Genomic DNA, 57,671 nt, shown 5'->3' with positions numbered 1-57,671 from the left:
AAAACCCTTGGTATGGTTATTACCAACAAATGATCCGGCTGCGTTTAGCACACCCCGCTTTGCGCCAGGGCGGTTTTCTGCCGCTAATGGCAGAGCAGGATTGCTATCTGTTTGCACGAATCGACCAGCACAGCCTGATCATATCTGGCATTAACCGAAATGATGTTGAATCCAGGCAGCTGCTTGTAGATCTGTTCCCCTTGGTTACCGACGGGGATGCAACCTCACTTTTTACGGGCCAGACTCAGCGAATAGAGCAAGGCAAAGTGGAGCTGTTCTTGGATGCTAAGGGCGGTGAGATACTCAGCATCAACATTCAGCAATTTTTCCAAGACTGGCGACATGATTAAAGTTGCTTTTGCACGATTATAAGCAATAATGTGCATATGCAACAAAGGAGTTCCCCATGTCAGCTATCGCCAATGCGTCTCCTGATCATGTACTTGCCAAAGCGGTAAAGAACGCAGCCAAGCAGCTGGGTCTGTCTCAATCAGATCTGTCTACGGTAATAGGCAAAGATCGCAGTGCGATCAGCCGTAGCGGTATCAGCATTGAAAGTAAGCCTGGTCAGCTCTCTGCGCTTCTGATCAGATGTTATCGAAGCTTATATGCTCTGATGGGAGGTGATGTGGCCAATATGCAGCACTTTATGAATACGCCTAATCACATGCTGTCAGCAACACCGGCCGAAGCAATTAAAAATGTGCAGGGGCTGGTGCAGGTAACTGAGTTTCTTGATGCTATGCGAGGGCGTGGATGAAAAACCCTGAGGAGTTGTCGCTGGTGAGTGCCAGCGGCAAATTGATAAGGATCGTCGAAAGCCAGCAACAGATCGCCACCACACACCTGGTTGATGATCTGGAAGAGCAACACCTTCTTGAACAGCTCCTGGAAGAGGCAAAACCGCCGATCCCGGAACATGCCCGCCACTTGCATTACCTGCTAGCCACCTCATTTAGGTATCCGCCGCTGAACTGGGGCTCTCGTTTCGGAACAAAATTTGAACCCAGCCTGTTTTATGGTGCCCTGCAAGCAACCACAGCCCAAGCTGAGACCGCTTATTATCGGCTGCTGTTCTGGCATAGTATGGAGGTGCCGCCCCCAAACCCTATTCGCTCACAACACTCAGCATTTACCGCCACTTTCGCCTCTGACAAAGTTATCAATTTAACGTCAGAACCTTATTTAGCGCGGCAACCAGATTGGACCCACCCCGGTAATTATCTTCACACCCAAAGACTGGGAGCTGAAGCAAGAGAGCAAGGGGCAGAAGCTATTATTTATACCTCTGCCAGAGACCCGGCAAAGGGACGTAATATTGCTCTGCTGACTGGTCAGGTATTTTCAGAAACCTCGCCCTGCAGCCAGTGGCCTATGATCTGTTTCGTTGATGGGCAGCGCGTGCAGTTTCACAGCACGCCGAATCAGTTTGATATGCCAGAGATAAGCTGCTATCTGCTGGAAGCGTTTATCGTTGAAGGTCAACTGCCACTGCCTGCTCAGTGATTCGTTTTGATCGAGCAAAGGTAGAAACAGGACACTAATATACCAATAGCCTGTCAACCATTTTCGAAGATAGCGGCAATGTTCTTGTTTTTCGTCATAGTTGTTGACTGTTAGGTTCACTTTTAGCGAACTTTAGCCCTTTACAGGGTTCATATCGAAAACCTTATCAGGATGTTGATAAAACAATGAGTTAGCTTTTTCCCTTGGATAAGATAAATCGTCATTCTGACCAACTACACTGATATGAGCTCTAGCATGGCGCTATCTAACTAACTATTATGGTTAAAAATTTTTATTCGCATTTGTATTGGAGCACCGATCATTTATGAGTCTGTTCCTGGTTCCATTATTGCCTCTGCTGGGCACTTTAGTGCCGCTCTTTACCGAGCGTTGGAGTCGCAGTGCCTTGGCAACAGCCACGGCCATATTGCCTGCCATAGCATTGATGCTGGTATTGGCAATGGCGCCAACCGTGTTCGATGGCGACTCCGTCACCGCAAGTCTCAGTTGGATCCCTAGCTTGGGCCTTGATTTGGCATTTCATCTGGATGGTTTGGGCTTGCTATTCAGCCTTCTCATCTTGGGTATTGGCCTGTTGGTGATCCTCTATGCCAGGTACTACCTGTCGGCAAAAGAAGCCGCAGGGAGATTCTACAGCTACCTGATCCTATTTATGACCGCCATGCTCGGTGTGGTGCTCTCCAACAACCTGATTCAATTGTGGTTCTTTTGGGAGCTCACTAGTGTCAGCTCTTTCCTGCTTATCAGCTATTGGGGCCATAAGAGTGAAGCACGAAAAGGTGCACGGATGGCGTTGGCCATCACGGGAGCGGGCGGTCTAGCGCTACTCGCAGGTTTGTTGTTGATTGGGAACGTGGTTGGAAGCTACGAGCTAACCACCGTGCTCAATAGCGGTGACTTAATTCGACAACATGAGCTGTACCCTGTGATATTGGGACTGATGCTACTGGGTGCCTTTACTAAATCGGCCCAGTTCCCATTCCACTTCTGGCTGCCACATGCTATGGCAGCACCCACGCCAGTGAGTGCTTATCTGCACTCGGCCACCATGGTGAAAGCCGGTGTATTCCTGCTTGCACGTTTTTATCCTGTACTGGCTGACACGGAACTTTGGTTCCTTTTGGTCACTCTCACCGGCCTGACAACCCTGCTAGTAGGGGCATATATTGCCGTCTTTAAACACGACTTAAAGGGGCTACTGGCTTATTCAACTATCAGTCATCTCGGACTTATCACCCTACTGTTCGGCTTGAATACTGAGCTAGCCGCGATTGCCGCGGTGTTCCACATCATCAACCATGCGGTATTTAAAGCTTCGCTGTTTATGGCGGCGGGCATCATCGACCATGAATGTGGTTCGCGGGATATGCGCTTAATTAATGGCTTGTGGAAATACATGCCTATCACCGCCACATTGGCAATGGTGGCGGCTGCATCCATGGCGGGCGTCCCCCTGTTAAACGGCTTCCTATCCAAAGAGATGTTCTTCGCGGAAACCCTTGAGCAAAGCACATTGGGCGCGCTGTCCTGGTTAGTGCCGGTACTTGCGACTTTGGGTGGCGCGTTCGCAGTCGCCTACTCTCTGCGCTTTATTCACGATGTGTTCTTTAATGGTGAGCCCAAAGATATTCCAAAGACACCTCACGAACCGCCGCGCTATATGCGTGTGCCGGTTGAGGTATTGGTTGGCATCTGTTTGTTGGTGGGGATGTTCCCCGCGTTTACTGTGGGCGAACTGCTCAATACCGCATCACTGTCAGTGTTGAATGCGCCACTGCCGGAATACAGCCTGTCGCTTTGGCACGGTATCAACATTCCACTGATGATGAGTGTCGCTGCGATTGTTGGTGGTGGTGCGCTCTACTACAACCGACGCAGTTTGTTCCGTTTTCAGTCTAAGTTCCCTGAAGTCGACGCCAAAGTCGTGTTTCACAACACGCTGATAGACATTATGCAGATGTCTCGTCGACTGCTCTTGAAGCTGGAAAATGGCTCTTTTCAGCGTTACGCATTTCTACTGATCCTGTTTGCACTGTTTCTCGCCGGGATGCCACTGCTAACACTTGATATCGCGACAGGAGCAAAAACCACACCCGCAAATAGTCTGGTCATAACCGGTGCGATACTGATTGCGATCGGTTCCATTGCGACGGTTATCTGGAGCCACAAGCGGATCGTGGCGCTACTCATGCTTTCGTTAGTCGGCGTGATTGTTTCCGTAGGTTTTGCCTACTTCTCGGCACCCGATTTGGCTCTGACTCAGCTGTCGGTAGAAGTTGTGACCATTATTCTGTTGTTGTTGGCACTGTTTTTCCTGCCGCAGCAAACGCCGATGGATCGAACCCCACCTAGCCATATCGTGCGTGACTTGAGCATTGCCGCTTTGATAGGCAGTGTCGTGGGTACCATCTGTTATGCCTTGTTGACCCGGCCACTTGATTCCATCTCCAGCTTCTTTGTGGAGAACTCAAAGAGTGGTGGTGGTGGCACCAATGTTGTAAATGTCATCCTGGTCGATTTCCGCGGTTTTGACACTATGGGCGAAATCGCAGTACTCGGTATTGCCGCGTTGGGAATTTATAAACTACTGGCTGGCATGACCCTATACATGCCCACCAAAGACATGGCAAATCGCCCTTGGGCCAAAGATAAACATCCAATGATTTTGTCTGTTGTGTCGCAAAGCCTGTTACCACTCTCTTTGCTTGTATCAGCTTATATCTTCCTCCGCGGACATAACCTGCCTGGTGGCGGCTTTATTGCCGGATTGGTAACAGCCGTAGCATTAATCCTGCAATATCTGGCTCACGGTGTGGACTGGATGATGAAGCGCGTCAGAATCGTCAACTACCAAGGCGTCGTCGCCGTAGGCCTGCTGATCGCCGTAGCAAGCGGTGTCGGCAGCTGGTTCTTTGAACGGCCGTTCCTGACCAGTTGGTTCGATTACTTCACCCTACCTGTGGTAGGAAAGTTCGAACTGGCCAGCGCCATGATCTTCGACCTGGGTGTTTACCTGACGGTTGTTGGCGCCACCATGATGATACTGGCCTATCTGGGCAAGTTGACCACCAATGAACGACTGGACGAGGAGCACTAATGGAAGCGATATATGCTGCCTGTGTAGGCTTAATGACAGCCTGTGGCATCTTTATGATGCTCCGAGGCCACACCTTTACGCTGGTAATGGGGCTGTTGATGTGCTCCTACGCCGTTAACCTGTTTCTGTTTGCCAGCGGTGGCCTGACTCTGGATGGCGCGGTTATTCTTGGCCAGTCTCAACAATATGCTGACCCGCTGCCACAAGCACTAGTACTGACCGCCATTGTAATTGGCTTTGCGATGACGGCATTTGCAGTCATTTTGGCGATGCGAGGCCGCGCAGACATGGGTAATGACCATGTTGATGGTGAAGAGCCACAAGATCCGTTGACGAGAAACTTAGCCCAGAAGGAGGTGAAATGAACTTACTGAATCACCTCCCAGTACTACCGGTTCTGATCCCATTTATCAGCGCCATTTTGTTACTACTTCCTCCGCTGCGAGGGCAGTTGGGGCGCCAACGAATCGCTGTGATAATCGCTCACCTGCTATCAATCGGGACGACGGTGTGGCTACTGCTGACAGTGCAATCTGATGGCATCCAGGTCTATGCGCTGGGTAATTGGCAAGCGCCTTTTGGTATTGCATTTATTGCTGACCTCATGGCCGTGATGATCGTACTGCTAACGGGTGTTTTAGCTCTTGCCGCGCACCTATACGCCTGTGCTGGTGACGACGTGAAAGGGAGCTTTTTCCACCCTATTTTCATGTTCCAGGTTATGGGAATTAACGGTGCGTTTTTGACCGGTGACGCCTTTAACATGTTCGTCTTCTTCGAGATCCTGCTTATCGCCAGCTATGCATTGATGATTCATGGCGGTGGTAAACAACGAACTCAAGCGAACCTGCACTATGTATTCCTCAATCTGATTGGCTCCACCTTGTTCCTGTTTGCTCTGGGAACCCTGTATGGCACCTTAGGCACTCTCAACTTCGTTGACATGGCACGTGCGGTTTCAGATGTGTCTCCCGAGAACCTACCTTTGGTCAAAGCGGGCGGCCTGTTACTACTGGCGATCTTTGGTTTAAAAGCAGCGCTGTTACCGCTGCATTTCTGGCTGCCTCGTACCTACAGCGCAGCAACCCCCGCAGTGGCAGCCCTTTTTGCGGTGATGACCAAAGTCGGTATCTACAGTATTTGGCGCATCCATGGCGTCATATTCGGCGTAAACGCCGGAGAGTTGGCAAACATGGCACAACCTTGGTTGTGGCCACTGGCGTTTATGACGCTGGCGCTAGGTTGCTTAGGCATTCTGGCGAGCCAAGGATTACGCACCTTGGTCGCTAACCTGATCATTGTCTCTGTTGGCACGCTATTGATGGCAGTGGCGTTCAATACTGAGCAGACCACGGCTGCCGCCCTCTATTACCTGATCCACAGTACCTTAGTGGGCGGAGCTCTCTTCCTAATTGCAGGTGTTATCGTCGAGATGCGAGGCAAAGCGGAAGACAGGTTTGTAACGGCTCGTAAGATGGCTAACCCAGCTTTTATTGGTATCTGCTTTTTTATTGCTGCATTGGCAGTCATTGGTATGCCGCCATTTTCTGGCTTTGTAGGCAAAGCACTATTGTTGAAATCAACCGTTGCTGAAGACCATGTTGCTTGGTTTTGGAGTGGACTGTTGATAGCAGGTCTAATTTCGCTGGTGACACTGGCACGTGCAGGTACCACGCTATTCTGGCGCGACCAAGGTACGCCAAGCCCAGCGGAACCTGTTGCAATACAAAAGAAAGCTGCCATTGCCTTACTGCTGCTCTGTTTTCCACTGCTAGTGGTGTTTGGTGGCCCCATTACCGAAATGACCGAACAGGCAGCTAATCAGCTGTACCATGGCATTCAGTTACCTATGGGGGTGAATAATGAGTACTAAACGCCTCAAATGGCTGCCCACGCCTTTTCACAGCCTAATGCTGTGGCTGGTTTGGTTGATGCTTAACGACTTCTCTGCTGGCCATATGGTATTGGGTGCTTTTTTAGCACTGGGTATCCCACTATTGGTTGCACCGCTCAGTGCCGACGAGCCGATGGCGAAAAAACCTCTGTTGGCTTTCAAGTACTTCTTTGTGGTGCTGCTGGACATTGTTATCTCAAATATTGAGATGGTGAAGCTGGTTTTAGGTCCGATTAAAAACCTCAAGCCTGGGTTTATTCTGGTGCCGTTGGACCTTGAAGGCGAGCTACCAAAGACCCTGCTAACCAGCACCATATCGCTTACGCCTGGTACCGTCAGCGTTGAGTTTTCTGAAGATCAAAAGTGGTTGTATGTGCACGCGCTCCATATCGAAGATGAGCAGGCCATGGTCGCCCATATTAAGCAGCGCTATGAAGCACCGCTGAAGGAGGTATTTGGATGTTAAGCATCAGTATTATCATTGCCAGCATCGCTGTGATGGTGGCCTTGGCGCTCAATTGCTGGCGCTTGATTATTGGACCAAACACGCCTGATAGAATCATTGCGGTCGATACCATGTACATCAACAGCATCGCGCTGATCTTACTGTTGGGGATGTACAGAGGTTCTCCACTTTACTTCGAGGGAGCCCTACTTATCGCCCTGCTTGGATTTATCAGTACAGCAGCATTCTGTAAGTACCTGCTGCGCGGCGATATTATCGAATAGAGGACATTGTTTATGCCATATTGGATTGAAGTAACGGCGTCTGTCCTACTTTTGATAGGTGCTTTTTTTGTACTGATGGGGTCGATTGGACTGGCTCGCCTGCCGGATTTTTTTACCCGGCTACATGCACCAACCAAAGCAACGACCCTGGGCATTGGATCTATGTTGGTCGCATCGCTGCTGATGTTCACCTTCAAAAGCGGAGAGCTGGCGATCAAAGAGATACTCATCACCATGTTCCTGTTTATGACCGCCCCTGTTGCGGCGCATTTACTGGGAAAAGCCGCCCTGCACCACCGTGTTAAAATGGTCGGAGATGAGAAAAGCCATGCCCGTGCAGAGGAAGCCAGGCAACAATTGAACCCAAAGAGTGAACCTAGCACGAAAATAGTTGACTAATTTAGTAGGTTTTTGTCATTTTTTAGAGGTGGCGGGTGAAGCTAGACAAGGACGATCTATTAATACGCAGGTTACAAGTCATCATTCATTGGTCAGTAAAGCTACTGGCCATTTTGATGGTGTTTGTCATTGTGATGGGGGTGATTGATGTAGCGTGGACGCTGTATCAAAAAATGACCACCCCTCCAGAGTTCATTCTCACGATCTCCGATATGTTGGCCACTTTCGGTGCCTTTATGGCCGTGTTGATCGCCATCGAGATCTTTATCAACATCACTGTCTATCTCAGAGACGACGTTATTCACGTCAGGATTGTTATAGCCACTGCGCTGATGGCGATCGCCCGAAAGGTTATTATTCTCGACCCTGATAAGTTGACTCCCGAATACACCGCAGCCATAGGTATCGTCTTTCTTGCGGCAGCAGTCGCTTACTGGCTCACCAACAAGATCCCGAAAAAAGAGCAGATGGATGGGCAATAAAAAAGCCGCCAATTGGCGGCTTTTTTGCGCTTATCTGCAAACTAACAATTATTGCTCTTGCCCTGCAAACACAACAACCGCGGCATCGTCACCGGCATAACGCATAAACGCGTATGGCGCGTCGCTAATCTTTTCATGGCTACCTGCACCAATAGCATAGTGACGCTGGCGGAACTGACCCACTTTCTGCCAGTGCTCAAGCAGCTCTGCTCGCTCACCGGTAATTTGTTCCCAGTTCATATCAGAGCGGGTTCCCTGATGTTTGTCTGAACCTGTAGGGCCATAGGGACGTGCAGTTTCATCGCCATAGTAGACCTGAACGCCGCCCGGCAATAATAGAAATGGGGCTGCAATACGCTTGTATTTAGTCAGATCGTTCTTTGCATTTTTGTGGAAGAAGAGTTGAGTATCGTGGGAGCTGAGGTAACTCAACACGTTAAACTGAGTGTCGTTATTGACCTTGCCTGCATAACGGCTGAATGTCGATTCAGCGTTACTGAAACAATCCATCGCCTTGCTGGCTTCATCAGACTGGTAAGTAAAGTTAATGATTGAGTCCATTTTGCCATGGCTAAAATAGCCAGACTTACTTACACCATGCCCCCAAACTTCACCCGTAGTCCAGAATGGCAAGTCATCCAATTTCTTGTCCGGGTTATTTGCTTTCCACTCAGCCAGCGCTTCGGTACCCGCAGCTTTAAGCTCTGCCCACGCATCCATTTCAACGTGTTTGGCAGTATCGATACGGAAACCATCAACACCGTATTCGCGAACCCAGTCAGATAGCCACTTCACCAAGTATTGGCGAGGTGTATATCCGGGGATCTCGACAGCTTTCGTGTCTGGCTTGTTTTTATAGAAGTTAGGAAGCCCAGACTCATAGGTTGATTCGGTCTTAAAGTCAGGCAGATAAGCCAGCGACATTTTCTGTTCACTCTGGCCTGGCTGATCGTATCCTGCAATACCCGCGCGGATCCAATTAGGACCCCACCAGTTGGACCACACACTACTTTCGTAATTAATGTGGCGATTGAAGTGATGGTAATTCTTACCTTTCGGTGGCTCCCAGTCTGTCCAATACTTCTCTACACCTAACACCTCTTCAGTGGATTTCACCGTGGCGCGCATTTTACCGAACTGGAACTCCTGCATATCGGCGAGCGTTGCATAACCAGGGTGATTCATGACGATATCCATCACAACGCGAATGCCGCGCTTGTGGGCAGCATCAACGAAGTTGCGGAAGTCCTCTTCCGTTCCCATATTGGCGTCAACTTTGGTGTAGTCCATGGCGTAATAGCCATGATATGCGTAGTGCTTAAAGTCACCACGGATACCACCACCGGTCCACCCATGGACCTGTTCATATGGTGCAGTGATCCAAATAGCGTTAGTACCAAGAGAGGCGATATGGTCCAGCTTATTCACTAAGCCTTTCAAATCACCACCATGGAATGTACCAATCTCCTGCATGCCATCTGGCTTACGGCCATAGCTTTGGTCATTGCTGGGTTCGCCGTTTTCAAAGCGGTCTGTGATGACGAAGTAAACATTAGCGTTGTCCCAGCTGAATTCACTTGGCTTATGCTCCACGCGCTCAAGCAGCAAAAGCCCTTCACTTCCTTTGGCTGGGGTAAAGGTAACTGAGCCATTTCGGACTGTGGTTTCCGCACCGGAGTAGAAATCCCGAACAACTTCACCGTCACTGAATGCTTTAGAGACATCAACAGTCACTGGTTGCCCGTTCCATACAGCACAGTTAGCGGCAGCCACACTCCCTGCTCCCGAAACAACTGGCCCAGTCGAAGTAGCAACCCCGTTATCTGTAGTACCACAAGCTGCAAGGGTAAGCGTTAGCGCGGAAGCAAGCGCCCCATATTTTAGCCGGTGCATCATATCCTTATTCCCGATTAATGATTTTAAGACAGCAGAAAATCTACGTTTAAGTTAAAAAATTAAGTCAATCCAGCAAAACTAACATGAAGTTAACGCTCACAGATACTGTTTGAGTCAAATAATGGAGACTCCCGGATAACTCACCCAAAATTTTTTATTTCGTTAGAAACGATGAAAAATCGTGCAGGCTCAATCTGATTACAACCACTTTGGATTAACGGTGAAGCTGATGGTTAGCCACAAGTCCTCTTCTTCTTGGGAGAATTGTTGCCACAACCTATGCCTAATTCGGTCTTGTGTGTGTAAGTTGGGTGCATTACCGCTATCAACCAAAAAATTGATTTCCAAGTCATACCGTCGCCCGGATCGTGACAAATAGTGACGGTAACCTTTAAGCGCAAACTCGCGTTTAATTGTTGCCAATTTGGGAGGAACGCCACGAGAGAACTCATTATCAGGAGCAATCGAGACAATATCTTTGATACTGCGAGAGAGTACCCGGATCGGCATAACCATTGCTGCACTGCTGAGTAAAAGAGTCAAAACGGGGTCGATATAGGGCAGTACCGAGCTAATCCCTGCGGACGAGAGTAGATACCCCAAAACGAATCCCAATAAAACGACACTACTGAGCATTGCGTCGACAAACCATTCCTGGCTATCGACATCCAATAGTAAAGAATTACTTCGTGACGCCTGACGGCGCATAAATCCACAGCAACTCCAGCACAGTAAGCTGCTGCAAAGGGCATAGATCAATCCAACGCCCATCGCCACACTCTGGCCACCAGTATATAAACTGAAAATCGCATAACCGCCGGCCCCCAAACACATCACTAAGATGGCAGTACCATTGATAGCGGTGGCTAACGGCTCAATGTAAGCGTATCCAAATTGAAAACGTCTATCTTCGTTGCGGGTCAGAAGATAGCTGGTGATCAGACCAAGGCCTGTCATTGCGGTAGAAAAAAGTGAGAAGAGACCATCAAGAAAGATGGCAAACGAACCAGTCCAAAGACCGAAGCTGATACCTAAAACAACCATTGCGATTGTTGCATAAAGCGAGATCCGCAGCGATAGCTGCTCTGTACTGCTTTCATGGCTTAGCGCCATACATCCTCCTATTTGTGGGAATACATTTATTGCGCACTAATTTCACCTTTTTGTCAGGCAAAAAGAAAGCGGCCTAAGCCGCTTCCAAATGGAGTCATTCATCTCTGAATTCAAGCCTGCTCATTGCCTTCAAGCTTGGCAATGGCATCCAGCAGTCGTTGATTGAAAGATTGGAACCTTTCTGCAGCTTGCTCATCTTCAGGACGTAAGAATGGCAGAATTTTCTCAGCTATCTGATCTATCGAATCAGTTGCATCATCTTCCCGCTCATTAAACAGACTTTCACTCTGCTCAATCAGTTCTTTAAACTGTTTGATGTATTCACTCAGCGGCTCCATCACATCATAAAGAGATTCACCGCTGCGGGTGGGGCCTCGGTCTGAAGCTGGCTGGTCCTGAACCTGTTGATACACCTTGGCCACGGCAACAGTTTGAGTTTGTTCAAGGTTCATTGAGAAAGAGGCTATCTGCGAGTCATCAAAACCTAGCTCATTGGCTTTATCAAACGCCGCATCGAAATCTCCCGCAAAAAAGGCATCAGCGACACCCGCGACCTGATTGATAAAATCGGTGATAGCGGCGAGCTCATCTTCACTTAAATCTCCTTCAACAGAGAAGGAGAAGCCAAATGACTGTTCGTTGCTATAGCTCGAAATCAGCGCTTCACCATTGTCATTGGAGGCGTATCCCATACCCAGCGAGCTGGCCTGGAGAGCATCAAAGCTGATAGAGATCTTGTCACCTTCCTGAGTCATCAGCTCTAAAGAGGCACTATTTTCAATGCGATAAGAAGCGGACTGTCCAACCAGCTGTGCACCTGAGAAATCGCCACCAGAGCTATAACTCTGAGTACTGCTGCTTCTGGTTACTTCAACTTGTGGACCAGCTTCCGCTGGCACACCAAACAGCTCTTGTTCAAACTCACCAAGACGGTTTTGAATCATGTCATAGCTCTTGTCTATGCCATTGTTGAGCTCTTCGCTCATCATGCCCATCTCTTCCAGTTCGTCTTTGGCTTCGCCAAATCCCTGCTCAACGCCAGCATAAGCCTGCTGCATCATATCCTGCAGATACTCGTCGCTTTCACCACGCTCTTTGGCCTGCATCACAGCTTTTTCAATGTAGGAGGTGACATTGTTCGCAACCAATTCAAAATCAAATCCACCGGTATCTTCAACATCAGCAGGCTCACTTGCTGAAGTTGAATTGGCCATCGGCAAGTTACGGAAAACGGCATCCGACAGCGAACGCATTGCAACTTGGAATGGCGAGCGAAGGCTAACTGACTCGCCAGGCTGAGACGATACGAGCCCTGGCATGGACTTAGCTCCACCCAAGTTATCTGCAATAGACTGGCCGGGACGATTAGCCTGTCCAGGCTGCGGACGCAGCAGATTGATCATGTCAGGGATTTTATTCATGGTTAACGCCTTCTACGCATGCAAAGGCCTTTCACCCTTGCTTAAACTCTGTACGCAACTGTACACGTAGGTTATCGGAAAGATTTGTACAATCTTTAGCCTTTTTTTGTTATTTGTCTAACTAACTGATGCTAAATGCTTTTATTTCTCGCTGTTGATGCAAAATGAGTAGTGTCTGGGTAAAAAGCATGATTCACATCACCCTATGTTTGCGGGTATGCTCAGTAAATAAGGATGTGGTGAGCAAGGTTCAGGTGTTGCTGCCATAAAAAAGGCGGGGTCAGCCATGCAGATAAGTGCAGATGCCATTGTGATACAGCTATCCATGATTGTGGTCAGCGCCGCGATCATTGGTACGGCATTTCTCTATGCCCGACAGCCTATTATTCTCGCCTATATTTTTGCCGGAATTATGATTGGCCCTTCAGGTTTCGACCTGTTCCCCGATGCCAATAACATTGAACAGATCTCCCACGTCGGCGTTATCCTGCTGCTATTTCTGCTTGGTCTGCACCTGCAACCAAGAAAGCTCCTGTTACTGTTTCAAAAAACCGCGCTGGTAACCTTAGGCACGTCTCTGCTGTTTTTCTCCGCCAGCTTCTTGTTTGCGCTCGGTATGGGCATGGCAATAAAAGAGGCTTTGGTGATAGGCGCAGCCCTGATGTTCTCAAGCACGGTTATTGGACTGAAACTTATCCCCACAACCGCATTGCATCACAAGCACATAGGTGAGGTGATGACCAGCGTGCTGCTGATGCAGGATATTCTCGCGATTATGGTGATCCTGTTTCTCAATGTCGACAGTGGCGAAGGCATGGTGTTCACTTTCGGACTGCTATTAGTGAAATTGGCCGTGATGGCCGTACTGGCATTTGCAGGCGTACGTTTTATCGTATTGCCGTTGTTCCGGCGTTTCGATGTGATCCAAGAGTACACCTTCGTTACAACGCTCGCCTGGTGCTTACTTTGGGCGGAGACAGCTCACCAGATTGGCCTTTCATATGAGATGGGGGCATTTATCGCAGGATTGTCTATTGCGGTAAGTCAGGTGGCGATGGCAATTGCTGAACACCTTAAACCACTGCGAGAGTTTTTCCTTATCCTGTTCTTCTTTGCCATCGGCGCAGAGTTTGATGCCACCATGGCGCCCTTCCTCATGTTATCTGGCTTTTGCTTTGGTGTGGTGCTGGTTGGCCTTAAAGCGCTCAGCTTTAAACATGCGTTTCTGCGCTCAGGTGAATCTTTGCCAATATCACAACAATTGGGCGTGAGACTGGGACAGGCCAGCGAGTTTTCTATGCTGGTAGCATTCTCAGCACTCTCAAGCGGTGTGTTATCACAGCAAGGGGCCACCCTGATTCAGTCGGCCACCATTGCTACTTTTATCTTCTCTACCTACTGGGTTGTGAAACGGTATCCAACACCAATTTCAAGCAAACCCAAGTTGCGTAGAGACTGAACCAGCATTAACGGGTCAGTCTTGACCCTGTTGCAACGCTTCAAACTTAGCGAGTTGTTCCGGCGTAGCCGGTTTTTGGTGCTTCTCTTTCCATTCGCTGTATGGCATCCCATAAACCGCTTCTCTTGCCTGGTCATAGTCCATGCCCACACCACGTGATTCAGCTTCAGCCATCATCCATTTCGACAGGCAGTTGCGGCAAAAGCCAGCTAAATTCATCAGTTCAATATTCTGGACATCTTTTCGACTGTCCAGATGATCAAGTAAACGACGAAGTACCGCCGCTTCAATTTCTGTATTCACGTCCACATTTCTCCCCTGCGTTATCTGCGCCCTTTAAACTTGGCCTTGCGTTGTGCCTTTTTATCAGCCTTTTCAGCCCGAACTCGCTCTACCTCAGCTTCTTCTGCCGTCACCATTTCCGGTGTTTCCATCGTGATCTTACCGACAGTGCCAGCACGCAGTTCATGGAGCAACAGATCGGCGGCTTTATTCATCTCTACCTTGCCACCTGAGCGCAAACATCCCCGGCGGCGACCAATCTCTTCAAGTAGGTCCCAGCCAGTTTGAGGCAGTTGGTCTATACCATAGCGTTTCTGAATCAACGTTGGATAAGCTTCCAATAAATAATCCGCCGCAAACATGCCGACATCATCTGACTCGATGGCAGTGTCTTTTACAGCACCTGTGACAGCTAAACGATAACCGCTGTTTTCGTTCTCAACCTTAGGCCACAGCATTCCCGGTGTGTCGGTAAGCACCACGCCATTTTGCAGATTAATACGCTGCTGAGCCTTGGTAACTGCAGGTTCATTACCCGTCTTAGCAATAATGCGACCGGCTAGCAGGTTAATGGTGGTGGACTTACCCACGTTCGGTATGCCCATGATGATGGCACGAATATTTTTACCCATCTGATCTCGGTGAGGCACTAATTTACGGCATGTCTCTATCAGGGCTTTAACCTCTGCAGGCTGTTGTGTGGTGACCGGAAGCGCTCTTACACCCGTCTCCTGCTCAAGAAAATCAACCCACCGAGAGGTCAGGTCAGGATCAGCCAAATCACGCTTATTAAGAAGCTTAATGACCGGCTTATCACCGCGGAGTTTAGTGATCATAGGGTTGCTACTGCTATATGGAATACGTGCATCGAGCACTTCGATGATCATATCGATTTGCGGCATGATCTCGGCGATCTCTTTCTGCGCCTTGTGCATGTGACCCGGATACCATTGAACAGCCATCTGTTTTACCTATTAAAAGCTCACTATTAGAGAAGACCGCTAGTTTAACCTGCAATGCATATAAATGAGATCTGCATTTGCGCTATTCTTTGCTCAGCCAAGAGAGTTACAGACTAAATTGAAAAATAGGCATGTTTGGTGATCCCTCAAGATATTGCTGAAAAAATCCATTGGCCCTGTGAGCTCTCAGCCTCGTGAAAACAAAAGCAGATTTCAATTGCCTGATACGAAATAAGTATCAAAGCTACGGGCGCAGATACGGGGCAATCCAGCCCATTCTCCGTTAAACAACTTGCCCCATCTCTATGTAACATCACACTTACAATTGGTTACTTTTTGACACGCTCAATCAAACCTGGCTCACCGTTTAGCCATGAGTGCTCCCCTAGTATCTACTTCTGTATTTTTGCTTTTATATCAACACGTTCTAAATAATATTCCTGGTCTACGCTTGGTTTTCGCAGTTTTTTTACCACGGCTTATCAGGAACACATTCCGCGAAAGCTGTTTCAATTTGAGAAAGGAAGGATTCGATGAAGGATGAGGCGTTTTTACACCAAAATACCTTAATAAAGGTATTACTGGTTTCACTGTCGCTACTCGGTTTTACTGGATGTTCGGATGACGATGACGACACACTGACTTGTGAGCTCCCACAAATACCCAACGACACCATGGAGGCATGTGTTGACCCAGAACCTGAACCTCCCTATGCCGTCGATATTTTCTTAAAAGGTGAATTCAGTGGTTGGGGCGCTGAAGAGGCATATCAGTTTGGCTTTGAAGGCGATGCCTACTACCTGCATAACGTCGAGATGGTGATGGGTGTTCCCCAGTTTAAAGTGGCCGATGCTAACTGGACGCTGGAAACCACCTTCACGGCAGACCTTGAAAACCTAACAGAAGTCTCTCCCGGGCAAACCTATGAGCTACTCACGGGCGAAGGCGCCGCAAATATGGCCATGGTGCTAACGGAGTCAGGCATCTATGATTTTAAGCTGGAAGTAGGTGAAGATCCGCTACGACCCAACTTCAGTTTTTCTCAGGACATGCCGCCATTGGAATACGATATCTATCTACGTGGGGGATTTAATGGCTGGGCCACGGACAACCCGTTGAAGTACGTGGGTAACAACAGATACCAAGCCACACTGCAAATTGCCCCAGGAAATCATGAGTTCAAAATAGCGTCCGCTGACTGGTCAAGCGAATGGGTACTGGATGAAGATGAATCAGTCGTCGCCGAACTAGACACCCCTTACACCATGTACCCTGGTGGTCCGAATAGCAGTTTCTTCGTGACCGAAACAGGCTATTACCGCTTTACCGTTGATGCCACAGACATTGCAGCCCCGGTCTTTGCTGTGACCGAGAGCGACGGTGAAGATGGCGTGGATATAAACCCTCACGAGGGTCACGAGATTCGTCAGGAATTGACCTTCGCTACTTACGATGATGACACTGAAACCGTCACCTTCTCTGCAGAAATCGCCGACGCGGATTATAGGCAATACGCCCAATCAACCAGTCAAAGCTTACGAGATCCTGGTCCGCAATACGTGCTTTACCAAGAGCAACAAGGTAAGCCCAAAGTGCGTTCTGGCAACTTAGCATTTGATGCACTGTTCGCGCTGTCTGTTCATGAAACGGCACAAAACAGCGTTGATGAGATCCGAGATGATACATACAACGGGGGTGAAGCGATCCCCTGTGAGTGCTTTGAAACAGGTGCTAAATGGCACTGGGTATGGACCCGCGATCTTTCCTACGCTTCCCACCTGGGGCTGGCCATGTTAGATCCATCGAGAGTTCGTAACTCGCTTGAGTTTAAGTTGTCTGGTTACCGTGATGGCGTCAGTAAACCTGCTGATGCAGCGGGAGATAGTTCTGGTCTACAGATCATTCAGGATACGGGTTCTGGTGGTAGCTGGCCTATCAGTACCGATCGGGTTACCTGGGCATTTGGCGCAACCAAAGCATTGCAAACTCTTTCAGCAGAGCAAAGAGCCGCCTTTGTTGTTCGCGCTTACCCGGCGCTGGTTAATACCATAGAAAACGACCGTATCGCAGCTTTCGACACTCGCGATGGGCTGTACCAGGGTGAACAATCCTTCCTGGACTGGCGCGAGCAGAGTTACGCCAGTTGGATCGTCAATGACATCGCCAGCTTAGGAAGTTCGAAAGCGCTCTCAACAAACGTGGCTCATTATCAGGCATTGATGCTCACCAGCCAATTGGCACAAGAGAGTGGAGATGCCGACGCTGCGGCCCGCTATCAAACTTGGGCAGAACAACTAAGAACCGCTATCAATACTCGCTTTTGGCTGGCAGAAGCGGGGCTATACAGTAGCTTAACGGCAGGCCATCAGAACATGGCACCACTGCATAAGTTCGATTGGCTTGGTCAGTCTCTCGCGGTGATAACAGGCATTGCGGATGATGATCGCGCAGCCAGTGTGATGGCAAACTATCCTCACGGCGATATGGGAGCACCGGTTATCTTCCCTCAGCAACCCGATGTTGCCGTTTATCATAACCGTGCTATCTGGCCATTTGTGACAGCCTATGGCTTACATGCAGCCATTGAAACCGGCAACACTAAAGTTGCTGACGCCGCGTATGACACACTTATGCGAGCGGCCTCGTTAAACCTCTCCAATATGGAAAACTTGGAGTGGCTGTCGATGCAACCAAACCTTTTAGACTTTGATAATCCAGGCCTATCAGGGCCAGTGATTAACTCAACTCGCCAACTTTGGTCCGTAGGCGCATACGTGGGCATGGTGATTGAAGGTGTCTTTGGGGTATCTACCACCGACGACGGCATCTCTTTGAATCCATTTGTCACCTCGGCGTTGCATCGCAACATGTTTGCCGAAAGCAGTGAAGTTTCGCTATCTGGACTATCTCTGCAGGGCAAATCACTGAGCGTCACTTTAATACTGCCCGAGACCGCGGCAGAAGCAGATGGAAGTTATCAAGTGGAAGGCGTCACCCTGAATGGCGATGAGTCAACTCAGGCTATCGCGTGGGAAGCACTGACCGATACCAATACGCTGGTGATTACCTTAGGTGAGCTCAGTAATACCGACAGCAACCTCACCGCAGTAACAGCCGCGCCGCTAAGCACGTCAGATCCTGCCGTGTTCGCGCCGCTAGAGCCGGTGATAGATCGCGTATTCCAAAATGAGGATAGCTTTTTGACAGTAGAATTCAGCGACACGCGAAATCAAGGAGAGCTGGCCTATCACCTATACCGCAATGGCGAACTGGCCATTGAAAACGTAGTGCCTGGTGTGGTCACAGACAACCAACTGCCAGTATCAGGTCAGGGCTATTGCTATAGCATCGAGGCCGTTTATACCGCTTCTGGTAACCGTTCTCACCACAGTGTTCCTGTTTGTTACGACACTGCACAGGAGATATCTGTTGCATCTGCCAATGTGACCAGCAATATCGACGTCAGCCAAGCCGACGAAGTCATTGGCGAAGCGCATCTTGCCGATTGGGGGGCGACATCGGATAGTTTGGTCATCAGTAATGTGGTCATCGATGCCGACGGCAGCTTCGACATTCAGCTCAAGTACCACAACAATTACAATGCCATTAATCTGGGTATTACCAACGGCAATAAGTGGATCAAGGTATTTGATAGCGAACAGAATTTGGTTGCTGAAGGCTTGATTCAAATGCCACATGCATTGACTGTCGAAGGCGCCAAACCCTTAGTTTATTCAACGCCTCTAAATGCGCCACTGAGTACTGGCACTTATCGAATTGAAGTGATGGATTTCTTCAATATGAGTTATATGGCCAGCAATGAAACATTTAGTGGCAATGGTGGCGGAAACGGCCCAATCAACCGTGTAGATATTGCGGCAGTCAGGATCCAACCGGCAATTAACTGATATCCCGGGGAAAACTCAAGCTAGGTTTCAGTGCCTGCGATCATCGCAGGCACTTTTTGATCCACCCATTTATCTAACGCGCATTGAAACCTGTATAGTATGGCCCTGACTTTATCTAAGGCCTTACCATGAAACTGCTCGTCCGCAACCTCGCCCGTGAAACAACCCAGTCTGACCTGTTCGAACTGTTTAAGCCTTTTGGCCATATCCGCAGCTGTACCTTGGTTTTAGACAAGGAAACAGGTAAATCGAAAGGGTTTGCGTTCATCGAGATGACTAAAGCCGGTCAGGCAAAGATCGCGATGAAGAGCCTGAATAATCAAGAAGTCGACGGCAGCCGTATCCGAGTAAAAGTTGCTCAGTCAGATTCGGACAACAACGCTCAAAAAAGAGTGCAACCTAATGACTGATAAAACACCAGCACCAGGCAGCCAAAATGATCCCCTGCATGGCGTGACATTAGAAGCCTTGGTCACATGGTTGGTAGAGCAGTATGGTTGGCATGAATTGGGGCAAAAGATCCCTATCAACTGCTTTATGAAGGACCCAAGCATCAAGTCATCATTGAAGTTTCTCAGAAAAACGCCATGGGCGAGAAAGAAGGTTGAGGAGCTTTATTTAAAAGCCAAGAGCCAAGCCAAAAATATTTGGGGAGCAAATTCATAAGCGCTAAGTTCTGCCGCCCTATGACAACGATGAACTTAGGCTAATAACATGGTAGTTTAGTAACTTACAGATTCTCTCGCAGTTACGAGTAAGAACAAGGATGCTCAAATGGAAACTAGAATCATAGGGATCATTCTCTGCTTTTTTTCCGCAACAAGTGCCGCAGCAATGACCGAATGGTTTCCATTTGAGTTGCACGGCGGACACATCACTATTCCAGTAGAAATAGGTGGGATTGACGGACGTGCAATTCTGGACACCGGCGCCCAATCCAACGGTATTAACAAACGTTTTCTTGCCGCCAATGAACTTACCTATCCCAAAGGCGAACGCATCAGGCTAAAAGGTGTGTTTGGGGAAGAGCAAACAAGGATGCTCAACCAAGTACCCACTCGTCTTTTTGAGATGGATCTAACACTCAGCCACCTGATCCCAATGCATTTAGGAGATGAAAACAATCAACTTCTGCTTGGCGCCGCCTTCTTTCGCATGTTTGTCATTCAACTTGATTACCCCAATCAAAAGATTCGCTTAATCGATAGAGATGCTATTGATGTCAGTGATTACGAAAACATCAAGATGCGCCGAGACCGTGCCAGTGGCTTTCCTATTGTGCGCGTTAATATGAACAACGATAAAGATGTCTGGCTAATACTCGATACCGGAAATGCTGGCGGCATATTGGTGGAGAGAAATGTCGCCGAAAACTATGACTGGTTGAACAAATTCAATGCTTCCAACACATTTGGCGGAGGCGTAGTGAAGGCCACCATGACTCAAACATTCTTACTTCCATCGTTAACGTTTGGCCCGTACGAGCTAGGCGACGTGAAAGTTACCGTGCCTGCACCAAATGAAACAATTAATGTTGGTGGCAGAGGCGATATCGTGGGTAGCCGAATCAAAGGACAACTGATAAGAGGGTTACTTGGTTATGATGTGCTAAAGCACTTTGTACTGACCATGGATTACAAAGGCGGACATCTGCACGTTGGATTGCCACAATAGTTGCTCTAGAAAACCCACACCCGATTAAGGTCGGTCGCTATGTCCTAAGTCTCTGGCGGGAGCTACACGATCACGAATTAGTTGTTTGAGAGGTTTTAGCTCGGGAAATCCGCCCTTGTCTTTGCGGCACCAGATAAGCTCACCATTCAGCCAGATATCGAATTGGCCTTTATCGCCGGGCCCAATCGCAACACTATCCAGTTCTTCGTCGAAGGTGGTCAGTAGCTCCTGCGCCACCCACCCTGCACGCATTAACCAGCGGCAGCGTGGGCAGTAACGGATCTCAACTTTAAACTCAGACATAATGATTAATCGATATGCCTGCGATCATGGGCGACCAGTAACATCTGCTTGCTTTCGCCCATAAACTGCTGCGCGTACTGTCCAAACCAGTCAGCTACATCAGAAAACTGGCGGATAAAACCTTCACGATCATGGTTTTCGAGGCAAGTCACCGCCTCTGCAAAACGCTCAATGTAACGGCGGAACATGGTCAGCGCATCGGGCGAAGAGAGGATGATATCAGCGTAAAGCGCCGGATCCTGCGCAAACAGTCGCCCAACCATGGCCAGTTCCAAACGATAAATCGGTGAACTGAACGCCAGTAACTGTTCAATATCTGCGTCTTCCGACTTCAAGTGCAGTCCATAGACAAAGCTTGAGAAGTGACGCATCGCCTGCACCAAACGCATCGCTTCATCGTGAGATTCAGCCGACGCCTGTTTTAACTTGGCGCCCCAAAGCGCAAACTGATCAAGCAGCCACTGATATTTCTCGGTGTTTCGGCCATCACAGACCACTATGACCTGCTTGGCAAAACTGCTGATATCAGGACCAAACATTGGGTGCAAACCGACCACAGGGCCAGAATGCGCAGCCAGCATTGCTTTCAATGGCTCAGTTTTGGTACTGGTGAGGTCACAGAGAATGCAATCATCTGGAAGCGCTTCCAACTGTTCGATAATGCCAACAGTCTTAGCGATAGGCACAGTGACCATGACGACACTGGCCCCTTGCAGAATTTGAGAGGCGTTGTCCCAGTCCTTACTGCCAAGTACCTTGACTTCGTACCCTGACAGCTCGAACATCTGCACAAACAATCGACCTAATTGACCGTTACCACCGACCACAACAATGGGGCCGGCAGCAGGGTTTACGGTCTTAAAGCCGGTGTCTTTCTCACTACTGTAAGATTCGCGCATCGCGCGGCGCAGAATATCCTCGATTAGGTCAGCAGGAACCCCAAGCGCTTCAGCTTCTTGACGACGCTTGGCCAGCATCGCGGCCTCGCGGGAAGGCACATAAATGGGCAAGCCATGCTCGCTCTTAACTTCACCTACCTCGGCCACCAGCTGCAATCGCTCAGCGAGCAATTTCAGCAGTTGCTGGTCAACATCATCAATTTTGTCACGCAGGCGCAGCAGCGCCTCTGGGGTTTCATTCACTACAGACTTTCCGTTAGTTAGGCTGATACACGCGCTTTAAGAGCAGCAGACAGACGATTTGCCATCTCACGCAGGGTCGACGCTGTGGTCTCCCAGTTGATGCAAGCATCAGTCACAGACACGCCATACTTCAGCTGGTCGTGTGGCAGATCGGCACTCTGGTTTCCTTCATTGATATGGCTCTCCAGCATGATACCAATGATTGAGCGGTTTCCATCAAGGATCTGATGCATGATATTACCAGCAACTAATGGCTGTACACGGTAATCTTTATTGGAATTGCCGTGGCTACAGTCAACGACCAGGCTTGGGTTCAGGCCAGCCTTCTGCATCGATTCTTCACATAGAGCGACATTGACAGAGTCGTAGTTTGGCTGCTTACCACCACGCAGGATCACGTGGCCATCAGGGTTACCTTCGGTCGTGATAACAGCTACCTGACCATCGGAACTGATGCCCATGAAGCGGTGACCTGAGGCGGCCGCCTTCATCGCATTGATGCTGGTGCCCAGATTACCGTCGGTACCATTTTTGAAGCCAACAGGCATAGAAAGACCACTGGCCATTTCACGGTGCGTCTGACTTTCTGTCGTACGCGCGCCAATCGCAGACCAGCTGAACAACTCAGAAAGATACTGCGGGCTGATAGGATCAAGGGCTTCAGTGGCCATAGGCAAGCCAAGTTCAGCGATCCACAATAGAAGTTCACGGGCTTTGTGCAAACCCTCTTCCAATTGGAAACTACCATCCATATTTGGATCGTTGATCAGGCCTTTCCAGCCAACAGTAGTACGTGGTTTCTCAAAGTAAACACGCATCACCAGATACAGTTCATCTTTTAATTCGTCGTGCAGTTTCTTCAGCTTCTGAGCGTATTCTTTAGCCGCTTCAACGTCGTGAATCGAACAAGGGCCAGTCACGACCAGCAGGCGAGAATCTTTACGATGGATGATGTCAGAAACAACTTTGCGAGACTCAGCAATTGACTGCAGTACTTCATCACTGGCTGGCAGTGCTTGTTTGAGCTGTTTTGGGGTAATCAGTACCTCTTGGGCACTGACGTGAATATCATTAACTGTATCGTTATGCATTTGTACTAAAACTCCTAGATGTACCCTGTCCGCCTGTAGAAACATCGGTAAGGCAGCTAAAAATCAGGGCACACAACTACTATCAGGCCCATAAATGAGCCTCGATTATTAAACTAATTAAAAGGAATGTATAGATACAAAATGCATAAAATTGCATTTTATTTGGGTAATAATTGAATTTTTATTCATCAGCCTGATTTAGAACAAGCAGATGACCTGCTTCAGACTGGCTATAGCTTACCGAAAACAAAACAGCCCGCACAAGTGCGGGCTGCTGCTTCTAGCCATTGGGAACCGGGTGTTAAACGAAATTTAGCTAAGCTTCTCTTTAATACGTGCTGCCTTACCGGTACGACCACGCTGGTAGTACAGTTTGGCGCGACGTACGTCACCACGGCGTTTAACAGTGATACTGTCTACTTGCTTACTGTGGGTCTGGAATACGCGCTCAACACCCTCACCACTGGAGAGTTTACGTACGGTAAATGCGCTGTGCAGGCCACGGTTACGCTTGGCGATTACAACGCCTTCGAAAGCCTGCAGACGCTCGCGGTTACCTTCAACCACTTTCACCTGGACGACAACTGTGTCACCAGGAGCAAAGTGAGGAAGGTCCTGCTTCATCTGTTCTTGCTCAAGTTGCTGGATAATTTTGTTCATATCTTTAATCCTAGAATAAACTGAATCACTCTACTGTTTGCTGTCGTTTTCACTTACAAACTCGGCAAGCAATTTAGCTTGCTCGTCAGTCAGAGCTAGGTTTTCCAATAGTTCCGGTCGTCGCAGCCAAGTTCGCCCTAAAGCTTGCTTTAGCCGCCAACGGCGGATAGCTTCATGATTGCCACTCAGTAATACTGAAGGCACCTTTTCGCCTTCAAGCACTTCCGGGCGTGTGTAATGGGGACAATCCAGCAAACCATCTGTAAAAGAGTCTTGCTCTGCAGATGCCTGCTTTCCCAATACACCGGGCACTAATCGCGCCACTGCGTCAATCAGGGTCATGGCTGGCAGTTCACCGCCACTGAGCACGTAATCGCCGACGGACCATTCTTGATCCACTTCGGACTGAATCACACGTTCATCAATCCCTTCATAACGTCCCGCTACCAAGACCAGTTTTTCCTGGCCTGCCAGTTCCTGGACACCTTGCTGATCCAGCTTGCGTCCCTGGGGTGAAAGATAAATGACTTTCGCCCCGTCACCAGCAGCCTGCTTGGCGGCTTGAATTGCATCGCGTAATGGCTGCACCATCATCAGCATTCCGGGGCCACCACCGTAAGGGCGGTCATCCACCGTTCTGTGCTTATCATGGGTGAAATCTCTTGGATTCCACGTTTGCAGCTCAATTAAGCTGTTCTTGATAGCCTTGCCCGTGACTCCATGCTCGCTGATCGCTTGAAACATCTCGGGAAACAAAGTCACCACACCAAACCACATGGGGGTTACTCCTCTCTGATTAAAAACCAGGGTCCCAATCTACTTCGATCTGCTTTTCTGCAAGATCCACGTGCTTAATAACTTGGCCATCCAGAAACGGAATTAACCGCTCCTGTTTACCGAATGCATCTTTAACGTTTGCCTTTACCTGCAACACGTCATTTGAACCGGTTTCCATCAAGCCAGTCACCACACCCAGGTCATAGCCTTTGTCGGTGACTACCTTCATACCGATTAAATCGCGCCAGTAGAACTCATCTTCCGGCAACTCTGGCAACTGCTCTGAAGGGATGGAGATATCCAGTCCTATCAAGGCTTCTGCCTGAGTACGATCATCGATCGATTCAAACTTAACAATGAGCCCATTATTATGGCGACGCCATTGGCTCACAGACAGTTGCTTGCCTGTCTGCTGGTCACCCAACTTCCAGGGAGACAATTCGAAGATATCTTCGGCATTGTCAGTAAAGGAGTGAATCTTTAGCCAACCTTTGATGCCGTATGCGGCACCCAGACGGCCCAGAATCACATTTTCCTGCGCCTCTGACACGGCTCACTCCTCTCGTTGGTTTAATTAAGCTGCAGCTTTAGCTGCGTCTTTAACCAACTGTGCAACACGGTCAGACAGGGTCGCGCCCTGATCAGTCCAGTGTTTAACACGCTCAAGATCCAAGCGAAGACGCTCGGCTTGGCCGCGTGCTACAGGATTGAAGAAACCGATCTTCTCAATGAAACGGCCGTCACGAGCGCGACGGCTGTCGGCTACGACAACCTGATAAAATGGACGCTTTTTAGCGCCACCACGTTGTAAACGAATGGTTACCATACGTTCCTCTTTACCCAATTTGGCGGTTCCAGACACCCCAAAAAAGCATGGGGCGGGCTAGAAGCGCGCTAATTCTACGCAGAATCTGTGGAATTGCAACCAAAACAGCGGATAAAAATTGTTCAGCACGGCAGTGCTAACAAGGCATTGTGAGTGGATGGGATTCAGTGGTTCAGCAAAAACAAAAAAGGAGCCAACAGGCTCCTTTTTCGATAGATAACAATTTAGCCGTTAGCGGCGCGGCATCTTCATACCCGGTGGCATCATGCCGCCCATGCTTCGCATCATCTTGGCCATACCGCCACCCTTCATTTTCTTCATCATCTTCTGCATTTGGGTGAACTGCTTGAGCAGCTTGTTCACATCCTGCACCTGCGTACCCGATCCCATAGCGATACGGCGCTTACGGGAACCTTTGATGATATCAGGACGCTGACGTTCTCCCGGAGTCATAGAGTTGATAATCGCTTCCATCCGCACGGTCAGCTTGTCATCCATCTGACCTTTAACCGCATCGGGCAGGTTCGACATACCAGGCAGCTTATCCAGCAACCCCATCATGCCGCCCATATTCTTCATCTGTTGAAGCTGCTCGCGGAAGTCTTCAAGGTCAAAGCCCTGCCCCTTCTGCACCTTCTTGGCAAACTTAGCCGCTTTCTCGCGGTCGACGTTCTGCTCAATGTCTTCAATCAGAGACAAAACGTCGCCCATGCCGAGGATGCGGCCAGCTAGGCGATCAGGATGGAACGGCTCAAGAGCATCGGTTTTTTCACCGATACCCAAGAATTTAATGGGCTTGCCTGTGATATGGCGAATAGAGAGTGCCGCACCACCGCGCGCATCACCATCTGTCTTAGTCAGGATCACACCGGTCAGTGGCAGAGCACTGTCGAAGGCTTTAGCTGTATTTGCCGCATCCTGACCCGTCATGGCATCTACCACAAACAGGGTTTCGACTGGATTAACCGCAGCATGGAGGGCTTTAATCTCGTCCATCATCTCGTCATCGACGTGAAGACGACCAGCAGTATCCACCAGCAGTACATCAAAGAACTGCTTTTTGGCGTGCTCAATAGCGCCCGAAACAATATCGACCGGCTTTTGATCTGCACTGCTAGGGAAAAACTCAACGCCAATATCATTGGCCAGGGTTTCAAGCTGTTTGATGGCGGCTGGACGATAGACGTCGGCACTCACCACCATCACTTTTTTCTTTTCTTTCTCTTTCAGGAACTTGGATAACTTACCAACACTGGTTGTCTTACCCGCACCCTGCAGGCCCGCCATCATGACCACCGCGGGTGGCTGCGCATTCAGCGCCAGCGCCTCATTTCGCTCACCCATGGCAGCTTCCAGCTCAGAGCGAACGATCTTAATAAAGACCTGACCAGGGCTTAGGCTCTTGGTAACTTCGACACCAACCGCGCGCTCTTTGACCTTAGAGATAAACTCCCGGACCACCGGCAGCGCAACGTCAGCCTCCAACAGCGCCATCCGCACTTCGCGCAGCGTGTCTTTGATGTTGTCTTCAGTCAGTCGTCCACGGCCGCTGATATTTTTCAGCGTTTTGGAGAGGCGTTCACTAAGGTTCTCAAACATGTTCCATAAGGCCTGAAAGTAAAGATAAGTTGCGCATTATAACGAAACCTCGCGCCGAAGGTAGCACCACACTATTGGCAGTGTGAGTTCTCGCGGTATACTCCAACTTTGGATAGATATATTTCAATAAGATACGGCATAAGTTCTAATTTGCGCCGTACTATTAATTAACACTGAGATCGCCCTTTATGCATTCTGCCTCTGGCTATCTGGCTGTCGCCACTATTCTGGTCTACCTGCTCCTCGCGGGTTGGATTGGTTGGCGCCTGAAAAAAGGTATTCTGCCGCAAAAAAGCGGCATCATGCTGGTTGCAATATTTGCATTGGGTCTGCACCTGCTTACTCTGGCGTTTGATCTTTTAAGGCCAGATGGCGGTCAGAACCTCAGCATCATGAATATTGCTTCAGTATCGGGATGGGCAATCAGCCTGATGCTGACCCTGCTTTATGTAAAGAAGCCGCTGCAAGTGCTGCTGCCTTTTACCTACGCCTTTACTGCAATAGTGATACTGACTGACTTAGTAAGTAGCGACACTTATTTTACCCACTTAGAGGCGCACCCCAGCCTGATAATTCATATTTCGCTGTCGCTACTTTCTTATGCAGTACTTAATATCGCCGCATTGATGGCAATACTTCTGGCAGTGATAAACCGTCAGCTAAAAGAGAAGAAGAAGTTTGCGCTCAGTCCAGTACTCCCACCATTGATGACGGTAGAAAAGCAGATATTCAATCTGATTTTGGTCGGCACTGTACTGCTCTCCTTCGCCTTAGCGACCGGTATATTTTTCCTCGATAACTTTTTTGGTAGCGGCAAAGCACACAAAGCGATCCTCAGCGCTATTGCGTGGGCGATATACACCGTCGTACTGATTCAGCACTACAGAGTTGGCGTTAGAGGGCGTTGGCTAGTCACTTCCACAGTGGTGGGGGCAGTCCTGCTTACACTGGGCTATTTTGGCTCCCGTTTTGTAAGAGAAATCATACTTGCGTAATTTTTACCGCCATTTAGCTAATTTTCAGATAAGATAGGCTCTCAATAGGTAACAAAGGACTCCCTCGTTGGACGAGATTTCGACGAGTGCCCTGTTCATAACACTGGGCATACTGATTCTGATTTCCGCTTTCTTCTCCAGTAGTGAAACTGGAATGATGTCGATAAACCCCTATCGACTGCGGCATCTGGTTAAGAAAAAACACGGTGCGGCCAAGCGGGTTCACAAGTTATTAGAACGCCCCGACCGCCTCATCGGCGTGATCCTGATTGGCAATAATCTGGTTAATATTCTTGCATCAGCCATTGCTACCATCATCGGCCTTCGCCTATATGGTGATATCGGCGTTGCAATTGCCACTGGTGTCTTAACACTTGTCATTCTGCTATTTGCGGAGGTAACCCCTAAGACGCTAGCTGCAATGTATCCTGAACGGATCGCTTTTCCGGCTTCCTTCTTATTGAGATTCCTCCTAAAAGTCATGTACCCGGCAGTATGGTTGGTAAATGCCATCAGTAATGGGTTACTGGCCATACTGAGAGTAAACCCCAACAAACGGGATAACGGCCACCTAAGCTCAGACGAACTGCGCACTGTGGTGAATGAAGCTGGCGCGCTTATTCCCCGTCGGCACCAGGATATGTTGCTTTCGATACTGGATCTGGAAAAGGTGACCGTTGAAGACATCATGGTCCCTCGAAGCGATATCATCGGCATCGATATCAATGATGACTGGAAGCGCATCGTTAAACAGTTAACTCAGGGGCAGCACACCATGTTGTTGCTCTACCGCGACAACATTGATGATGCCATCGGTTTTGTCCATGCCCGGGATGCTCTCAGGCTGCTAACCCGAAACCAATTCAACAAATCGACCTTGATCCGTGCTGCGCGCGAACTCTATTTTATTCCCGAAGGCACGCCACTAAACGTTCAGTTATTGAAATTCCAGCGTAACAAAGAGCGTATCGGCTTGGTTGTTGACGAATATGGTGACATTCAAGGCTTGGTGACGCTGGAAGATATTCTTGAAGAGATTGTCGGCGACTTTACCACCACAGATGCACCGTCACCCAGTGAAGAAGTGCACGCACAACAGGACGGCTCCTACGTGGTTGACGGAAGTGCCAATATTCGTGACGTAAATAAGGAAATGGGATGGCGCTTTCCCACGGATGGTCCAAAAACTCTCAATGGTCTGATCATTGAGTATATGGAAGAGATCCCCTCCGAAGGGATCAGCCTACGACTAGCCGGTTATCCTATCGAAGTGCTAGAGGTGAAAGACAATATGGTGCGCTCTGCGCGCGTAATGCCAAGCCTTTATACACCACCTGATGAAGCATAATTAGAAAGCCCGTTAAGGGCTTTTTAATTATCTGAAACCTGATTAACCCAAATCAGATCTTCAGTATTAAACCCTTGGGCCTCAGCTTCTGTCACAAACTGGCTCTTGAGCTCTTCACTCACCTCAGGCGTTCTTGCCAAAAGCCAAAGGTACTTATGATTGTTGCCAGCGACAAAAGTGTATTGGTATTCGACTTTATCAAGACCAAAAATGATATAAGCCCCGTAAAACGGGCCAAAGAAACTGACTTTTAGAAAGCCTTCGTCGGGCGCATTAACGGTATACGCCCTGCCCTCTGCTTCTTTCCACTCATTTTCGTAGATACTGTAACCGCGATTAATCACTCGAATACCGCCATCTTCGCGCGAGGAGTATTCCGCGGTCACCTGCTCCATTCCCTGTTCAAACGAGTTGTCTAAACGCGCGATCTCAAACCATTTGCCCTGATATCTTTGAAAATCGACCCCCGTTACCGGAGTGATCCCTTCCGGTACCGAAACACAGGCAACCATCATCGATGCAAAGATCAGAACCAAAAATTGGCGTTTTTCTACCCCGAAAAAGCGTGTCATAACCTACCCAAAGAACAATCGGTACAGCCAGCTGCTATCCAGCTCATCCTTGCAGCTTTTGTACTGAGAAGAGTACTTGGAAGCCCGATTAGCTACTTTCCGCGACGTTTTCATCAACCAGGCTTTTTTCTTATAGGTACCTCGGCGATACCCACCCCATCCCTCATGATAGTTGAGGTACTGAGCATAAGCGTCCCATTTTGAGATGCCGTTTACTTTATGGGTTTTAGTGATGAACCATCCCATAAAGTCGATGGCATCACCGAAATCTTCCCGGTCAGCCCCTGAGTTTCCGGTCTCTCTGACGTAATCACTCCAGGTCGGAGTTTTGGCCTGTGAATAGCCGTAGGCACTACTGACACGCCCCCAGGGGATAAAGCCCAGCAGGTATTTACGTGGTGGAGCAGCATCATGACGAAAAGAGCTTTCCTGGTACATCATTGCCATTGGCACCTGAATCGGCACCCCCCACTTATCATTCATATCACTTGCTGCGTCATACCAATCGCGTTTTTCACGAAAGATCTCACACAGGTTTTCTGGATTGGAAGGAGGAGAAGTTGCACAGCCTGAGAGGGTAAGTAATGCCAAAGAAAAAATAAAAACTCTCATTACGTTCTACAGCGCCTAAACAAAGAATGAACCCAGTGTAACCAGTTGCTGTCGAGCAATCGACCGCATTTATGTGTACTTTTCCAGAAATATAATGAACTTGCCCACGTTTTTGGGCTCAAAGGTTAGGAGTGGCAAATGCTGCTCAATGAATTATCCCTGGGTTTGGAGCTATCGCCTGATAGCTCTTTTTTTTTGCCTGAATCCCAGTAACCCCTTTGCAAGACACCTCTCCCCTACTAGCATGTCGCCATGTCTATCGAAACACTCTCTCTATTTGTCGCGGTATCGCTAGGGCTGCTTTTGGTCCCGGGGCCACTGGTCATGCTTACTATTGATACGGCTTGCAAGTATCGGACAGCTGGCGCGCTTTGGTTAGCTCTGGGCAGCGCAACGTCAGGATTGCTCAAAGCCATCGCAGCTATGGCTGGTGTAGCAAGCTTACTTACAATGTTTCCTATCGCCTTGACTCTTTTACAAGCGATTGGCGCAGTTTATTTACTTTGGTTGGCGCTACAGATTTTCAGAGAGTTTTCGAACAGCCCCCAGCTCAACGGAGAGCTCTCTGATGAACTGAAGCAACTGCCTGTTAAACTGCTTTTTGTCAGAGGGCTCACTACCGCGCTGGCAAATCCCAAGGGCATCTTGTTCTTCGCCGCCCTTTTTCCTCAATTTATTAATGCTAACGACTCACTTTGGCAACAATCTCTGGTACTTATGGCGATATTCAGCTCGCTTGAACTGATCGTAATGCTTGCGTATGCCGCTATCACCACGCGAGTCAGCACTGCGTTTTCGGGAAATAGGGCTTGGTTTGACGTCGTAAGATGGGTGACACCACTGGTGTTGATCTCAGCCAGTGGTGCGATGTGGTGGGATATATGGAACAGCTACTGAACTATTTAAGCTCGCAGGCTTCGTCAGTTACCTTCCAAATAACAGGCTCCCAATATTTGTTCGTTTTCGAGTAACGTTTGTCTTTTATGAACTCAGCAGCAAGGTGATATCGTTTATTTGGCTCAACCTTAACTTCTATGGTTTTTGAGGTGCCACGGTTACGGCCAGCTCTCAGCCTATGGTCATTGATCTGCTCATACACTTTGACTTGATATATCCCTGGCTCCAAAACATAAAAGCCCTTAGAGGTCACATTTTTGTCATTCAGACGATCAATAGTCACACGATGCAAGTCCTGAGTGGCTGGAGGGTTTGCAAAGCTGGAAATACGGCCACATGCTTTAGAAGGCTCAGCAACTACCGAAAACGCAATGGGAAGTAAGCAGCTTAAAGCCAAGGCTCGCCTTATCATCTTGATATATCTCATTAACCTGTACCTCCCATAACCACTATGACGGCAAAGCAATATTAGGTGGCAGAAAAGTACTCTTCCAAATACACTTCAAACGGCTCTGCATCCGCCATTTCTATATCTCTTTGCGCTTTCAAACTTTCAATCGAACTATTGTCAAGAAACTGCTGTGTATAAACAGCCAGGCTTGAGCCATGTAAAGACCTTTTATGCTGCTTGGCTAACTCCATAGACAGGCAACCATTGTCCAATGAATCATCCTTCATTCTGGCAATCAGTCTGGCGGATGGCGTTAACTCGGGATCAACCACTTTGCATCGTTGATGAACCAGCGCCGCAGAATAGTCACTACTGTTGTAGGCCTGGTCTAACAGTTTAGCCACCGCTTCCATCTCGGACAGCAGGCTTGAAGCATAGTTCCTAAGCCCAACCTTCTCACCATTGATCTCTAACTGTGCTTTAGGATCTCGACCATACAATACAGTGGTGGTGATGTTTCTCCCGGACTCAGTTAATCCATCAGCATAAAGTTCTGGACTATCCGATAACAAACAATAGACCAGCAGGATATCCAAAAAGCGGATCTCCTCAGCACTTACACCCGTGGCATGGAATGGATTAACATCAAGCGCTCGAACTTCAATATATTCAATACCACCACGCAGAAGAGCTTCGCTGGGCTTCTCTCCGCTGTTCGCCACACGTTTGGGCCGAATGGGGGCGTAAAGTTCGTTCTCAATCTGCAGAAGATTGTCATTCAGCTGTTTGTATTCCCCATCCACTTTTACCCCAATTTCAGCAAAGCGAGGCTCAGGTGAATGCAGGGCGCGTTGCACACTTTCCACGTAACCTGGCAGCGAGTTGTAATCAATCTGCAACCGGGCCTGAGCCTTATTGGTATAACCCAGGTCACTCATGCGTAAAGAGGTGGCATACGGCAAATAGTAGGTACCTTTGCCCATTCTTCGGAAAGGCAGTGGCGAGCGCTTTTGCTCCAAAAACGAGCCACACAATGCAGGTGAAGCACCAAACAGGTAGGGTATCAACCAGCCAAGGCGGCGATAGTTGCGAATCAGCGCCAAATAACCATCAGATTTAACCTGCTCAATCGAACTATCTTTGCCCTGCCACTGAGCCCAATGCTGCCAAAACGCCTCAGGAAATGAGAAGTTGAAATGCACTCCGGCAATCACCTGCATGACACTGCCATACCTATGGTGCAGGCCCTTTCGATAGAGCGTCTTCATCTTACCGACATTCGAGCTACCATATTCTGCGATACGGATCTCCGCTTCATCATCCACAAAACATGGCATGCTTGCTGGCCACAATAACTCGTCCCCCATCTGCTGATATGCAAAGCGGTGCAAGTCGGCCAACTGCTCGAGAGTTTCATCAACATTGCTACTTACCGGCGTAATGAACTCTAAGAGTGGTTCAGCAAAATCTGTCGTAATCAGCGGGTGTGTTAACGCCGAACCCAAACCTTCAGGATGTTTTTTTGTAGAAAGTCGTCCATCGGGGGTAATTCTTAAACTTTCTTTCTCGAGTCCGTGTTGTAGTCCAAACAGCAACTCCGGCTTAGCAGAAAGTAATGAGAGGTGGCGTTGAAATTGTGCTGTCAATTTTAAGTCCTTGCCGGGACAGGCATTATCGGCGAAGCATAAACGGTAACTGGGCCAGCGTCTACGCTGACCCTCGATAGAAACAATGGTTTGGAGGGCTAGGGAGCGAGTGCAATTCCTTCAATCGGTAAGCCCATCGCGGTGAGCTGCGGTAATATCTGTTGCGCGTCGCCCACAATCAAAATCTGCATATCATCAGGCGAAAGCCATTGTTGCGCGAGAGTATCCAGCTCTTGTTTCGACACCTCAGCCACGATATGACCTTGCGAGGTAGCAAAATCTTTCGTTAAACCGTAGGTCTGCATCTGGCGCAGGAATCCCGCTTTCTGAGAGGGTGTTTCGTAGCTAAGCGCTTCACTCTGCGAGACCGACTGACGCAAGAATGTTAACTCCTCTTTTGTCACGCCATTGGCGCTGTAATTGGCAAGCTCTCTCAGTATCTCAGTCAGCGCGGCTCCCGTGACATCTTTACGCACTGAAGTACTAACAACAAACCGCCCCAATGTTTTTCCTCCTGAAAACGATGAGCGCGCGCCATAGGTGAAACCCTTCTCTTCTCGCAAATTCATATTGATACGCGAGTTAAATGCTCCTCCCAGAGGGAAGTTCATCAGTCCAGCCTTAAAGTAGTCGCCAGTGGCATCGTAGGGCATTGCACGGCGCACCACTCGGATCGCTGACTGCGCAGCGCCTGGCAGGTCAACAATATAAATGGTGGGCTCTAAGTAATCAGGAAACTCCTGGTAGCTTGGGAAAGTGACAGATTCCCCTTTCCAATCAGCCAGGAACTGAAGTTTTGGTAACCATGCTTTGCGATCCATGTCGCCTACAACCACCAGCTGTGCCTCTGCCGATGAATAATGATTGGCATAGAAAGCCTTGACGTCGTCTAACGTGATCGACTGAACACTGGCGAGTGTACCTCTGTCTGGCAGTCCGATTCTCTGATCACCATACAGCAGTTGCAGTTGGGCACGACTTGCCAATGCCCCAGGATCCTTATTGGCCTGAGCCAGTGACTGCAATGCCTGCGTTTTCAGCCGATCGAAATCCGCTTGATCAAACTTGGGAGAGAATAGCTTTTCCTCAAGTAGCGCCAGCGTGGCATCCAGGTTTTCACTTAAGCTGGATACAGCTATTTCAGTAAACCGCCCGCTGGCGCGAGCGCTAATTCTGCTGCCGAGCAGCTCAAGCGCCAATGCCATCTCTTCAGCGCTGCGCTGTGTTGTTGACTCGTTGAGCATGGCCGCCGTAAAACTTGCTAATCCCGCTTTGTCTTTGGGATCTAGCAGCGGACCACCTTCAATACTTAATAGCAAGGTGACTGTAGGAGTTTCATCGACCTGGCTCCCCACCACTTCGATACCATTGGTCAACGCGCTGTGCCAGGACTCTGGCACTTTCACTACTGGCGATGGACCAGCCTCAGGCACCTGGTAACGATCGAATGTCTCAGTCACGAGGCGCATACTCAATTGCGACTCATCAAGCTCAGGGTATTCGGGCAGTTGGCGCTCAGGCAGAGAGAAATTATCTGGAGCCGCAATAAGCTGTCCCTGCCCATGGGGCACAATGCTCATAACAACCGCAGGTTTGTCTTTGATGTACTTCTTGTAAACACGCTCGACATCTTCCTTGGTGACAGCGCGATATCGCTCAAGGTCCCGCGCGATCTGGTTTGGCGATTCAGCAAAAGTCTCGTTAAATGCAAGAGTAGAAACCTTACCAGAGACACTCTGCAGTCCAAAAATGGTGGACGCTTCAAACTGTACCTGAACCTTCTTCAGATCATCTTCAGTGACACCACGACGTTCAAAATCTGCAATCGCATCACGCAATACTTTTTCCAGATCCGTCAATGAAGGCATCTTTTCTGGATTAGCAAGTGCATAAAGGTTGAAGCTGCATGCGAGTTCCTGACAGGGGTGACTGACCCCAGCTTGCACCGCATACCCTTGCTTGACCAGGTGCTGGTAAAAGAGCGAGTTTTTTCCACCGCCAAGGATCTCAGCCAACAGGTCCAGGGGGGCTTCGTCAGCGTGGCGGCCATAAACTGTCGGAAACGAGAGGTATATCAGAGGCAGATGTACACGATCTTCCATGCTGATGTATCTGGTCTCGGGCAGCGTCACCAGTGTTTTTGGTGTGTTGTTTACCTCAGGGCCAGCACTGATGGGGCCAAAGTACTTGTTTACCCAGGCAAGTGTTTGCTCAACGTCAATATCGCCACCTATGGTCAAGGTGGCATTGTTTGGCCCGTACCACCTGAGAAAGAAAGCCTTGAGGTCATTTACATTAACCCTGTCCAGGTCTTCAACGTAACCTATGGTAGGCCAGGAATAGGGGTGACCAACCGGGTAAAGTGCTTCACTGACCCTCTCATATAACAAGCCATAAGGTGCATTGTCATACCGCTGAGCACGTTCGTTTTTTACGGTGTCTCGCTGCACTTCGAATTTTTGTTGCGTGACAGCTTCCAGCAAAAAGCCCATACGATCAGATTCAAGCCAAAGCACTTTCTCTAACTGATTCGCAGGCACTGTCTGATAGTAGTTGGTGCGATCGGAGTTGGTGGTGCCATTTAATGAGCCGCCGGCTTCAGAGATGATGCGGAAGTGTTGCTCATCAGCCACATGTTTCGAGCCTTGAAACATCATATGCTCAAAGAAATGAGCAAACCCTGACTTTCCAACCTCTTCCCGAGCAGAGCCAACATGATAAGTCACATCTACATGGACAATAGGGTCCGAGCTATCTTGGTGAAGTAAGACAGTTAAACCATTATCAAGTTTGTACTTGGTATATGGCAGTACTGGGTCACCGTTATCATCCTGAGTCTTTGTGACCGACTCAATCAGCGTAAAACCCTCTGGTGTGGCGTTGCTGTCAACGGGCTGAGAACAAGCCGTTACAGTCAGAATAAAGAAGAGCAGAAATATCGAACGAGATAGGTAACCCATGAAGAGACCCTTTAAGGAGGCAATCGGCTTATTATGCTTGTGGCCAGCGGAGCCGCAAGTCATGATTAAATTTACTAACAATTTAGACTAGTTAGTTTTATGTCGGCTATATCCAAGGTGAGGCCAGTAACAGCACAATCAAGTAGCGTAGCGCTTTTCCCAGAGTGATATACAAACAGACTGGCAACCATGATAAGCGCAACCACCCCGCCAACAAGCAGAGGCCATCGCCAACCAATGGCAACCAACTCATCACCAACACAGGCGAACCATGACGTTGCAGACGGTTGTGCCATCTAAGCTGCCAATTCTTAGTGGGCTTTGGTGGACGCGCTTTCGCGACCCAGCGCCCCATGGCTACAGTAACGATGGCGCCCAGGCTGTTTCCCAGCGTTGCGGCCAAAAAAAGCTGATATGCCGCATACTCACTATTGAGATATAGCCCGACAAGTATTGCTTCAGAGCCGCCAGGAAGAAGAGTTGCCGCTGCAAAGCTGGCGATAAAGAGAGTCCAAAGCGCCATCAGCTGTGCTTGAGGTTCTCTGGTACCGTCAAGACAACCTTACCTTTGACGCCTCCCTGCTCCAGCATTCGATGGGCATCAGCCGCTTTTTCAAGTTCAAACTCAGCGTCAATGTGAACTTTAAGCTTGCCCTCTGCTAGTTGGTCTACTAACTGTTTGAGCACCTTGGTGTCTTGTTGCACCAGCATACCCGTAACATGACATCCCCTTTTATCCCCAGCTTCAATCATGGCATCAGCAGTCACCGTCGGCAGGGTAACTACGTCGGTACCACAGGGAAGTTCTGCAATCAGCGATAACCCTACATCACCACCGACACAATCAATCACAAGTGAAGCTTCTGCAGCCGCTCTAACCTGCCAGTCTGGTTGTTGATAATCGATACAATGAGTCGCTCCCAGCGCAGACAACCAAGCGTGATTCTCACTACGAGAAATCGATGTGACCTCTACTCCCATCTTTACAGCCAGTTGAACAACCAGATGGCCGACGCCACCTCCAGCACCAAGCACAACTACCTGCTCTCCCGTTCGAAGTTCACCAAACCGAGACAAAGCCTGATATGCGGTCAGACCTGCCAGAGGCAAGGCCGCAGCCTGTCTCAATTCAACGCCTTCGGGAATCGTTACCAGGTTTTCCAGATCGGTAGTCACGATATTGGCGTAACCGCCGCCCTGAAAAGGAAAGCCAATCAAACCACATACATACTGACCACTGCCTCGTCCTTCAGCATCAAGTAATTCACCTGCGACATCATAACCCGGGCACCAAGGCAGCTTGTCAGCGTTTTCCTTTGCAGCCCAGCCTATGCCTGCGCGTGTTTTAAGATCGATCGGATTAATACTGGCGTAATAGACAGCAACCTGAGGCTCTTCAGATTGCCAGCTCGAGGCACTTTTAATCAAAACGTCGGGTGAACCGAACTCGGTGATCTTCACTTGTGTGGCTTCAATTTGCATGGGTTCCTGCACTTAACTCAAAGGCGAAATCTACTGAAATTGGGTGGCTTTAAGATATCGCGTTAGAATACGCTCAAATCGGTTTTGAATTTTATATGAGTAATATGTCGCGTTCATTTGTCTCTGTCTATCAGTCCGTACCGTTTTGGCAAAAAGTGCTGATAGGTTTTGTTCTGGGGGCTGCTGTTGGCCTATTGGTGCCATCATTTGCCGTTCACCTCAAGCCTATGGGGGACCTGTTTATCAACGCGATACGGATGTTGGTTGTGCCATTGGTTTTCTGCTCTTTGGTCATGGCGATCACTTCACTGGGTGTCGATAAACCTTTAGGCAAGATAGGCATTAAGACGGTGGGCCTGTTCTTGCTGACAGCCATAATTGCGAGTGCTCTGGGCCTGTTTATTGGCAGTTTGATGAATTTTAGTGCCGACCTTTCCTTGGCTACATCGCCAGTCAGAGAGCGTGACATCCCGCCGGTAGCTCAAGTGCTTATCGATATGGTGCCACGCAACCCTATTGCTGCCATGGCTGAAGGTAACATTCTGCAGGTGGTTCTGTTTGCCGTGTTGGTAGGTGTCGCCATCAACCAGGTAGGAGAAAAGGCCAAGCCCGTGAAAACTTTCCTGCATAGCGGTGCGGAAGTTATGTACCAGATCACGCGTTTGGTCTTAGCGTTGACGCCATATGGGGTATTTGGGCTTATCGCCTGGATGCTGGGTAGTTTTGGCCTTGAGTCACTATTGCCGTTGGCTAAGTTTGTGCTTGCGATCTACATAGCCTGCTTAATTCACATAGTGTTTGTATATGGCGGCATAGTGAAGCTATTTGGCGGTATTAAAGTAACTGAATTCTTTAAAGCCGTTTTTCCCGCTCAACTGGTAGCCTACGCCAGTGCCAGCAGCTACGGTACACTTCCGGTCAGCACGCGATGCACAACAGAAGGCTTGGGTGTATCAAGGCAATACGCCAGTTTTGTCTTGCCTATGGGCGCAACCATCAATATGGATGGTTGCGGTGGGATCTATCCAGCCATTGCCGCCATTTTTATCGCTCAGTTATACGGTATCGACCTGAGCCTGCTCGACTACGGAATTATCATGGCCACCGCCACATTGGCTTCGATAGGTACGGCAGGTGTTCCCGGCACTGCAATGGTGATGTTAACCGTAACTCTGAATGCCGTCGGTTTGCCACTCGAAGGCATCGCCTTTGTCGCGGCCATTGACCGCATCATAGATATGATGAGAACAGCAACGAATGTCACGGGTGATATGATGGTGTCTCGCGTACTTGGCTACAGGGAAGGATTGCTGGCGACAGAGCCTGAAGCCGAAGTGCAATTAACGCCCGAAAACGCTAAAGCCTAGCTTGATATAGCAACCAGCCTAACTAGATAAACAGAGGACTAAAGATGGCGCGCATGTTTTTGATCCCGATAATTCTCTGCTTGGTGTGGGTGATATTTCTTCGTGCCAATGGCATTCCACTAGCCAAAGGTAAACAGGGCTTTATCTATATCGCTATCGGTTCAGCTGTACTTTGCGCCTTCCTGACACTGATGCTTTGGATTACACGGCCCTGACCCTTAAACTTCTCTGGCAACAGACACAAAAAAGCGAGCTATCACAGCTCGCTTTTTTGTGTCTGTTGAGGTCGCTTAGTTAACCAGCGCCAGCAGGACACCGGCAGCCACCGCAGAGCCCAGTACACCAGCAACGTTTGGCCCCATAGCATGCATCAGCAGGAAGTTATGCGGGTTAGCTTGCAGACCTACTTTATTCACGACACGTGCAGCCATAGGTACAGCTGATACGCCTGCAGCACCAATCAATGGATTTACTTTACCGCCTGACAGACGATGCATCAGTTTACCCATCAGTACGCCCGACGCGGTGCCGATAGAGAACGCAACCGCACCCAGAACCAGAATCCCCAGCGTCTCTACGGTCAGGAAAGATTCTGCAGATAGCTTAGAACCTACAGCCAGCCCCAACATGATAGTAACGATATTGATAATTTCATTCTGAGCCGCTTTCGACAGTCGGTCTACCACACCACACTCGCGCATCAGGTTACCCAGGCAGAACATACCAACAAGAGGCGTCGCCGCAGGTAAGAACAGGATAGCCATCAGCAATACGATCAGAGGAAATAGAATTTTCTCTTTTCTGCTAACTGGGCGAAGCTGTTCCATTGTGACCTGACGCTCTTCTTCTGTCGTCAATGCTTTCATAATTGGCGGCTGAATAATCGGAACCAATGCCATGTAGCTGTATGCAGCCACCGCGATAGCTCCCAGCAGTTCAGGTGCCAAGCGACTTGCCACGAAGATAGCCGTCGGACCATCAGCGCCACCGATAATCGAAATCGCCGCAGCATCTGCCAGAGTAAACTCAAAGCCAGGGACAGCATTCAGTGCAATCGCACCAAACAGCGTGGCGAAGATACCAAACTGGGCTGCCGCACCTAAGAACAACGTCTTAGGGTTAGCAATCAGGGAGCCAAAGTCAGTAAGGGCACCCACTCCCATAAAAATGAGTAGCGGAAAAATACCGGTTTTCACGCCCACTTCGAAGATGTAGTAGAGCAACCCACCCGGCTCGGTAAAGCCGCCCATGGGGATGTTTGCCAGTACGCAACCAAAACCGATCGGTACCAACAACAAAGGCTCAAACTTACGGACGATTGCCAGATAGAGCAGCAAACACCCCACGGCAATCATCACCAGTTGGCTTGGATTAAAATTGGCAATACCAGTGTCTTGCCAAAGGATCTGTAAACCTTCCATTAACTATCCCTATCAGGCCAAACTAAGCAGCGCGTCGCCAACGGCTACTGAGTCACCTTCTTTCACATGGACATCAGCCACGGTGCCACTCTTGCTGGCACGGACTTCAGTTTCCATCTTCATCGCCTCAAGAATAACGACCACATCACCTTCATTCACTTGTTGGCCGGCAGCCACATTTACCTTGAAGATGTTTCCTGCCAGTGGCGCTGGCAATGCCTCACCACCAGTAGCAGCAGGGGCCGCAGCAGGAGCACTTGCGCCAGCTGATGGAGCGATACTTGTCAGAGCACCGTCAGGAGCAACTTCTACCTGATAGACTTTACCGTCTACACGTACGCTGTATGCCTCTGCACCGCCTTTCGTTGGCGCAGCAGTTGGCGCCGCTGCCGCAGGTGCAGGTTCAGAGCCTGGGGCTGGTTCGAACGCGTCAGGGTTACCGCGGTTTTTAAGGAACTTAAGGCCAATTTGAGGGAACAGAGCGTAAGTCAGTACGTCATCAACTTTGGCATCTGCTAGTGCGATACCATCGTCTTTCGCCAGTCCATCCAGCTCGGTGGATAGCTTGTCCAGCTCCGCTTCCAGCAGATCTGCTGGGCGGCAGGTGATGGCCTCACCACCTTCTAACACACGCGCTTGAAGCTCTGCATTGACCGGCGCTGGAGCCGCACCATACTCACCTTTGAGAACACCCGCAGTTTCTTTAGCGATGTTCTTATAACGTTCACCGGTCAGCACGTTCAATACAGCCTGTGTACCAACAATTTGGGACGTTGGCGTCACCAGAGGAATGTACCCCAAGTCTTCGCGTACGCGAGGGATCTCTTTAAGCACATCGTCCAACTTATCAGCAGCGCCCTGCTCTTTCAGTTGGTTTTCCATGTTAGTCAGCATGCCACCTGGGACCTGAGCCAGCAGAATGCGGGCATCGATACCTTTCAGACTTCCTTCAAACTTGGCGTACTTCTTACGCACGTCACGGAAGTAAGCTGCAATCTCTTCCATACCGGAGAGGTCGATACCAGTATCACGATCTGTACCTTCCACGATAGAAACAATAGTTTCTGTCGGGCTATGGCCGTAAGTCATACTCATCGATGAGATGGCAGTATCGAGAATATCAATACCAGCATCGATCGCTTTCATATGCGTTGCTAGGCTAAGACCTGTGGTTGCGTGGCAGTGCAGTGCCAAAGGCAGATCCAGCTCTTCTTTAAGGCGACCAATCAGCTCTTCAGCTTCATATGGTTTCAGCAGACCAGCCATATCTTTGATACAGATAGAGTGACAACCAAGGTCCTGCAGACGTTTACCCATATCCAGCCAGGTATCCAGGGTATGAACCGGGCTAGTGGTGTAGGAAATTGTACCCTGAGCATGAGCGCCCACATCTACAGCCGCTTTTACTGCGGTCTGGAAGTTACGCACATCATTCATCGCATCGAAGATACGGAAAACGTCCATACCATTGGCATGGGCGCGTTCAACGAACTTGGTCACAACATCATCAGCATAATGACGATAACCAAGCAGGTTCTGGCCACGCAGCAGCATCTGCTGCTTGGTGTTTGGCATCGCTTTTTTCAGTGCACGCAGACGCTCCCACGGGTCTTCCCCCAAGAAACGGATGCAGGCATCAAATGTCGCGCCACCCCATGATTCAATTGACCAGTACCCGACCTTATCCAACTTCTCGGCAATGGGCAGCATATCTTCTATACGCAGACGCGTAGCCAAAAGAGATTGGTGGGCGTCGCGAAGCACCACATCGGTGATAGCTAGTGGCTTTTTCATACAGGATCGCTCCTTGTTTTAATCCTTGGTCGAGTTCCGGTACTTATGTACCGCTGCAGTAATCGCTGCAACGATTGAAGGGCTCAGCCCGGGGGCTGTTGCAGTTGGTTTTGGTGTTGCTACTTCCGGCTCCTCACCTCCCGCAATTCGTGCTAACAAATTAACACCAACAACGAGCACGCTAAGGAACAGAAAGACAAATATCATCCCTACGGCCATGATACTGGCAGCATCGAGTAACAGTTCGCTGATACTAGTCATCAGAACTCATCCTGTAATTTTTTTTCAGTTTCCTGACGATAACGCCTAGAAGTACCACGGCATATTGTAAAAATCAAACAAGATCTGCATATCTAGTCACTTTTATGCGCATAAATATTAGGTTTTAAGTGACTAAATCACATAATTGTAATTTTATATGCAAACTTGTGTTCGCCATATCTGACTAGCAGCTGACAGGGTCAAGCTAACGACAAAGCCTACTGAACCGCATGACCCGGATCAAAGCCAACTGGTTAACTTTGCACCAGTTTTAAAAACCATGGCAAAGCGCACATTTATAACTTCAAATAGTTAACTGAAGACCCGACTGGACAGACCAGACAAGCCTGCCATGAAAATAGTGAATTTCCCATGACATGCCACTCAGTTTCTGAATCGTCGAAAAGGGCGTGCGGGCGTAAAGTGGAGAGTATTATTTCCAGAAAGGTTTGTGCAGATACAAAAAAGCCCAGCATAAGCTGGGCTTCTGAATAATGGCGCGCTCGGGAGGACTCGAACCTCCAACCGCCTGGTTCGTAGCCAGGTACTCTATCCAGTTGAGCTACGAGCGCTTGGTGCAGTGACGTAGTGTAGTACATCAATGCTTAAACTGTTTGATTAATGGCGCGCTCGGGAGGACTCGAACCTCCAACCGCCTGGTTCGTAGCCAGGTACTCTATCCAGTTGAGCTACGAGCGCGTTGCACTAAATCAATGGCGGTGAGGGAGGGATTCGAACCCTCGATGGGGCTACAAACCCCATACTCCCTTAGCAGGGGAGCGCCTTCAGCCACTCGGCCACCTCACCTTTAGTGGCGCTGAATTCTAATGAAACTGGCGCCTATGTCAAACACTTTTTAGGGGGTTTTTCTCTGTTCAACACAGATTTAATCTTTATGACCAAAAATGCATCATTTTCCTGTCATAAAACGCACAAAGCCGACTAACGTCGGCTTTGTTTTCAGGGCTGGTTCAGATTAGTAACCGCGGTTACCCTCGTCATCACCTTTCTCTGCCTGAATTCGCATGTAGATCTCTTCACGATGCACAGATACTTCTTTCGGCGCATTAACACCGATACGGACCTGATTACCTTTAACACCCAATACAGTCACAGTGACTTCATCACCAATCATCAGGGTCTCACCAACTCGACGAGTCAAAATCAGCATTCGCTTGCTCCTTCATTCCTTAAACTCTGAGTGGCGGCTCCAGAGCGCCATTAAAACTCAGGATTATTATTAACTTAGCTTATAGACAACTATTCGCTAGTAAAAGTTTAAACTTTCTTACCTGCAGATTACTCCTGCAACGGCTCTTTATCCAGATTAAATGCCGCGTGCAGGGTACGAACTGCCAATTCAAGGTACTTTTCTTCAACTAATACAGAAATCTTGATTTCTGAGGTCGAAATCTGCTGAATATTGATGCCCTCTGCGCCTAAAGACTCAAACATGGTCACAGCGACACCTGCATGACTCTTCATGCCTACACCTACAACAGAGATTTTAGCGATCTGATCATCGCCTTGCACACCTTTCGCCTGCAGCTTGTCTGCGGTTTGCTGCAGTATCTCTTTTGCGCGAGCAAAATCATTGCGATGCACGGTGAACGTGAAATCAGCAGTGTTATCGCCTACTGAATTCTGGATGATCATATCAATATCGATATTTGCATTGCCAATAGGGGCCAAGACAGATGCCGCCACATTCGGCAGATCTGGAACGCCCAAAATGGTTAGGCGAGCTTCATCTCGATTAAAAGCGATGCCAGATACCAGCGGCTTTTCCATATTCAATCCCTCATAAGTGATCAAGGTGCCCTCGCCTTCCTCAAAACTTGAAAGCACACGTAATGGCACATTGTATTTACCGGCAAACTCAACCGAACGGATCTGCAACACCTTCGCGCCAAGACTCGCCATTTCGAGCATCTCTTCGAAAGTGATGGTATTCATTTTACGTGCCGAAGGCTCTACCCGGGGATCCGTGGTATAAACGCCATCCACATCTGTATAGATCTGGCATTCATCGGCACCAATCGCAGCAGCAATAGCTACCGCAGTCGTGTCAGAACCGCCACGCCCAAGGGTAGTGATGTTGTTGTTCTCATCGACCCCCTGGAAACCCGCAACAATAGGCACCACACCTTCTGAAATGCGAGATTTGAGCAGGCTATGCTCCACATCCAGGATCCGAGCCTTACTATGCGAATCGTCGGTCAGGATTTTCACCTGGTCACCGGTAAATGACTGCGCACTGCAACCACGTTTATTTAATGCCATCGCCAACAGAGCAATCGTTACCTGCTCACCGGTAGACACCAGCACATCAATTTCGCGTGCCGGGGCTTCAGGATCAATTGCGTTCGCGAGTCCCAGTAGTCGGTTGGTCTCACCGGACATTGCTGAAACCACGACGACAACATCGTCACCGGCCAAGCGGTGACGAACCACTCGCTCTGCAACTGCCTCAATACGCTCTACAGTGCCAACCGAGGTACCACCAAATTTTTGTACTATGAGAGCCACGTTGCGCTACTCCTTTAGTTGTTACAGGCGTTCACTCAACCATTCATTTACAGACGCCAATGCATCCGGCAATGCAGCCGTGTCACTACCGCCAGCCTGGGCCATATCAGGGCGACCACCGCCCTTACCGCCAACCTGCTGCGCAACCATATTTACCAGTTCGCCCGCTTTCACCTTTGAGGTGAGATCCTTGGTTACACCAACAATCAGGCTAACCTTGTTGTCACCCGGAACGCCAAGTACAACAATGCCTGAACCCAGGCGATTCTTAAGGTCGTCAACCATACCTCGCAGACTCTTTGGATCTGCGCCATCAAGCTGATTTACCAGAACTTTAATGCCGTTAATTTCAACGACTGAGTCGGTCAGGCTGGCACCTTTGTGTTTAGCTAATTCCGCTTTCAGTTGTTCAACTTCTTTCTCAAGCGAACGCATGCGGTCGACAGTCTGACGTACACGATCTGCAATTGAGTGTGTATCACCTTTTACCAGCGAGCTCATCTCTGACATCTGGTTGCCCAGAGAGTGCATCATGTCGATAGCAGCCTGACCTGTCTGTGCCTCTATTCGACGCACGCCCGCAGCAATACCGGCTTCAGATATGATCTTAAAGAAGCCAATATCACCAGTACGCTCAACATGGGTGCCGCCACAAAGCTCGGTCGAGAATTCGCCCATGCTGACAACTCGAACATCATCGTCATACTTCTCACCAAAAAGGGCCATTGCGCCCGAGCGTTTGGCATCTTCGATGTTCATTACGTTTGTCTGAACAGGATTGTTTCGGCGGATCTGCTGATTAACGATATGTTCGATCTGTTGCAGTGTGCCTATGCTCAAACTCTCAAAGTGAGAGAAATCGAAGCGCAGGCGATCAGGGCCAACTAACGATCCTTTCTGCTGCACATGCTCACCCAGTACCTGTCGTAACGTTGCGTGCAACAGGTGAGTAGCTGAGTGGTTAAGTGCAGTCGTCTTACGATAACGCTCATCAACGTCAGCAGTGAGCTCTTCACCCACATAAATCTCACCAAACTCGACGTAACCGTGATGCACGACTGCGTTACCAGACTTCTGGGTATCAGTCACAGCGAAAGCACCATCATTCATTCTCAAAGAACCGATGTCGCCTTTCTGACCACCGCTTTCAGCGTAGAAAGGTGTATGGTCCAGAACCACGATCCCTTCCTGTCCCGCCTGCAGTCGCTCAATGGTCTCACCAGACTTGGTAAACAGTGACACAACTTTTGTGTTGTCGTTCAGCTTGTCGTAACCAACAAATTCACTGCAGTGCTGAACATTCAGATCCGCGTTGTAATCCTTATCAAAACTGCTGGCAGACTGGGCGCGTTTGCGCTGTGCTTCCATTTCTCGATCAAAACCTTCCTGATCGATTGTCAGCTCGCGCTCACGAGCAATATCTGCTGTCAGATCGGCGGGGAAGCCATAGGTATCGTAGAGTTTAAATACCAACTCACCAGGGATCTGCGTGCCTTCCAACTCAACCAGCGCATCATCCAGGATCTGAAGTCCGCGATCCAAGGTACGAGCAAACTGCTCCTCTTCTACCTTGAGTACTTTTTCGATCACCGGGATTTGGCTCTTCAACTCATCAAAAGCTGCGCCCATCTCGTTAGCCAATACCGGAACCAAGCGATTAAAGAAGGCGCCTTTGGCTCCCAGCTTGTTACCGTGGCGTACGGCACGACGGATAATTCGGCGTAAGACATAACCACGGCCTTCGTTTGAAGGCATTACACCGTCGGCAATTAAGAAAGCACACGAACGAATGTGGTCGGCGATCACTCGCAACGACTTGCTTTCCAAATCTTCAGTGCCAATGATCTGCGCAGCGTGCTTAATCAGGGTCTGGAAAATATCGATCTCATAGTTGGAATGCACGCCCTGCAAAATCGCTGCGATACGCTCCAAGCCCATGCCCGTATCAACAGATGGGTTAGGTAGTGGATCCATGGTTCCGTCGGCTTGACGGTTAAACTGCATGAAGACCACGTTCCAGATTTCAATGAAGCGATCGCCATCTTCTTCCGGAGATCCTGGAGGCCCACCCCAAATATGTTCGCCGTGATCATAAAAAATCTCAGTGCATGGTCCACAAGGGCCGGTATCACCCATTTGCCAGAAGTTATCTGACTCAAATTTTTTCTCTGGTGACTTATCACCGATGCGAACAATACGATCTGCAGGAACACCGATCTGCTCGTTCCAGATCTGAAATGCTTCGTCATCAGTCTCGTAGACAGTTACCAAGAGGCGCTCTTTAGGAAGCTTGGCTACCTCGGTCAGAAACTCCCAAGCGTAGTTGATCGCTTCTTTCTTGAAGTAATCACCAAAACTGAAGTTACCCAGCATTTCGAAGAAGGTGTGGTGGCGAGCAGTGTAACCAACATTCTCTAAATCGTTGTGCTTACCACCGGCACGAACACAGCGCTGCGAAGAGGCGGCTCTTACGTAACTACGCTGCTCTTTGCCCAGGAACACATCTTTGAATTGGTTCATACCGGCATTGGTGAACAACAGCGTTGGGTCATCGTGAGGCACAAGTGAGCTGCTGCTCACAAGCTGGTGGCCCTTCGTTCGGAAAAATTCGAGAAACGCTTCTCGAATTTCTGCACTGGTCATATACATACTGAGATCCCGACAAACAGGTGCGATACATTCAGCTTCAGTGAAAAACTAAGCTGAATCACTAAGAATTTTCGAACCGACAATTATATGCGTTGATGACGAAGGAACAACCACTTGTTCCTATGCAGGCGCGAAAATAGATCAAAAAAGGGCTCTATGAGCCCTTTTGTTCTACTAAGCAGGTAGGTGTTAACCGTAAAACGGCGTTCTCAGGCGAAAATCTAACAGGGTACCGGCTGGGATCTGGATGTGGTTCTTACCGAATAATACAGAAGCGCCCAATCCAACTTTGGCTCCGGTTTTAGCGCCATCACTACCATCAATCAATCCGCCAATAGCAGCACCTCTCGCGGTACGTCCAACGGTGCCTCGAGCAGCACTGTCTCCGGTAGCCTGCAACTGGCCAGTAACGATAGGTTTCATCTGGTTGTTAACCATCACCTCAGTCAGTTCCAAGACAATGGCCGGCTTGCCCATCAAACGGCCTGAAGAATCAGCCTCTATCACCCGACCATAGACTTGAGTACCACGGGGCGCAATGACTGTGCCATTTGATGCCACGAGGTCGGCTTCAAGGACTGCAGTAAAGCGCTGACCCTTGCCTGTTTTACGGGTATCTAACGCGTCACTTAGTCTGACGGTCAACTGCGTGCCTGCAGCCACTTCTGCTGGCGCAGCCGCTTGTGGAGCCGGTGCTGCCTGTGGGGCCGGTTGAGCGGCTGGCGCTTGCTGTGCAGGCGCAGTTCCTGCTGTACCAAAGTCAATACCCGCCACCTGGTCAGTGGGGAACCATTGGTCCTGTCCGTTGACATTAAATGTGACCATATTTTGATCGCGAGAGACGAGGGTACCTTCAATCACACGACCATCCTTGAGTCGAAGTGTATCTGCCAATGCGGCGCCAGATAACATCAGAAATATCAGGGTGAAAACCGATGCACACGTCGAACAGATCTTTTTCATAGTTTCTCCATCAAGCAACTAAAACGGATTGTTGCTAATTGACAACGTTCGTTAAGAGTATGAAAAGGAAGAATAGTTCATTATTTATACATGTTCTGGACCTGATCGTAACTAAAGCCACGATAGATCAAAAAACGAATCTGCTTAGCACGTTCTTCATGGGATTTTGGAGCTGCACTGAAACGCCTTTCAGCGCATTGAATAAGTGCTTGTTGCCAGTCAATGCCATTGTTAGCAAAAGCTTGTTCAATCAGGTAACTGTCTATGCCTCGCTCGCTCAACTCAGCACGAATTCGTTGTGGGCCATAACCAGCATCACTACGACGCCTGCAATAACTCTCGCAAAAACGGGCCTCATCCAGCCAGCCTTCGGATAGACAATGTTCAATGACGGGGGAAATATCGGCGGAATTGAATTTTCGTTGGCGCAGCTTATTCACCAACTCTTTTTCGGAGTGATCACGCCGCCCCAACAGGCGCAGGGCGGCGTTTAATACATCTTTATTCAAACCAGAAGTTACAGCTCTTCACCAACTTCAGGTGCCAGCTCATCTTCTTGGCCTTCCTGCTTAGGCTTGAGCAAAAGCATGTCTCGCAGCTTGGCTTCTACCTCGACTGCCAGTTCAGGATTCTCTTTAAAGTAACGCATGGCATTTGCTTTACCCTGCCCTACTTTGTCACCGTTGTAGCTGTACCAGGCACCCGCTTTTTCAACCAGCTTATGCTGCACCCCCAAATCAATCAGCTCGCCAACTTTAGAGATACCTTCGCCGTACATGATTTGGAACTCTGCCTGTTTAAACGGCGGAGCAACCTTATTCTTCACTACCTTAACGCGGGTTTCGTTACCCACAACTTCGTCGCCGTCTTTAACTGCACCGGTACGACGAATATCCAAACGAACCGATGAGTAAAACTTCAGCGCGTTACCACCCGTGGTGGTTTCCGGGTTACCAAACATCACACCGATCTTCATACGGATCTGGTTAATGAAGATACACAAGGTGTTAGAGCGCTTAATATTACCGGTAAGCTTTCGCAGCGCCTGCGACATCAAACGCGCTTGAAGACCTACGTGGGAATCACCCATATCGCCTTCGATTTCCGCTTTAGGTGTCAATGCGGCAACGGAGTCAACAATCACAACATCAACTGCGCCAGAACGAACCAGCATGTCACATATCTCAAGCGCCTGTTCACCCGTGTCAGGCTGAGACACGAGCAAGTCATCAACATTCACACCTAGCTTGGCTGCGTAAACAGGATCCAATGCGTGTTCAGCATCAACGAATGCACAGGTTTTGCCCGCGCGTTGTGCCTGAGCAATCACTTGCAGCGTTAGTGTGGTTTTACCGGATGATTCTGGACCATAGATTTCAACAATACGCCCCATCGGCAAGCCGCCAATACCCAGGGCGATGTCTAGCCCAAGTGAGCCGGTTGATACGGCTTCGATATCCAACGCCTGAGAATCTCCCAGTCGCATGATAGAGCCTTTACCGAATTGGCGTTCAATTTGAGACAGCGCCGCTGACAGTGCTTTTGATTTATTGTTGTCCATTTTCATCTCCACGGGACAGGTTCGCCCTGACAATTACTGCTCAGTATACTGTACGCTCATACAGTATCAACCCTCACCAACAACAATTTTTTTTAATCATTAAAAACATGATGTTACAGACCGTGTACAGTATTAAAAATAGAAACCACTGTATAAATGTGACGAAGAATATTTCTATTTACTTTGGACTGGATATGTAACCTGGCCAGTTTTTTCAATGTTCAGGATGCCGTATCCTATGGCACATCTGGCAGCAACGCTCTCATTAGCAAGAATTAGTAATTTCATGACTGCACCTTCCCTCAGCGATACACAACTCTCCCAGCACACGCCCATGATGCAGCAGTACCTGCGTTTAAAGGCTGAACACCCGGATATCTTGCTGTTCTACCGCATGGGAGACTTTTACGAACTGTTTTATGACGATGCTAAGCGCGCTAGTGAGTTACTGGATATATCTTTAACCCACAGAGGACGGTCTGCTGGCGATCCCATCCCTATGGCCGGTGTTCCCTATCACGCAGTGGAAGGTTACTTGGCACGCATGGTTCAGCTCGGTGAATCAGTGGCCATATGTGAGCAGGTGGGCGATCCTGCCACCAGTAAAGGGCCCGTAGAGCGTAAAGTCGTGCGTATCGTGACGCCCGGTACCGTCACCGATGAGGCGCTACTGGATGAACGTCATGACAACTTGCTTGCCGCGATTAGTGAAAATAATGGCCTTTTTGGCTATGCAACACTCGACCTGACCAGTGGTCGATTCCAGGTCTGCCAACTAGGGACCGAAGAAGCCGTACAAGCCGAGTTGCAACGTACTCAACCCGCGGAACTCCTCTATTCTGAAACCATGGATACCCTGCTCATAGAGGGAATCAGTGGCGTTCGCCGCCGCCCAGAATGGGAGTTTGAGCTGGCAACGGCGACAGCTCAGTTGTGTCAGCAGTTTGCCACCAAAGATCTGAAAGGCTTTGGCGTGGAAGCACTTCCTGAAGCGCTCAAAGCGGCTGGTGCCCTGTTGCAATACGTCAAAGACACACAACGTACGGCGTTGCCTCATATCGACAAGATCCAGGTAGAGCAGCATAACGATGCCGTCGTCCTCGATGCAGCGACCCGTCGCAACCTTGAGTTGACGCAAAACCTGTCAGGCGGCTACGAAAACACCTTGGCATCGGTCTTGGACGGCACTGCCACTGCGATGGGGAGCCGTTTACTGAAACGCTGGCTGCACCGCCCTCTCAGGGACAATAAGCTGATCAACAGCAGACAAGAAGCAATCGCAGACCTGATTGATGGCATCGTCACCGATGAGCTTCAACAAATACTTAAGGGCGTCAGCGATGTAGAACGTGCACTGGCGCGCCTGGCACTGCGCTCAGCCAGACCAAGAGATTTTACCCGTATTCGTTCGACACTGGCCTTGCTGCCAGACCTGGCGGAACTTCTGTCGTCATTGGGCTCAGTAAAACTCGCCGAGTTACTTTCTGCGTGCCAGCCTCAGCCAGAGCTTCATAGCCTTTTAAGCCAGGCGATTATTGAACAACCTCCTGTCTTAATCAGGGATGGGGGGGTGATAGCAGAGGGTTACAATGAAGAGCTGGATGAATGGCGCTCGCTGGCGAAAAATGCCACCGGCTTTTTGGAAGAACTTGAAGTTCGGGAACGAGAGCGTACAGGTATTCCCACGTTGAAAGTCGGCTTTAATCGAGTTCACGGTTATTACATTGAAATCAGCCGCAGTTATTCTGATTGTGTCCCTGCGGAGTACGTGCGTCGCCAAACCCTCAAGAATAACGAACGCTATATCATTCCTGAGCTTAAAACCTACGAAGACAAAGTGCTGACTGCGCAAAGTAAAGCATTAGCTTTGGAGAAGCAGCTTTACGAAGAGCTGTTTGATATTTTCATGCCGCACCTGGCAACACTGCAGCGGATGGCCAATGCCATTGCAGAAATCGACGTTCTGAATAACCTCGCCAATAAGGCTGAGCAAAATCAGTATTGCCGTCCCAAGCTTTCGTCTGACGTTGGCATACATATCGACGGCGGTCGGCACCCCGTCGTTGAGCAGGTGATGAATGAACCATTTATTGCCAACCCGGTAGAACTCTCAAACCAACGCCGCATGTTGATCGTTACCGGTCCAAATATGGGTGGTAAGTCGACCTATATGCGACAAACGGCGTTGATAACATTGATGGCTTATATTGGCAGTTTCGTGCCTGCAGAGCAGGCCACCATAGGGCCAGTAGACAGAATTTTCACACGCATCGGCGCCTCTGATGATTTGGCCAGTGGTCGCTCCACCTTTATGGTTGAGATGACAGAAACCGCCAATATCTTAAACAATGCCACCAAACACAGTCTGGTACTGATGGACGAAATTGGTCGTGGCACCAGTACCTATGACGGCCTCTCGCTGGCATGGGCCTGTGCAGAACAATTGGCCATACAGATCAATGCCATGACACTTTTTGCGACCCACTATTTTGAGTTGACCAGCCTGCCTGACCAGTTACCAAATCTGGCAAACGTACATCTGGATGCGGTAGAACACGGCGATACGATCGCCTTTATGCACGCCGTACAGGAAGGCCCTGCCAGCCGCAGTTATGGTCTGCAGGTTGCTCAGCTTGCAGGGGTACCCAAGCGAGTAGTAAAAAGGGCCCAGGCCAAACTTCATCAGCTGGAGTCTCAATCAAACAATAAAGCGGAAGTCAGCAATCAATCCGCCTCAGTGCAGCAGTTGGATATGCTGATTGAACCGGATCCCGTTGTTGAAGCGATTGATACTTCAGATCCTGACCAAATGACTCCAAGAGAAGCGTTGGACTTTTTGTATCGACTCAAAGCAATGCGCGAGCACTAATCTGAATTTCGAATCGAATAACAAAACGCTCGAATGAACGAATGCCAGTCAGTTCAACTGACTGGCTTGGCTATGCGATAGACGGTATCGACTCACCAAATTTAATTTGGTGCAGCTCTATTCGGGAGTAGGCCATCATCATGCAAATCACCCTCCCCTCACCATATCTGGTCGTTTACTTAGTTGCGACTAAGACAGGGTTCGGAATTAGAAAGTAACTAGGGCCTGTTAACCTTTGCTGTTTGCTTTTGCAGTAATATGTTGGTGATTTAAGCAAGACAGAGGCTGTGAAGTTGAGTGGCCCTCAATAAATAGCCGATAACGAAGCATAAATCGCCAACAAATGCTGCCCCTTCTTTTGAAGGAAATGGGGTTCGTTGAAACACGTTCTGCGCTGCGTCATTCACTACTTACTTAGATCGCTAAGCTACGTAGCTCACTTCTTGCTCAAAACGTGTTTCATTCGAACAAAATCCATACATAAAAGGTCAACAGGCCCTAACAACTCACTCTATTTCGCTTAGAAAAAACTATCCCTGTTATAGCCAGGAGTAGCAGAGCCAATACTGATGGCTCAGGCACTGAAACTGTCTCCATCACCAGGGATGTACCGCCTTCGGGTGTGACGCAACGACATCCGGCCCTGTACTTACCGATCTTCCAGGTCAGTATCGCCTTGCCATCCTCAAGTACAGAAAGGTCTGTAAGATCAAAGCTAAAATTCACGCCCATGCCAAATCCCTGCGCTCCAAGAAGAACACCGTCGAGATAAAATTTGGCTGAGTCCATAAAAGCGATCTCGTAATCCGAGAACTCAACCCAAGCACTCTCAACCCTATTGCTACCTAGATCGAATGAAAAAGTTGCCAGTGTCCCGCCAGGGCTGGTGTGATAGCGGGAACCAGGGGCATCGACTTTGATAATGCTTGCATTCGCTGTGGCTGCGAACAGACAAGAACATGCAAAAAGCACTTTTACAAACAGTCCTTTCATTTCAGTTTTCCTTTCAGGGTTGAGCCAATTGCTTTGGCAGTGTTGCTTCAGTTTTTCCAAGTACCAGCTAAAGCCAGGACAGACAGATTGATTGATTGATTTCAGAATCAAAAAAGCCACAACCGGATAGAAATCATAAGGTTGTGGCTTATATCATTTTTTAAGTACCAGCATGATTAGTAGTTGTAGGCAAACAGGGCAACCAGCCAGGCTGAAACGCCCTTGGTTACCATGTTGTAGCTGTGAGTTTTCAAGGTTTCTGAATCTACCACGCCATCATTATCATCATCGTATTGCTTGAGGTAACCACTGATACCGCCGGCTTCGTTGTAACTGTATTTCACATAGAAACTGTAGTCTTCAGTACCATCGCCATCTTTGTCCTGATAGGAGCTATATTCCCCTGTGAAACCTAGCTCCGGTGTATACATGACATAGCGTCTAGTACTGGAAAGCGTTTCGCCGTCCTTGTATATCTCCTGAAGCTCGTCGGTTGTATTGCCATCCGCATCCAGGGTGTAGATCACTTCAGATCGATAATCAGCAACACCATCGCCCTCATTGTCAGTGAAGTAGCTGTAGCCGGTCTGATGGCCGTTTTCATCATAGCTGTAGGTTTGGGTGTACTCGCCATCAAGGTCGCCCTCGCCATCGTAGCGTTTGGTGCTTAGCACAAGGATGTCGTTATTTTCGTTGTAGGTTTTAATGTCCAGGTCGTAGCTTTCATAGACACCATCAGCATCCCAATCTGAATCCTCGCGCATCTCGGTCACCAGCCCCGAGTCGTTGTAGGTGTATGTGTATAAGTTTGCAGAATCGGCCAGATCTTCTTCGTCATATTCAACAGCATAAATGGTGGCTACGGTGCCATCGCTATTGTAGGTGTAGGTCGAGATCTCTGTGTCTCCGTTGGATTTCTCCTCGGTTTCGATCTCAAGCCACCCTTTAGCGTTGTATTCATAGCGTTCGGTGGTGACTGAGTTGTAACCGCCATCACCGTTATAGTCGTAGTAAGAAACAAAGCAGGTGATCTGGCCCAGGTCGTTGTAGCTAAATACATAGCCACGCTCGAAGGTTTTGGTGCCTTCCGAATTGTACTGGGGATAGGCCTTTGACAGCATCCGGCCCATCTCGTCATATTCGAACAAGATCTCTTCAGCAACAGCGCCCAAGTCGTCCTCAATTGAAACGATGTCTTTATAGCCTTCATCGGTGTAGGTATAGGTCTGAAACTCGAGAACTCCATCTGTATCAGTATCAATAGAGGCCCAGGTGTAAACGAGCATGTCCTGTTCTGCAATGTCATACAGGTAATCCAACGACACCATTGGCGTGACAGCGCGCGTTGTATTGAGCTCGTTGGCCAGTTCGATCAGGGTCTGTTCATAGAAATCATCTGGAGAGAGCGATAGATCGACAGTCGTTTCCACACTGCCTAGGCCAGAGAATGCTGAAACGTCAAAACCATTATCTGGGTCGGCATCGATATCCAGGTTCGACAGCAGCTGAATCAAGTTAGCCAGTTTCTGGAATTCGGCAAACTCACCTTCGCTGAAGTAAGCGGTACCGAAATCATCTTCGTTATTTGGATAATCATCAGCAAGATCGGTCAGCGTTATTTCTGCACCTGCGTCAAACTCAAACAGCTGAGTTCCGAACAGTGATACCACGACCGTTTCACCGGCAACGTATTCATAGGCACCATTTTCCAACACGCCTGACTGAGTTTCAGTTTCGTAATTCAGACCAGTGATACTGATGTCTAAAATCGAACCGGTTTCTTCGCTGTTATCACCGACACCATCACCATCGCTGTCTTCCGTTTCCGTGGGATCATCCGGGAAGGCATCACTGTTATCTCCCACACCGTCGCCATCGGAATCTGCCGCTTCAGACGCATCGCTCGGGAAGACATCACTGTTATCACCTACACCGTCTCCATCGGTATCAACCGCTTCAGATGCATCGTTCGGAAAGACATCGCTGTTATCACCGACACCGTCGCCATCTGAATCCGCCGATTCAGAAGGGTCATCCGGGAAAGTATCGCTGTTATCACCGACACTATCGCCATCTGTATCTGCCGATTCAGATGCATCATTCTGGAAGACATCGCTGTTATCACCTACGCCATCACCATCTGTATCTGCCGATTCAGATGCATCATTCGGGAAGACATCGCTGTTATCACCTACGCCATCACCATCTGTATCTGCCGCTTCAGATGCATCATTCGGGAAGACATCGCTGTTATCACCTACACCGTCGCCATCTGAGTCTGCCGATTCAGATGCATCATTCGGGAAGGCATCGCTGTTATCATCCACACCGTCGCCATCTGAATCCGCCGCTTCAGAACCATCGCCGGTATCGGTATCGTCACCTGTATCAACACCTGCTCTTACACAACGAGCAAAGTTATACACATAGCGCACATCACCCTGTGGTCCATGGATGTCAGGGAAGCTATCGCCGTTAGTGACTTTGGGGTCGCTCCGTTGTGCCCCAGCTCCATGAATATCGAGCAGAGTTTCACTGTCACCAGACGTTTGGGCCTGCATATTGAAACGCCCCTGCGCTTCACCAAATGCGATATATACCGCTTTGGTAGCATCAGATTCGAGGTGAGTGGTGCTGGTCCAGTAGTAGGGATAATTGATGCTGGAGCCATCAGGATCGAGGAAGGTCGACACTTTAAACAGTGGATTAATCGCTGCACTGCCCGTGGTATCCGGAGATCGCGCGTAGTCGACAATGCTCTGCAATTCTTTGGCATTCGGCAGACGCCAGTCGTCATAGCCTGCTGAAGACAAGCTGTCACACCATGCCAGTGCTTCAACCCAATCCACACTGCCATCGCCCTGAGTGCCAACCTCGCCTGAATAGCTGCCGCTATCGTCTTGCATCCACATCAGGCCGGTTGCGTTGTCTGTTATGGTGCCATCATTGTTGTCAGAAAAATCGTTTTCAAAACTCTTTTCGCCGCGTACCAGTCTTAAATTCCAACCGGAAGTGTCAGGAGTATCCTGAGTCGGATAGCCTTTGATCCGTCCATCAGCAAAATTCACACCGAAGAAACCTTTCTGGCCAGCACTTGGTTCCTTGTTATCATCAAAAATC

General features: G+C 49.1%; 51 protein-coding genes, 3 tRNA genes and 1 pseudogene (2 of these 55 cut by a window edge). 21 read left to right on the top strand and 34 right to left on the bottom strand.

Annotation, left to right across the window (positions count from 1 at the left end; all coding sequences use genetic code 11):
• The 10 genes from malZ to ABEA14_RS14505 form a co-directional block, all read left to right on the top strand.
• Positions 1-350, top strand: the 3' portion of a protein-coding gene (gene malZ, locus ABEA14_RS14550; RefSeq protein WP_345340765.1) for a maltodextrin glucosidase. Its footprint begins 1,531 nt before the window's first position; only the last 350 of its 1,881 coding nucleotides appear in the window; its start codon lies off the left edge, out of view; its stop codon occupies positions 348-350.
• A gap of 56 nt (positions 351-406) precedes the next feature.
• On the top strand, positions 407-760 hold the full coding sequence (locus ABEA14_RS14545) for an MbcA/ParS/Xre antitoxin family protein (protein ID WP_345340764.1): 354 nt from the start codon (positions 407-409) through the stop codon (positions 758-760).
• Positions 757-1,506 carry an RES family NAD+ phosphorylase gene (locus ABEA14_RS14540; RefSeq protein ID WP_345340763.1) on the top strand — a complete coding sequence of 250 codons (750 nt, stop codon included), beginning with the start codon at positions 757-759 and terminating at the stop codon, positions 1,504-1,506. The genes ABEA14_RS14545 and ABEA14_RS14540 overlap by 4 nt, the downstream gene beginning before the upstream one ends.
• A gap of 325 nt (positions 1,507-1,831) precedes the next feature.
• Positions 1,832-4,624 carry a monovalent cation/H+ antiporter subunit A gene (locus ABEA14_RS14535; RefSeq protein WP_345340762.1) on the top strand — a complete coding sequence of 931 codons (2,793 nt, stop codon included), beginning with the start codon at positions 1,832-1,834 and terminating at the stop codon, positions 4,622-4,624.
• Positions 4,624-4,989, top strand: coding sequence for a Na+/H+ antiporter subunit C (locus ABEA14_RS14530; RefSeq protein ID WP_345340761.1), 366 nt, complete (start codon positions 4,624-4,626; stop codon positions 4,987-4,989). Before ABEA14_RS14535 ends, ABEA14_RS14530 begins: the two co-directional genes overlap by 1 nt.
• Positions 4,986-6,497 (top strand): monovalent cation/H+ antiporter subunit D, encoded by a 1,512-nt coding sequence (locus tag ABEA14_RS14525; protein WP_345340760.1) that lies wholly within the window; start codon positions 4,986-4,988, stop codon positions 6,495-6,497. Before ABEA14_RS14530 ends, ABEA14_RS14525 begins: the two co-directional genes overlap by 4 nt.
• Complete coding sequence (locus tag ABEA14_RS14520; RefSeq protein WP_345340759.1) at positions 6,487-6,984, top strand: Na+/H+ antiporter subunit E; 498 nt, start codon at positions 6,487-6,489, stop codon at positions 6,982-6,984. The genes ABEA14_RS14525 and ABEA14_RS14520 overlap by 11 nt, the downstream gene beginning before the upstream one ends.
• Entirely contained in the window at positions 6,978-7,247 is a 270-nt protein-coding gene (locus ABEA14_RS14515) for a K+/H+ antiporter subunit F (RefSeq protein WP_345340758.1), read from the top strand. Before ABEA14_RS14520 ends, ABEA14_RS14515 begins: the two co-directional genes overlap by 7 nt.
• A gap of 12 nt (positions 7,248-7,259) precedes the next feature.
• The gene (locus ABEA14_RS14510; protein ID WP_345340757.1) at positions 7,260-7,646 is read left to right on the top strand and encodes a Na+/H+ antiporter subunit G; all 387 of its coding nucleotides are present in this window, start codon (positions 7,260-7,262) and stop codon (positions 7,644-7,646) included.
• A 35-nt stretch (positions 7,647-7,681) separates the two neighbouring features.
• Positions 7,682-8,128: a phosphate-starvation-inducible PsiE family protein gene (locus ABEA14_RS14505; protein WP_345340756.1), complete on the top strand. Its 447-nt coding sequence runs from the start codon at positions 7,682-7,684 to the stop codon at positions 8,126-8,128.
• Positions 8,129-8,176: 48 nt separating this feature from the next.
• Here ABEA14_RS14505 and ABEA14_RS14500 read toward each other — a convergent pair whose 3' ends face one another.
• The 3 genes from ABEA14_RS14500 to ABEA14_RS14490 all read right to left on the bottom strand — a co-directional run bounded on the left by ABEA14_RS14500 (position 8,177) and on the right by ABEA14_RS14490 (position 12,558).
• Positions 8,177-10,024 (bottom strand): alpha-amylase, encoded by a 1,848-nt coding sequence (locus tag ABEA14_RS14500; protein WP_345340755.1) that lies wholly within the window; start codon positions 10,022-10,024, stop codon positions 8,177-8,179.
• Positions 10,025-10,222: 198 nt separating this feature from the next.
• Positions 10,223-11,137: a cation diffusion facilitator family transporter gene (locus ABEA14_RS14495; protein ID WP_345340754.1), complete on the bottom strand. Its 915-nt coding sequence runs from the start codon at positions 11,135-11,137 to the stop codon at positions 10,223-10,225.
• Positions 11,138-11,247: 110 nt separating this feature from the next.
• On the bottom strand, positions 11,248-12,558 hold the full coding sequence (locus tag ABEA14_RS14490; protein ID WP_345340753.1) for a DUF5610 domain-containing protein: 1,311 nt from the start codon (positions 12,556-12,558) through the stop codon (positions 11,248-11,250).
• A 286-nt stretch (positions 12,559-12,844) separates the two neighbouring features.
• Here ABEA14_RS14490 and ABEA14_RS14485 point away from each other — a divergent pair, with 286 nt between their 5' ends.
• Entirely contained in the window at positions 12,845-14,017 is a 1,173-nt protein-coding gene (locus tag ABEA14_RS14485; RefSeq protein ID WP_345340752.1) for a cation:proton antiporter domain-containing protein, read from the top strand.
• 15 nt (positions 14,018-14,032) lie between these two features.
• Here ABEA14_RS14485 and ABEA14_RS14480 read toward each other — a convergent pair whose 3' ends face one another.
• Both ABEA14_RS14480 and ylqF read right to left on the bottom strand, forming a co-directional pair.
• A complete protein-coding gene (locus tag ABEA14_RS14480; RefSeq protein WP_345340751.1) occupies positions 14,033-14,326 on the bottom strand; it encodes a DUF1244 domain-containing protein in 294 nt (97 codons plus the stop codon).
• Positions 14,327-14,340: 14 nt separating this feature from the next.
• Positions 14,341-15,261, bottom strand: coding sequence for a ribosome biogenesis GTPase YlqF (gene ylqF / locus ABEA14_RS14475; RefSeq protein WP_345340750.1), 921 nt, complete (start codon positions 15,259-15,261; stop codon positions 14,341-14,343).
• A 533-nt stretch (positions 15,262-15,794) separates the two neighbouring features.
• Between ylqF and ABEA14_RS14470 the strand changes: the two genes are divergently transcribed.
• The 4 genes and pseudogenes from ABEA14_RS14470 to ABEA14_RS14455 all read left to right on the top strand — a co-directional run bounded on the left by ABEA14_RS14470 (position 15,795) and on the right by ABEA14_RS14455 (position 20,843).
• Positions 15,795-19,169, top strand: coding sequence for an MGH1-like glycoside hydrolase domain-containing protein (locus ABEA14_RS14470; RefSeq protein WP_345340749.1), 3,375 nt, complete (start codon positions 15,795-15,797; stop codon positions 19,167-19,169).
• Between the two features lie 128 nt (positions 19,170-19,297).
• On the top strand, positions 19,298-19,579 hold the full coding sequence (locus ABEA14_RS14465) for an RNA recognition motif domain-containing protein (RefSeq protein ID WP_345340748.1): 282 nt from the start codon (positions 19,298-19,300) through the stop codon (positions 19,577-19,579).
• Positions 19,572-19,796, top strand: a pseudogene (locus ABEA14_RS14460) (VF530 family protein); the annotation flags it as partial. The gene ABEA14_RS14465 and the pseudogene ABEA14_RS14460, both read left to right, overlap by 8 nt.
• Before the next feature lie 147 nt (positions 19,797-19,943).
• Positions 19,944-20,843, top strand: a complete 900-nt coding sequence (locus tag ABEA14_RS14455) for an aspartyl protease family protein (protein WP_345340747.1) — start codon at positions 19,944-19,946, stop codon at positions 20,841-20,843.
• 24 nt (positions 20,844-20,867) lie between these two features.
• On the opposite strand, the gene ABEA14_RS14450 is transcribed toward ABEA14_RS14455, so the two are convergent.
• The 8 genes from ABEA14_RS14450 to ffh all read right to left on the bottom strand — a co-directional run bounded on the left by ABEA14_RS14450 (position 20,868) and on the right by ffh (position 27,241).
• A complete protein-coding gene (locus tag ABEA14_RS14450; RefSeq protein ID WP_345340745.1) occupies positions 20,868-21,146 on the bottom strand; it encodes an Rdx family protein in 279 nt (92 codons plus the stop codon).
• Positions 21,147-21,151: 5 nt separating this feature from the next.
• On the bottom strand, positions 21,152-22,288 hold the full coding sequence (tyrA, locus tag ABEA14_RS14445) for a bifunctional chorismate mutase/prephenate dehydrogenase (protein ID WP_345340743.1): 1,137 nt from the start codon (positions 22,286-22,288) through the stop codon (positions 21,152-21,154).
• Between the two features lie 17 nt (positions 22,289-22,305).
• Entirely contained in the window at positions 22,306-23,379 is a 1,074-nt protein-coding gene (locus ABEA14_RS14440; RefSeq protein WP_345340741.1) for a 3-deoxy-7-phosphoheptulonate synthase, read from the bottom strand.
• A gap of 312 nt (positions 23,380-23,691) precedes the next feature.
• The gene (rplS, locus tag ABEA14_RS14435; protein ID WP_345340739.1) at positions 23,692-24,039 is read right to left on the bottom strand and encodes a 50S ribosomal protein L19; all 348 of its coding nucleotides are present in this window, start codon (positions 24,037-24,039) and stop codon (positions 23,692-23,694) included.
• 30 nt (positions 24,040-24,069) lie between these two features.
• Complete coding sequence (trmD, locus tag ABEA14_RS14430) at positions 24,070-24,816, bottom strand: tRNA (guanosine(37)-N1)-methyltransferase TrmD (RefSeq protein WP_345340738.1); 747 nt, start codon at positions 24,814-24,816, stop codon at positions 24,070-24,072.
• A gap of 19 nt (positions 24,817-24,835) precedes the next feature.
• Positions 24,836-25,366 (bottom strand): ribosome maturation factor RimM, encoded by a 531-nt coding sequence (gene rimM / locus ABEA14_RS14425; RefSeq protein ID WP_345340737.1) that lies wholly within the window; start codon positions 25,364-25,366, stop codon positions 24,836-24,838.
• Positions 25,367-25,390: 24 nt separating this feature from the next.
• On the bottom strand, positions 25,391-25,642 hold the full coding sequence (gene rpsP, locus ABEA14_RS14420) for a 30S ribosomal protein S16 (RefSeq protein WP_345340736.1): 252 nt from the start codon (positions 25,640-25,642) through the stop codon (positions 25,391-25,393).
• Positions 25,643-25,873: 231 nt separating this feature from the next.
• Positions 25,874-27,241, bottom strand: coding sequence for a signal recognition particle protein (gene ffh, locus ABEA14_RS14415; RefSeq protein WP_345340735.1), 1,368 nt, complete (start codon positions 27,239-27,241; stop codon positions 25,874-25,876).
• A gap of 188 nt (positions 27,242-27,429) precedes the next feature.
• Here ffh and ABEA14_RS14410 point away from each other — a divergent pair, with 188 nt between their 5' ends.
• Together ABEA14_RS14410 and ABEA14_RS14405 are read left to right on the top strand one after the other, a co-directional pair.
• A complete protein-coding gene (locus ABEA14_RS14410; RefSeq protein ID WP_345340734.1) occupies positions 27,430-28,236 on the top strand; it encodes a cytochrome C assembly family protein in 807 nt (268 codons plus the stop codon).
• Positions 28,237-28,303: 67 nt separating this feature from the next.
• Positions 28,304-29,584, top strand: a complete 1,281-nt coding sequence (locus ABEA14_RS14405; protein WP_345340733.1) for an HlyC/CorC family transporter — start codon at positions 28,304-28,306, stop codon at positions 29,582-29,584.
• 23 nt (positions 29,585-29,607) lie between these two features.
• On the opposite strand, the gene ABEA14_RS14400 is transcribed toward ABEA14_RS14405, so the two are convergent.
• Positions 29,608-30,156, bottom strand: a complete 549-nt coding sequence (locus ABEA14_RS14400; protein ID WP_345340731.1) for a lipocalin family protein — start codon at positions 30,154-30,156, stop codon at positions 29,608-29,610.
• Between the two features lie 3 nt (positions 30,157-30,159).
• Positions 30,160-30,768, bottom strand: a complete 609-nt coding sequence (locus ABEA14_RS14395) for a transglycosylase SLT domain-containing protein (RefSeq protein ID WP_345340730.1) — start codon at positions 30,766-30,768, stop codon at positions 30,160-30,162.
• A 252-nt stretch (positions 30,769-31,020) separates the two neighbouring features.
• Between ABEA14_RS14395 and ABEA14_RS14390 the strand changes: the two genes are divergently transcribed.
• Complete coding sequence (locus tag ABEA14_RS14390) at positions 31,021-31,665, top strand: LysE family translocator (RefSeq protein ID WP_345340729.1); 645 nt, start codon at positions 31,021-31,023, stop codon at positions 31,663-31,665.
• A gap of 1 nt (position 31,666) precedes the next feature.
• Here ABEA14_RS14390 and ABEA14_RS14385 read toward each other — a convergent pair whose 3' ends face one another.
• From ABEA14_RS14385 to ABEA14_RS14365, 5 genes are all read right to left on the bottom strand, one after another.
• Positions 31,667-32,092 (bottom strand): hypothetical protein, encoded by a 426-nt coding sequence (locus tag ABEA14_RS14385; RefSeq protein WP_345340728.1) that lies wholly within the window; start codon positions 32,090-32,092, stop codon positions 31,667-31,669.
• Between the two features lie 41 nt (positions 32,093-32,133).
• A complete protein-coding gene (gene gshA / locus ABEA14_RS14380) occupies positions 32,134-33,702 on the bottom strand; it encodes a glutamate--cysteine ligase (RefSeq protein WP_345340727.1) in 1,569 nt (522 codons plus the stop codon).
• 98 nt (positions 33,703-33,800) lie between these two features.
• Positions 33,801-36,662 (bottom strand): M16 family metallopeptidase, encoded by a 2,862-nt coding sequence (locus tag ABEA14_RS14375; RefSeq protein ID WP_345340726.1) that lies wholly within the window; start codon positions 36,660-36,662, stop codon positions 33,801-33,803.
• Positions 36,663-36,768: 106 nt separating this feature from the next.
• On the bottom strand, positions 36,769-37,185 hold the full coding sequence (locus tag ABEA14_RS14370; RefSeq protein WP_345340725.1) for a YqaA family protein: 417 nt from the start codon (positions 37,183-37,185) through the stop codon (positions 36,769-36,771).
• Positions 37,185-38,144 (bottom strand): NADP-dependent oxidoreductase, encoded by a 960-nt coding sequence (locus ABEA14_RS14365; RefSeq protein WP_345340724.1) that lies wholly within the window; start codon positions 38,142-38,144, stop codon positions 37,185-37,187. Before ABEA14_RS14365 ends, ABEA14_RS14370 begins: the two co-directional genes overlap by 1 nt.
• 104 nt (positions 38,145-38,248) lie before the next feature.
• Here ABEA14_RS14365 and ABEA14_RS14360 point away from each other — a divergent pair, with 104 nt between their 5' ends.
• A complete protein-coding gene (locus ABEA14_RS14360; protein WP_345340723.1) occupies positions 38,249-39,511 on the top strand; it encodes a dicarboxylate/amino acid:cation symporter in 1,263 nt (420 codons plus the stop codon).
• Positions 39,512-39,555: 44 nt separating this feature from the next.
• Positions 39,556-39,726, top strand: a complete 171-nt coding sequence (locus ABEA14_RS14355) for a hypothetical protein (protein WP_345340722.1) — start codon at positions 39,556-39,558, stop codon at positions 39,724-39,726.
• 75 nt (positions 39,727-39,801) lie between these two features.
• On the opposite strand, the gene ABEA14_RS14350 is transcribed toward ABEA14_RS14355, so the two are convergent.
• The 12 genes from ABEA14_RS14350 to recA all read right to left on the bottom strand — a co-directional run bounded on the left by ABEA14_RS14350 (position 39,802) and on the right by recA (position 50,689).
• Positions 39,802-40,932, bottom strand: coding sequence for a sodium ion-translocating decarboxylase subunit beta (locus ABEA14_RS14350; RefSeq protein WP_345340721.1), 1,131 nt, complete (start codon positions 40,930-40,932; stop codon positions 39,802-39,804).
• Between the two features lie 12 nt (positions 40,933-40,944).
• On the bottom strand, positions 40,945-42,726 hold the full coding sequence (oadA, locus tag ABEA14_RS14345; protein WP_345340720.1) for a sodium-extruding oxaloacetate decarboxylase subunit alpha: 1,782 nt from the start codon (positions 42,724-42,726) through the stop codon (positions 40,945-40,947).
• A gap of 18 nt (positions 42,727-42,744) precedes the next feature.
• Complete coding sequence (locus ABEA14_RS14340; RefSeq protein ID WP_345340719.1) at positions 42,745-42,987, bottom strand: oxaloacetate decarboxylase subunit gamma; 243 nt, start codon at positions 42,985-42,987, stop codon at positions 42,745-42,747.
• A 495-nt stretch (positions 42,988-43,482) separates the two neighbouring features.
• Positions 43,483-43,559: transfer RNA gene (locus ABEA14_RS14335), tRNA-Arg, on the bottom strand.
• A gap of 50 nt (positions 43,560-43,609) precedes the next feature.
• A tRNA-Arg gene (locus tag ABEA14_RS14330) sits at positions 43,610-43,686 on the bottom strand.
• A gap of 15 nt (positions 43,687-43,701) precedes the next feature.
• A tRNA-Ser gene (locus tag ABEA14_RS14325) sits at positions 43,702-43,794 on the bottom strand.
• 169 nt (positions 43,795-43,963) lie between these two features.
• Positions 43,964-44,158 (bottom strand): carbon storage regulator CsrA, encoded by a 195-nt coding sequence (csrA, locus tag ABEA14_RS14320; protein WP_345340718.1) that lies wholly within the window; start codon positions 44,156-44,158, stop codon positions 43,964-43,966.
• A gap of 128 nt (positions 44,159-44,286) precedes the next feature.
• Positions 44,287-45,516 carry an aspartate kinase gene (locus ABEA14_RS14315; RefSeq protein ID WP_345340717.1) on the bottom strand — a complete coding sequence of 410 codons (1,230 nt, stop codon included), beginning with the start codon at positions 45,514-45,516 and terminating at the stop codon, positions 44,287-44,289.
• Positions 45,517-45,537: 21 nt separating this feature from the next.
• On the bottom strand, positions 45,538-48,165 hold the full coding sequence (gene alaS / locus ABEA14_RS14310; RefSeq protein WP_345340716.1) for an alanine--tRNA ligase: 2,628 nt from the start codon (positions 48,163-48,165) through the stop codon (positions 45,538-45,540).
• Positions 48,166-48,354: 189 nt separating this feature from the next.
• Positions 48,355-49,128: a hypothetical protein gene (locus tag ABEA14_RS14305; protein WP_345340715.1), complete on the bottom strand. Its 774-nt coding sequence runs from the start codon at positions 49,126-49,128 to the stop codon at positions 48,355-48,357.
• An 80-nt stretch (positions 49,129-49,208) separates the two neighbouring features.
• Entirely contained in the window at positions 49,209-49,637 is a 429-nt protein-coding gene (locus ABEA14_RS14300; RefSeq protein WP_345340714.1) for a regulatory protein RecX, read from the bottom strand.
• A gap of 8 nt (positions 49,638-49,645) precedes the next feature.
• Positions 49,646-50,689: a recombinase RecA gene (recA, locus tag ABEA14_RS14295; RefSeq protein ID WP_345340713.1), complete on the bottom strand. Its 1,044-nt coding sequence runs from the start codon at positions 50,687-50,689 to the stop codon at positions 49,646-49,648.
• A gap of 286 nt (positions 50,690-50,975) precedes the next feature.
• Between recA and mutS the strand changes: the two genes are divergently transcribed.
• Positions 50,976-53,558 carry a DNA mismatch repair protein MutS gene (mutS, locus tag ABEA14_RS14290; protein WP_345340712.1) on the top strand — a complete coding sequence of 861 codons (2,583 nt, stop codon included), beginning with the start codon at positions 50,976-50,978 and terminating at the stop codon, positions 53,556-53,558.
• Between the two features lie 498 nt (positions 53,559-54,056).
• On the opposite strand, the gene ABEA14_RS14285 is transcribed toward mutS, so the two are convergent.
• Positions 54,057-54,551, bottom strand: coding sequence for a PEP-CTERM sorting domain-containing protein (locus ABEA14_RS14285; RefSeq protein WP_345340711.1), 495 nt, complete (start codon positions 54,549-54,551; stop codon positions 54,057-54,059).
• Positions 54,552-54,727: 176 nt separating this feature from the next.
• Positions 54,728-57,671 carry the 3' portion of an Lcl domain-containing protein gene (locus ABEA14_RS14280; protein WP_345340710.1) on the bottom strand. The gene runs 707 nt beyond the window's last position, so the window shows 2,944 of its 3,651 coding nt (coding positions 708-3,651); its start codon lies off the right edge, out of view; its stop codon occupies positions 54,728-54,730.

Source organism: Corallincola platygyrae (genome assembly GCF_039544265.1).
Taxonomy (GTDB): domain Bacteria; phylum Pseudomonadota; class Gammaproteobacteria; order Enterobacterales; family Neiellaceae; genus Corallincola; species Corallincola platygyrae.
This window is presented reverse-complemented; position numbering and strand designations above follow the sequence as displayed.

Coding starts and splice junctions, on each gene's coding strand:
- ABEA14_RS14545 (WP_345340764.1), top strand. CDS start 407: ATGTCAGCTATCGCCAATGCGTCTCCTGATCATGTACTTGCCAAAGCG.
- ABEA14_RS14540 (WP_345340763.1), top strand. CDS start 757: ATGAAAAACCCTGAGGAGTTGTCGCTGGTGAGTGCCAGCGGCAAATTG.
- ABEA14_RS14535 (WP_345340762.1), top strand. CDS start 1,832: ATGAGTCTGTTCCTGGTTCCATTATTGCCTCTGCTGGGCACTTTAGTG.
- ABEA14_RS14530 (WP_345340761.1), top strand. CDS start 4,624: ATGGAAGCGATATATGCTGCCTGTGTAGGCTTAATGACAGCCTGTGGC.
- ABEA14_RS14525 (WP_345340760.1), top strand. CDS start 4,986: ATGAACTTACTGAATCACCTCCCAGTACTACCGGTTCTGATCCCATTT.
- ABEA14_RS14520 (WP_345340759.1), top strand. CDS start 6,487: ATGAGTACTAAACGCCTCAAATGGCTGCCCACGCCTTTTCACAGCCTA.
- ABEA14_RS14515 (WP_345340758.1), top strand. CDS start 6,978: ATGTTAAGCATCAGTATTATCATTGCCAGCATCGCTGTGATGGTGGCC.
- ABEA14_RS14510 (WP_345340757.1), top strand. CDS start 7,260: ATGCCATATTGGATTGAAGTAACGGCGTCTGTCCTACTTTTGATAGGT.
- ABEA14_RS14500 (WP_345340755.1), bottom strand. CDS start 10,024: ATGATGCACCGGCTAAAATATGGGGCGCTTGCTTCCGCGCTAACGCTT.
- ABEA14_RS14495 (WP_345340754.1), bottom strand. CDS start 11,137: ATGGCGCTAAGCCATGAAAGCAGTACAGAGCAGCTATCGCTGCGGATC.
- ABEA14_RS14490 (WP_345340753.1), bottom strand. CDS start 12,558: ATGAATAAAATCCCTGACATGATCAATCTGCTGCGTCCGCAGCCTGGA.
- ABEA14_RS14485 (WP_345340752.1), top strand. CDS start 12,845: ATGCAGATAAGTGCAGATGCCATTGTGATACAGCTATCCATGATTGTG.
- ylqF (WP_345340750.1), bottom strand. CDS start 15,261: ATGGCTGTTCAATGGTATCCGGGTCACATGCACAAGGCGCAGAAAGAG.
- ABEA14_RS14470 (WP_345340749.1), top strand. CDS start 15,795: ATGAAGGATGAGGCGTTTTTACACCAAAATACCTTAATAAAGGTATTA.
- ABEA14_RS14465 (WP_345340748.1), top strand. CDS start 19,298: ATGAAACTGCTCGTCCGCAACCTCGCCCGTGAAACAACCCAGTCTGAC.
- ABEA14_RS14455 (WP_345340747.1), top strand. CDS start 19,944: ATGGAAACTAGAATCATAGGGATCATTCTCTGCTTTTTTTCCGCAACA.
- ABEA14_RS14450 (WP_345340745.1), bottom strand. CDS start 21,146: ATGTCTGAGTTTAAAGTTGAGATCCGTTACTGCCCACGCTGCCGCTGG.
- ABEA14_RS14440 (WP_345340741.1), bottom strand. CDS start 23,379: ATGCATAACGATACAGTTAATGATATTCACGTCAGTGCCCAAGAGGTA.
- rplS (WP_345340739.1), bottom strand. CDS start 24,039: ATGAACAAAATTATCCAGCAACTTGAGCAAGAACAGATGAAGCAGGAC.
- trmD (WP_345340738.1), bottom strand. CDS start 24,816: ATGTGGTTTGGTGTGGTGACTTTGTTTCCCGAGATGTTTCAAGCGATC.
- rpsP (WP_345340736.1), bottom strand. CDS start 25,642: ATGGTAACCATTCGTTTACAACGTGGTGGCGCTAAAAAGCGTCCATTT.
- ffh (WP_345340735.1), bottom strand. CDS start 27,241: ATGTTTGAGAACCTTAGTGAACGCCTCTCCAAAACGCTGAAAAATATC.
- ABEA14_RS14410 (WP_345340734.1), top strand. CDS start 27,430: ATGCATTCTGCCTCTGGCTATCTGGCTGTCGCCACTATTCTGGTCTAC.
- ABEA14_RS14400 (WP_345340731.1), bottom strand. CDS start 30,156: ATGACACGCTTTTTCGGGGTAGAAAAACGCCAATTTTTGGTTCTGATC.
- ABEA14_RS14395 (WP_345340730.1), bottom strand. CDS start 30,768: ATGAGAGTTTTTATTTTTTCTTTGGCATTACTTACCCTCTCAGGCTGT.
- ABEA14_RS14390 (WP_345340729.1), top strand. CDS start 31,021: ATGTCTATCGAAACACTCTCTCTATTTGTCGCGGTATCGCTAGGGCTG.
- ABEA14_RS14385 (WP_345340728.1), bottom strand. CDS start 32,092: ATGAGATATATCAAGATGATAAGGCGAGCCTTGGCTTTAAGCTGCTTA.
- ABEA14_RS14375 (WP_345340726.1), bottom strand. CDS start 36,662: ATGGGTTACCTATCTCGTTCGATATTTCTGCTCTTCTTTATTCTGACT.
- ABEA14_RS14370 (WP_345340725.1), bottom strand. CDS start 37,185: ATGGCGCTTTGGACTCTCTTTATCGCCAGCTTTGCAGCGGCAACTCTT.
- ABEA14_RS14365 (WP_345340724.1), bottom strand. CDS start 38,144: ATGCAAATTGAAGCCACACAAGTGAAGATCACCGAGTTCGGTTCACCC.
- ABEA14_RS14360 (WP_345340723.1), top strand. CDS start 38,249: ATGTCGCGTTCATTTGTCTCTGTCTATCAGTCCGTACCGTTTTGGCAA.
- ABEA14_RS14355 (WP_345340722.1), top strand. CDS start 39,556: ATGGCGCGCATGTTTTTGATCCCGATAATTCTCTGCTTGGTGTGGGTG.
- ABEA14_RS14350 (WP_345340721.1), bottom strand. CDS start 40,932: ATGGAAGGTTTACAGATCCTTTGGCAAGACACTGGTATTGCCAATTTT.
- oadA (WP_345340720.1), bottom strand. CDS start 42,726: ATGAAAAAGCCACTAGCTATCACCGATGTGGTGCTTCGCGACGCCCAC.
- ABEA14_RS14340 (WP_345340719.1), bottom strand. CDS start 42,987: ATGACTAGTATCAGCGAACTGTTACTCGATGCTGCCAGTATCATGGCC.
- csrA (WP_345340718.1), bottom strand. CDS start 44,158: ATGCTGATTTTGACTCGTCGAGTTGGTGAGACCCTGATGATTGGTGAT.
- alaS (WP_345340716.1), bottom strand. CDS start 48,165: ATGTATATGACCAGTGCAGAAATTCGAGAAGCGTTTCTCGAATTTTTC.
- ABEA14_RS14305 (WP_345340715.1), bottom strand. CDS start 49,128: ATGAAAAAGATCTGTTCGACGTGTGCATCGGTTTTCACCCTGATATTT.
- recA (WP_345340713.1), bottom strand. CDS start 50,689: ATGGACAACAATAAATCAAAAGCACTGTCAGCGGCGCTGTCTCAAATT.
- mutS (WP_345340712.1), top strand. CDS start 50,976: ATGACTGCACCTTCCCTCAGCGATACACAACTCTCCCAGCACACGCCC.
- ABEA14_RS14285 (WP_345340711.1), bottom strand. CDS start 54,551: ATGAAAGGACTGTTTGTAAAAGTGCTTTTTGCATGTTCTTGTCTGTTC.